Raw genomic sequence first — 55849 nt, 5'->3', positions numbered from 1 at the left:
AGGGGGCGAAAACAGAAGGAAGACGATCATGGCAAACAAATCCGTGTTTGCATCGCTGGCAGGGCGGCTCTTGCCGCGGGCAACCGCCACCAACGCCGAAGGGACCAGGGCCTATGCCTATGGCGCCGAGCACAAGCTGGCACAACTGGCGATGACCGGTACCTTTGGCGGCGGGTTCTATCAGGACGCGCAGGACGAGGTCTCGGCACTGGTCGAGGCGGCAATAGCGGTGGACCCGCTGTTTCTGGCGCAGACCGCCGTGCATGTCCGGGAAAAGGGGCACATGAAGGACACGCCGGCGCTGTTGCTGGCGGTGTTGTCGGCCCGCGATCCGGCGCTGTTTGCGGCGGTCTTCGGGCGGGTGGTCACCTCGGGCAAAGTGCTGCGAACCTTCGTGCAGATCCTGCGGTCCGGCCAGACCGGGCGCAAATCGCTTGGCTCGCGGCCCAAGGCGATGGTGCAGCACTGGCTGAACACGACCAGCGACGCGCAATTGCTGGCGGCTTCGGTCGGCAATGATCCGTCGCTGGGCGATGTGGTCCGGATGGTGCACCCCAAGCCGAAAACGGCCTCGCGGGCGGCGTTCTACGCCTGGCTGATCGGCAAGCCTGCCGATACGGCGGCGCTGCCCGGCGTCGTGCAGGATCTGCTGGCCTTCCGGGCCGGGGCTTCGGCCAAAGTGCCGGACGTGCCGTTCCAGATGCTGGCCGATCTGTCGCTGACGCCCGACCAATGGGCGGATGTGGCGCGCAACGGCTCGTGGCAGATGCTGCGGCAGGGGCTGAACATGCTGAACCGCAAGGGCGCCTTTACGGTGTCCGGTGTGGTTGAACATGTCGCGGGGGTGCTGCGCGATCCGGGCCGTATCCGGGCCGCCAAGGCGCTGCCCTATCAGCTTCTGGCAACGCTGACGGCGCTGGCGCCCGAGGTGGACGAACGGCTGCGCGATGCCCTGCATGACGCGATGGAGCTTTCCGTGGCGAATGTGCCGGCGCTCAGCGGGTCTGTCGCGGTTTGCCCCGACGTGTCGGGGTCGATGTCCTCGCCGGTCACCGGCTATCGGCCCGGGGCCACCACGGCAGTGCGCTGCATCGACGTGGCGGCCCTGGTCGCGGCGGCGGTGCTGCGCAAGAACCCGAAGGCCCGCGTCCTGCCCTTCGAGGTGCGGGTGCGCGAAGCCCGGCTGGAAGCGCGCGATACGATCCTGACCAATGCTGCGAAACTGGCGGCACTGGGCGGGGGCGGCACCAACTGTTCGGCCCCGCTGGCGGCGCTGAATGCGGCGCGGCTGGCGCCCGATCTGGTGATCTTCGTCTCGGACAACCAGTCCTGGGTCGATGGTCGGCAGGGCGGGCAAGGGACGGCGATGATGGCGGAATGGAGCAGGCTCAAGGCCCGGAACCGGGCGGCGAAACTGGTCTGCATCGACATCCAGCCGTATGGGACGTCGCAGGCAGCGGAGCGGGACGATGTGCTGAACATCGGCGGCTTCTCGGATCAGGTCTTTGACCAGATCGCCGACTTCGTCGCCGGGCGGATGGGGCCAGACCACTGGGTCGGCCATATCCGCGCCGTTGAACTGTAACCTTTCCCCCGGCGTCCGCGCCGGGGGACTCCGGGTTTTCCCGGCGAATGCTGGCGGAACTACAGCTGGTCGCGGGTTCAATCCCCGCCTGCCCTTCGATGGCAGTAGCTCAGCGGTAGAGCACCTGTTTCGCCCAACCTTGTCGCCGGGTCCATGACAGAAGGAGATCACATCCGGCGAATGCCGGCAGGACTACAGGTCAGAGCGCCGGGGCAACCCGGAGGCCGCGCGTTCAACTCGCGCCATGCGCAAGCGTGTAGCTCAGGGAAAAGTCTTGCCCGTCTTGTCGCCGGCCCCCGAAATCGGGGCGAATGCCGAAGGGATTACAGCTCGCACAACGGGATAACCTGTGGGGTTCAAGCCCCCACCTTGCAGGCGGCCAACGGTGTGGCCGGGGTTCCCATAATCTCTTTTCTCTTGTCGCCCCGACCTGAATACTCCGGCGAATGCCGTGCGGCACTCCAGGCTGTCACCCTCGTGGTCGCGGGTTCGAGTCCCGCCGCGCCCTCCATTTCCTGTGGGTGCGTAGCTCAGATGGATAGAGCACGACGTGTCGCCAATCCCTTGTCGCCGGGGTCCCATATATGTGTGTGAATGAGATGATGAATGATGATGCACATTCCCCCGTGACCGGGGCTGACCTGATCGGTTGGGGCCACCGCCCCGGCCCGGCGTTTCCCGACCTTCTGTCCCGCGCGAATGCGGCGCGGGCCGAAGGCCTTGGCCTGATCCGCATCCGGCAAATGCTGGAGGCCGACCTGCCGCCGCCCGCGCCCGAACCGCTGGCCTTGCGCCGCCCCGGCGAGGTGCCGCTGCATGTCAGCCTCCGCGCAGAAAATGCGGATGAACAGGACAACATCGACAAGGTGCTGGCCACCATGGCCGAGGTGCTGAAGACCCCCACGGTCGAGGCGGGGGCGGTGATGCCCGATGCCTGCCCGGCGGGGCCCTTGGGCACCATCCCGGTGGGCGGCGTGGTGGCGGCGCGCAACGCGATCCATCCCGGCATGCATTCGGCCGACATCTGCTGTTCGGTGATGATCACCGATCTGGGCATGGTCGATCCGAAGGCAGCGCTGGATGCGGCGCAGGCGATCACCCATTTCGGGCCGGGCGGGCGCGAACAGGGCAGCCGCTTCACCGTCTCTCTGGATCTGATGGATGAGTTTCGCGCGAACCCGTTTCTGAACGACAACCGGATGTTGCACGCAGCGCAGGCTCATATGGGCACGCAGGGCGATGGCAACCACTTCCTGTTCATCGGGCGGTCGCGCGCCACGGGGCGGGTGGCCATGGTTACCCATCACGGATCGCGCGGGCCGGGCGGGCTGCTTTACAAGCACGGGATGGAGGTGGCCGAGCGGTTCCGCCGCGCGCTGTCGCCCGCCACGCTGAAGCAGAACGCCTGGATTCCGGCCGATACCGGGGAAGGGCGCGATTACTGGGACGCGCTGCAGATCATCCGTCGCTGGACCAAGGCCAACCACAATGCGCTGCATCAGGCGGTGGTGGAAAAGCTGCGCGCCGAACCGGGCGACCGCTACTGGAACGAGCACAACTTCGTCTTCAAGCGGGGCGATGTGTTCCTGCATGGCAAGGGGGCGACCCCTGCCTGGGAGGGTTATGCACAGGATGCCACCGGCCTGACCCTGATCCCGCTGAACATGGCAGAGCCGGTTCTGGTGGTGCGCGGGCGCGATGCGGAGCAGGCGCTTGGTTTCTCGCCCCATGGCGCGGGGCGCAACTTCTCGCGCACCGAACATCGCCGCCGCATGGGCGCGATGACGCCGGCGCAGATGCTGGCGGCGGAAACGGCCGGGCTGGACATCCGGTTCCATGCCGGGGCGGTGGATGCCTCGGAACTGCCCTCCAGCTACAAACGTGCCGGGGCGGTGATGTACCAGATCCGCGACTATGGCCTGGCCGATGTGGTCGACTGCATCGACCCTTACGGCTGCATCATGGCCGGGGACATTGTTCCCGATTGGCAAGCAAGGCGGACCCGGCGATAGCCGGGTTCGTTCCCTGGCCTTGAGTGGCTTTTGCGCTGAACTGCCTCCCGCTCTTTGGGCGGAACTCTGGACTTGCAGGGAAAATGTGGAGAGCACCAACTGAGGAACCAGGAGGTGTTTTATGGGAACGGGTACAGGCCGACGCCGGAGTTTGGGCAAGGCGCTCGTGCTCTTCTTCGCCCATGCACAGAAACTGAGGATCATTACCACCGATCCGACACTCGGATTGAAGATGGAACGCCCCGAGTTGGATGGCTTTCGCACCGCCGGCGCGGACGAGATTGAAGTATTCCAGACCCGGTGGCCTGTTGGCCCGGTGGAGCGACTGGTGTTCGATCTGGCGCTTTACACGGGTGCCGTGCGTGTGGATCTGGTCAAGCTGGGCCGGCGTAACATCAAGGACGGGATCCTGTCCTGTCGGCGTCAGAAGTCCAAGGTTGAGGCGAATGTGCCGGTGACCTCGGAGCCTAAAGCTGTGATCGACCGCGCTGCCAACATTGCGCCGGCCTTCGGGCTGGACCGAAAGGGCAAACCCGACACGGCAGAAAGCCTGGGCAACCTTTTTCGCAATGCTGCCAACGCCGCAGGGATGGTTACCCGGCTGCACGGTCTGCGGAAGGCTTTTTGCGTATACTGGCCCAGAAGGGCGCTTCGACACACCAAATCGCCGCAATGGCGGGGCATCTGACCCTTGGGGAGGTCGAGCGATACACGCGCGCGGCTGATCGGCTCAAGCTGGTAAAACTGCTGGTGGGGGAAGCATGAAACGGGACATGATTCTGCAATATGCTGATCTTGCGCCTGTTTTTGGCAAAATCTGAAAAATGGTGAGCCCGACAGGATTCGAACCTGTGACCCACTGATTAAAAGTCAGTTGCTCTACCAACTGAGCTACGGGCCCACGCCGCGGCTGGCTAAGGCAAGGCGCCTTTGGCGTCAAGCCCTTAATGCCGCGGTTTCTTAAGGGATGTGTGGTGAGCCGTGGAGGGTTCGAACCTCCGACAAGCTGATTAAGAGTCAGCTGCTCTACCAACTGAGCTAACGGCCCACACACGGGTGCCTTTAAGGGGGCTTGCGGCGGGGGTCAAGGGCTATCGACACCGGCTGGAAATCTGCAAGGTCCAAGCGTATATGCGGGGGATGACGCACGCATCCCCCACAGACCTGCCCTTTCTCAAGATGCACGGGGCCGGAAACGACTTTGTCGTGATTGATTCGCGCGGCCGGGCGGCAGTGACGACGGCGGCGTTGGCGCGCGCTGTGGGAGACAGGAACCGCGGCGTCGGCTTCGACCAGCTTGCCGAGATTCGCGATGCGGACGATGCCGATTTCGCGCTGGATTTCTGGAACAATGATGGCAGCCGCGCCGGGGCCTGTGGCAATGCCACCCGCTGCGTGGCCGATCATGTGATGCGCGGGCTGGGCAAGCAGGCTGTCACCCTGCGCACCAGCCGTGGCCTGTTGCGCGCCGAGCGGCTGGCCGACGGCCGGGTGAATGTGAACATGGGTCATCCGCAGCGCCTGTGGCAGGAGGTGCCGCTGGCGCATCAGGTGGATGTGCTTCACCTGCCCCTGCCGGGTGATCCGGTGGCGGTGGGCATGGGCAATCCGCATTGCGTGATGTTCGTGGCGGATGCCGCGGCGGTGGATCTGGCCACTCAGGGACCAGAATACGAACACGACCCGCTGTTCCCGCAGCGGACGAATGTCGAATTTGCCAGCGTCATCGGCCCTGACCGGCTGCGGATGCGGGTCTGGGAACGGGGCGCCGGCATCACGCTGGCCTGCGGGTCTGGCGCCTGTGCTACGGCGGTGGCGGCGCATCTGCGCGGGCTGACCGGACGGCGGGTGCTGCTGGAGCTGGATGGCGGCACGCTGGAGGTTGACTGGCGCGAAGATGGCGTCTGGCTGACCGGGCCTGTGACCTATGTCTTCGAAGGCCGGTTTTCGGCCGGGTTCCTTGCGGCGCTGTCATGAAGCCGCCGGTTTTTGCCACGTTGGGTTGCCGTCTGAATGCCTATGAGACGGAGGCGATGAAGGAACTTGCCACGGCGGCGGGGCTGGACGGGGCGGTGGTGGTGAACACTTGTGCCGTGACTTCCGAAGCGGTGCGCAAGGCCAAGCAGGAAATCCGCCGTCTGGCACGGGAAAACCCCGGCGCGGCGGTCATTGTTACCGGATGCGCGGCGCAGACCGAGCCCGAGACCTTTGCGACGATGCCCGAGGTCACGCGGGTCATCGGCAACCACGAAAAGATGCAGGCCGAGACCTGGACCGGGCTGGCCGCGCCGGTTGATCTGATCGGGGTGACCGAGAAGGTTCAGGTCAACGACATCATGTCGGTCAGGGAAACTGCCGGCCACCTGATCGACGGGTTCGGCCGGGTGCGGGCCTATGTCCAGGTGCAGAACGGCTGCGACCACCGCTGCACCTTCTGCATCATTCCCTATGGCCGCGGCAATTCCCGCTCGGTTCCGGCGGGCGTTGTGGTCGAACAGATCCGGCGGCTGGTGGACAAGGGGTTTCTTGAAGTTGTCCTGACCGGGGTGGATCTGACAAGCTGGGGCGCCGATCTGCCCGGAACACCACGGCTGGGTGATCTGGTGATGCGCATCCTGCGGCTGGTGCCGGATCTGGCGCGGCTGCGGATCAGCTCGATCGACAGCATCGAGGCGGACGAGAACCTGATGCTTGCCATCGCCACCGAACCGAGGCTGATGCCGCATCTGCATCTGAGCCTGCAATCGGGCGATGACATGATCCTGAAACGGATGAAGCGCCGCCATCTACGCGACGATGCGATCCGGTTCTGCGACGAGGCGCGGCGGCTGCGCCCCGAAATGGTGTTCGGCGCGGACATCATTGCCGGGTTTCCGACCGAAACCGAAGACATGTTCGCAAACTCGATGAAGCTGGTTGATGACTGCGACCTGACCTTCCTGCACGTCTTTCCCTACAGCGCCCGCAAGGGCACCCCGGCGGCGCGGATGCCGGCGGTGAAGGGGCCGCTGATCCGTGAGCGGGCCGCGCGGTTGCGGTCGGCGGGGGATGTGGCGCTGGCCAGGCATCTGGCGGCACAGATCGGGCAGGTGCATCGGGTGCTGACCGAGACGCCGCGGATGGGGCGGACCGAACAGTTCACCGAAGTCAGCTTTGCCGAAGATCAGCCCGAGGGCCGGATCGTGACGGTGCGGATGACGGGGGTGGAAGACGGGCGGCTGACCGCGGTGCCGGTCTGACAGTGGCCTTGCCGCTGCGCCGCCGCTCTGCCAGCCTGAGCGGAACGGTTCAGCGGCGGAGACCACGACCATGAACAAAGAGATGGCGCAAAAGGTGCATGACGCGGCTTGCCACTGTGGAACCGTGCGGTTCCGGGTCCGGCTGGCTGACGGGTTCGACAGCCGGCGCCGTTGCACCTGTTCGTATTGCCGGATGCGGGGGGCTGTCGCGGTTTCGGCGCGGCTGGACGAAATAGAATTTCTGGCCGGGGCGGAAAACCTGACGCTTTACCAGTTCAACAGCCGCACGGCGAAGCACTACTTCTGCAAGACCTGCGGGGTCTACACCCACCACCAGCGCCGGTCCGACCCCAGCCAGTTCGGCATCAACGTGGCCTGTCTGGCCGGGGTCAGCCCGTTCGATTTTGCCGAGGTGCCGGTGATGGATGGCGTGTCGCATCCGGCCGACTCTGGCGGCAGCGCCAGGGTGGCCGGCATCCTGCGCTATGAACCGCAGTCTGGCTGATGTGACGGACGGATCAGCGACGAATGGTATCGCCAAGGTCCAGCGTCGGCTCCAGTTCGATGATCTCGGGTGCGCCCGGTGATCGCTTGCCGGCAATGATCTCGGCCGCGCGGCGACCGATTTCCAGGCGGCAGGCATCCATGGTGGCCAGCTTGCGCGGCAGGCCGTCCAGCAGTTCCATCCCGTTGAACCCGGCAAGGCCCAGTTTGCCGGGCACGTCGATGCCATGGTCAAGGCACCACAGCAGGCCGCCTGCGCCGATCATGTCGTTCGAGTAATAAAGGAAATCGACATCGGGGCTGCGTTTCAGAAGCGCCTCTGTCATTTCGCGGCCCTTCAGCAGCGACGACCCGCCAGTGTAATATTCGCGGTCAACGATCGACAGGCCGGCGCGCGACAGCGCTTCTTCGAACCCGTCCAGCCGTTTGCGGGCGCGGTGGTCGGCCACGGGCATATGCGTGCCCAAAAAAGCGATGCGGCGGTAGCCGGCGCCGATGATCGCCTCGGCCATCTTGCGGCCGGCGCGGTAATGCGAAATGCCCACGGCCGAGACGACCGGCGTGCCGTCGGTATCCATGATCTCGACCACCGGAATCCCGGCCTGCGCCAGCATCGCGCGCGAAGCATCGGAATGTTCGACCCCGGCCAGGATAATGCCCGAAGGCCGCCAGGACAGCATTTCGTAGATCACCCGCTCTTCCCGGTCGGCGTCGTAGTTGGACACACCCACCACGGGCTGCAATCCGGTGTCTTCCAGCACCTCGGAAATGCCGGTCATCACCTCGGGGAAGACCATGTTCGACAGTGAGGGGATGATGACCCCGACCAGATTGACCCGCTGGCTGGCCAGCGCGCCGGCAATCTTGTTTGGCACATAGCCAAGCGAACGCGCCGCTTCGAGCACACGTTCGCGCGTGGTGTCGGACACGTCGCCACGGTTGCGAAGAACCCGGCTGACGGTCATCTCGCTGACGCCCGAGGCTTCGGAAACATCGCGAAGCGTCAGCGGGCGGCGGGGATCTGGCGGCGGCTTTGTCACTGGACCTGACTTCCGAAAGGGCACTGGAATCTTGTTAGCGCCAAAGGAAGCCCTTGTCCAAGGTGCAATCCTTTGCTACCGATAGCGCTAACGGCGTCCGCGCCGGCGATACCCCTGCGTCCGCAAGCTCTCAAACGGTGGCGCAAGGGAAAAATGAGGGGGAGTGGTGGGCCAAAAGTCGCTCCCCCTTACCATTTCCGGTAAAATTCATCGCGGGCCAATGCGGCAGAGTTGCCTTGCCGTGGCAGTTTGTGCATTGAAGGCGGCGGCGGCCCCGTAGCTCAACGGATAGAGCGTCCCCCTCCTAAGGGGAAGGTTGCAGGTTCAAGTCCTGCCGGGGTCACCAGATAGCCTGTCAGTGCTGGTGTGGGGGAAGGGTCTGCCGGGCAAGGGGCCACCTTCCGCCAGACCTGGACACGGCCCTGGCAAGAAAAGGACGCCTGAATGCACCTGGTCAACCGCACCTTCGACGAACTTGCCCCGGGCGATGTGGCCGAGATGCGGCGGCTGATCACGGCGGATGATGCCTATATCTTCGCCGTCGCCTCGGGCAATCACAACCCGATGCACTTGACCGACAGCGATCTGGACGGCGATGGCCAGACCGAGCGTGTCGTGCCGGGCATGTTGGTGGCCTCGCTGATCTCGGCGGTTCTGGGGATGAAACTGCCCGGCCCGGGAACGCTGTATCGCCGGCAGGTGCTGGATTTCCATGCCCGCGTCCATGCCGGAGACGAGATGATTGCCCGGGTAGAGGTGCTGGAGAAGCTGGCGGATGGCGCGGTTCGGCTGGCCACATCGGTCAGGCGCGCGGGCGATGGCGTGGCCGTGCTGACTGGCGAAGCCGTGGTTCAGGCCCCGTCCGAAAAGTTCGACCATGACGGGATCGAGGTTCCGGGCCTGATCGTGGAACGGCACCGCCATTTCGAGGCGCTTCTGGCCCGGGCCCGCCCGTTGCCGGCGCTGCCAACCGCCGTGGTCTGCCCCGATGATCCGAACTCATTGCGGGGGGCGCTTCTGGCGGCTGAGCAGGGGATCATCACCCCGGTGCTGATTGGCCGGGCCGCGGCGATTCAGGCCGTGGCGCAAGAGACGGGCGCCAATCTGGCCGGGGTCGAGATCGTGGATGTTGCCGAAGACACGGCCGCGGCGGCAATGGCTTGCGCGATGGTGCGCGAAGGGCGCGTGGCGGCGGTGATGAAGGGGCACCTGCACACCGACGATCTGCTGCGCCCCATGCTGGACAAGGATCTTGGACTGCGGGTCGGGCGCAGGTTTACCCATGTCTTCGTGATGGATGTCCCCGGCCAGCCCGAACCCGTGATGGTGACCGATGCGGCGATCAACATCGCCCCTGACCTGTCAACCAAGGTCGACATCTGCCAGAACGCCATTGATCTGGCGCTTTCGCTGGGGATGGAGCCGCGGGTTGGTGTGCTGTCGGCGGTCGAAACGGTGAACCCGGCGATCCAGTCCTCGATCGACGCGGCGCTGCTGTCCAAGATGGCGGATCGCGGCCAGATCACTGGCGGGCTGGTCGAAGGGCCGCTGGCCATGGACAACGCGGTGGACATCGGGGCGGCGCGGACCAAGGGGCTGAAAGGGGGAGTGGCCGGGCGGGCGAACATCCTGGTGGTGCCGGGCCTGGATGCGGGCAACATGCTGGCCAAGCAACTGGCCTTCATGAGCCATGCCGAAGGCGCCGGTCTGGTCCTGGGCGCGCGCGTGCCGGTTATCCTGAACTCGCGCTCGGACAGCCCGATGTCTCGGCTGGCCTCCTGCGCGGTGGCGGCCATCCATCACTTTGCGCAGCAGGGCAAGCGGCGGTGATCGGACGGCGCGGGCTGAACCTCAAGACGCGATTTGCAGGGCGGCCACAAGGTCTGTGACCGGCAGAACGACCGGGTTCCCCCGCATTGAGGAACTGGCGCGGGCCGCTTCGGCGACTTCCACATGCAGGGTAGGGGAAAGGCCCTGTGCCGCAAGCCCCGGCAGGCCGGCGGCCCGCACCCAGGCGCCAAGGGTTTCGGGTGCTGCATCCGCCGCCCCGCCAAGGGCTTCGGCAATCCGATCAAAGACCAGATCAAGCCGGCGTGCGGTGTCGCCGGTCGTATGGCGGTGGTTGAGCCGCAGGATCGCCGGCAGCAGGGCCCCGCAGATGGCGCCATGCGGGGCAGGGGTGACCCCTCCGATCACGCCCGCCAGCCCGTGAACGGCGCCAAGACCGGCATTGGTCAAGGCAAGCCCCCCGGTCAGGCTGACCCAGGCCAGCGCGTCCCGCGCCTGCGGATCTTCGGTTTCCATCAGGCGGATCAGGGCGGCCAGCCCCTGACCAATGGCAGGGGCCGTGATGGCATCGGTGAAGGCATTGGCCTTGCAGGACACATAGGGTTCAATGACCTGCGTGATCGCATCCAGCCCCGAGGCCAGCGTGATGCTGCGCGGGCTGTGGTCCGTCAGGCCCGGGTCAATGATCGCCAGCCGGGCCAGCATCCTGTCATCGCGCAGCGAAACCTTCCGGCCATGGTCGGGCAGGCCGATAACCGCGTTGCGCGTCACCTCGGCCCCCGTTCCGGCGGTGGTGGGCAGGGCGATGAACGGCAGCGGCGGCGCGGCAAGCGGCAGCGCCTGCCCGACGATTTCAAGATGCGGCACCGGGCCGCCCGGCGCGGGAACAAGGGCGGCCAGCGCCTTGCCCAGATCCAGCGCCGCGCCGCCGCCGATGGCGGCCACCCACAGCGGCCGGAACGGGCGGCTTGCTTGCAGGGCGTTCTCAAGCAGGGCGAGGGTGGGTTCCTGTCCGCAGGGCAGGGCAAGGATCTCGGCCCCCTCGGCCCGAAGCCCGTCCATCAGCCAGGCTGCACGGGCGGGGTTAGCCCCGTGCACGATCAGCCCGCGCGCGCCAAAGGCGCGAATGGCGGCGGGTGCCTTGGCGGCCTCGCCCCGGCCGAACAGGATGCGGCCCGGGGCGATGATCGAGAAGGGTGTCATACCGTCATGGTGGCCGCGACGGCCCGGCCCCAGCGGGCATATTTCGCATCGCGGGTTTCCGGGGCCATTGCGGGGGTGAAGCGGCGGTCCAGTGCCCAGGATTTCTGGAATTCTGCCGGTCTGGCGCAAAGCCCGGCTTGCAGGCCGGCAAGGTAAGCAGCCCCAAGGGCGGTGGTTTCCGTCACCACGGGGCGATCAACCGGCGCGCCAAGAATGTCTGACAGGAACTGCATGGCCCAGTCCGACGCGCTCATCCCGCCATCGACGCGCAGGATGCCGTCGGGGGCCGCCCCCCAATCGGACCGCATCGCTTCCAGCAGGTCGCGGGTCTGGTAGCCCACGCTTTCCAGCGCCGCCCGGGCCAGTTCGGCGGGGCCAGAATTGCGGGTCAGGCCATAGATCGCCCCCCGGCAATCGGGCCGCCAATAGGGCGCCCCAAGCCCGGTGAAGGCCGGCACAAGCACCACGTTCAGCGCCGGGTCGGCGGCTTCGGCAAGCGGCTGGGTTTCCTTCGCCTCGCGGATGATCTTCAGCCCGTCACGCAGCCATTGCACCACGGCCCCCGCGATGAAGATGGACCCTTCCAGCGCATAGGTTGTCTGCCCCTCCAGCCGGTAGGCGATGGTGGTCAGCAGGCGGTTTTTCGACGGGACCAGATCGCTGCCCGTGTTCAGCAGCGCAAAGCAGCCGGTGCCGTAGGTCGATTTCATCATGCCGGGGGCAAAGCAGGCCTGGCCGATGGTGGCGGCCTGCTGGTCGCCGGCGACACCGAGAATGGGAATTTCACGCCCGAACAGATCGGGCCGCGTGGTGCCGTAGCTGGCCGCGCAATCGCGCACCTCGGGCAGAAGGGCCATGGGAATATCCAGCAGGCCGCAGATCTCGGCATCCCAGGTGTTGGTGGCGATGTTGAACAGCAGGGTGCGGGCGGCATTGGTGGCGTCGGTCGCATGGGTCTTGCCGCCGGTCAGGTTCCATATCAGCCAACTGTCCACGGTGCCGAAGGCAAGTTCGCCACGGCTTGCCCGCGCGCGGGCATCGGGGATGCTGTCCAGCAGCCACTTCAGCTTGGTGCCCGAGAAATAGGGATCCAGCAGCAGGCCGGTGCGGGCGGTGATCATCGGCTCGTGCCCGGCTTCCTTCAGCGCGATGCACAGCGGGGCGGTGCGGCGGTCCTGCCAGACAATGGCGGGGGCCAGCGGCTGGCCGGTGGCGCGGTCCCACAGCAGCGTGGTCTCACGCTGGTTGGTGATGCCGATGGCGGCGATCCGGGTGGCCTTGATGCCCGCCTTTTCAATGACCGCGCGCGCTGTGGCGGCAACGGTCGACCACAGATCGGCGGGGTCATGCTCGACCCAGCCGGGTTGCGGGTAGGATTGGGGGAATTCTTCCTGTGCCGTGGCAACGGGGCGCAGCGCGGCATCGAACAGGATGGCGCGCGATGATGTGGTGCCCTGGTCGATGGCAAGAATGTAGGACATTGCGGCAGGCCTTTGCAGCGGGTGCCCGGTGCGGGGCAAGGGGCGGGCGGCCCGATTGGGCCGCCCGTCCGGTTCGGTTTACTGCCAGGACTTGATCAGCTCGTCATAGCTGATGGTTTCCGGCTTGGGATCTTCGTTCTCAAGTTTGGCCACCGGCGCGCCGGGGGCATCCAGCCAGATCTGCGCATCCTGCTCTTCGTTCATCTTCGGGCCGATGTCGCCCTGAACACCGGCACGTTCCAGACGTTCCAGCACCTTTTCCTGCTCGGCGCACAGGGCATCAAGCGCCTCTTGCGGGGTCTTGGCCCCCGACATGGCGTCGCCGATGTTCTGCCACCAAAGCTGGGCCAGCTTCGGATAGTCCGGGATGTTGGTGCCCGTGGGCGACCACGCCACCCGCGCGGGCGAGCGGTAGAATTCCACCAGACCGCCCAGTTTCGGGGCGCGTTCGGTGAAGCTCTTGTCCTGGATCGTCGACTCGCGGATGAAGGTCAGGCCGACGTGGCTTTTCTTCACGTCCACCGTCTTCGAGGTCACGAACTGCGCGTAAAGCCAGGCGGCCTGCGCGCGGTCGACCGGGGTCGACTTCATCAGCGTCCAGGACCCCACGTCCTGATAGCCGATCTTGGTGCCTTCGCTCCAATAGGCGCCATGCGGCGAGGGGGCCATGCGCCACTTGGGCGTGCCGTCCTCGTTCATCACCGGCAGGCCGGGCTTGACCATGTCGGCGGTGAAGGCGGTGTACCAGAACATCTGCTGGGCGATGTTGCCTTGGGCGGGCACGGGGCCGGCCTCGCCAAAGGTCATGCCCTGCGCTTCGGGCGGGGTATACTTCTTCAGCCAGTCAATCGCCTTGGTCACGGCATAGACCGCGGCCGCATCGTTGGTTGCCCCGCCACGCGCGACGCAAGACCCGACGGGACGGCTGTTTTCATCGACGCGGATGCCCCATTCATCAACCGGCAGACCGTTCGGATCGCCCTTGTCGCCCATGCCGGCCATCGACATCCAGGCATCGGTGTAGCGCCAGCCCAGCGAGGGGTCTTTCTTGCCATAGTCCATGTTGCCATAGACGCCGGTCGCCGGCCCGCCCATGTAAGACATGTCACGGCCGGTGAAGAATTCGGCGATGTCCTCATAGGCCGACCAGTTGACCGGAACCCCCAGGTCATAACCATACTTGGCCTTGAAGTCGTCCTTGGTCTTCTGGTCGCTGAACCAGTCGTAGCGGAACCAGTACAGGTTGGCGAACTGCTGGTCGGGCAGTTGATACAGCTTGCCATCGGGGGCGGTGGTGAACTTGGCCCCGATGAAATCGGCAAGGTCAAGGTTGGGGTTGGTCACGGCCGCGCCTTCGCCGGCCATCCAGTCGGTCAGGTTGCGCGCCTGCTGATAGCGCCAGTGGGTGCCGATCAGGTCGCTGTCGTTGATATAGGCGTCATAGATGTTCTCGCCCGACTGCATCTGCGTCTGCAGCTTTTCCACCACGTCGCCTTCGCCGATCAGATCGTGGGTGATCTTGATGCCGGTGATGGCGGTGAAGGCCGGCGCCAGCACCTTGGATTCGTATTCATGCGTGGTGATGGTTTCCGAGACGACCTTGATTTCCATGCCCGCATAGGGCTTGGCCGCGTCGATGAACCACTGCATCTCGGCTTCCTGATCGGCGCGGCTCAGCGTCGAGAGGTCGCCGATTTCGGCATCGAGAAAGGCCTTGGCGGCCTCCATGTCTGCCCAGGCCGGCAGGCCCGTGGCCATGAGCGCGAGCGCCATGGCGGTTGCGGTTGCGCGAAGTCTCATCGTGTTCCTCCCATTGAACAGATTTGGTTCGTGTCGGACCGGCGGCAGGCTCCTCATCCCGCCGCCCGCCAGCGTTGTTCCTTGCTACACCAGCCAGAACACCACTACGGCATAGCCAAGGCAGATCAGCATCGGCGGCCAGCCCAGGCTGCCGATGAAGTAAAGCCAGATCAGATGGATGAAGGCCGACCCGAGCAGCGTGATGAACAGCCGGTCGCCGCGGGTGGTTTCGATCCGCAGAATCCCGACACGGGGCGTTTCGGGCCAGCGGATGGCCAGCAATGTCATCACGATCAGCAGGCAGGCGATCACCCAGAAAAACAGGGCAATCGGAAAGGTCCAGGCCATCCAGCCGCCGGGGATCAGCGGGGCAACCCAGTCTTTCGCGCCGTCCTTGACCGGCACGGCCCAGCACAGTGCGGCCAGAACCGCGCCCATCACGGCGGCAAGGGCGGCGTAGATCGTGGCCCAGCGGGATGCGGTCATGGATTGGCACCTACCCGAGCTTGTCTGATGAGTGTTACCGTTGCCATGCTACGCTTCCACCTCCTTGACAAAAAACTCGTGATTCACTCCTGCAACTATCAGGGTCTTTCCAATTGGAATTGGAGCTTCTCGTGCGCGATTGTAGGTGCCAATCGGATCACTGGATTCTGGCTGCGATTGCAGCGCTGCCTTGGCTTGTTCACTACGGAGTTCCTCCCGAAAGTCGATGATTTGGAAAGGATCGTAGGCCCTCTTATTGTTCGCGCGCAGGCACGAAGAGATCAGCGTTTCGGTGTCAAGGTCGCGACAAATCAGGCGTTCAATGAGAAGTATGATGTTTGCGCTTTTTGGTGCCCGAAGTTGATACTCTTTGTTGCTGTCCCGGTCGTAATGGGTAATCAGATACTCTCTTCGCGGCGCCATCACACCCTCCCCAGGGCAAAGCCCTTGGCAATGTAGTTGCGGACAAACCAGATCACCAAGGCCCCCGGAACGATGGTCAGCACCCCGGCGGCAGCCAGAACGCCCCAGTCCATGCCGCTGGCTGAAACCGTGCGGGTCATGGTGGCGGCAATGGGCTTGGCGTTGACGCTGGTCAGCGTGCGCGACAACAGCAGCTCCACCCATGAGAACATGAAGCAGAAGAAGGCGGCGACACCGATGCCGCTGGCGATGAGCGGCATGAAGATCTTGATGAAGAAGCGCGGGAAGGAATAGCCGTCGATATAGGCGGTCTCGTCAATCTCCTTGGGCACGCCGCGCATGAAGCCTTCCAGAATCCACACCGCCAACGGTACGTTGAACAGGCAATGCGCCAGCGCTACGGCGATATGGGTGTCGAACAGGCCGACACTGGAATAAAGCTGGAAGAACGGCAGGGCAAAGACGGCGGGCGGTGCCATGCGGTTGGTCAGCAGCCAGAAGAACAGGTGCTTGTCGCCCATGAACGTATAGCGGCTGAAGGCATAGGCCGCCGGCAGGGCAACCGTCAGCGAGATGACCACGTTCATCGTGACATAGATGATCGAGTTCACATAGCCCATGTACCAGCTTGGGTCGGTCAGGATCACCACATAGTTGCGCAGCGTGAAGCTGTTCGGGAACAGCGTGAAGGTCGAGGTGATCTCGGTGTTGGTCTTGAAGCTCATGTTCACAAGCCAGTAGATCGGCACCAGCAGGAACAGCAGATACAGCGTCATCACCAGGGCAGAGCCACGCAGCCGCATTACTTGCCCTCCTCTTTGTCGAGATTGGTCATCACGGTGTAGAACACCCAGCTCACCAGCAGGATCACCAGGAAATACATCAGCGAGAAGGCGGCGGCAGGGCCAAGGTCGAACTGCCCGATGGCCATCTTCACAAGGTCGATCGACAGGAAGGTGGTCGAGTTGCCGGGACCGCCGCCGGTCACGACGAAGGGCTCGGTATAGATCATGAAGCTGTCCATGAAGCGCAGCAGGATGGCGATCAGCAGCACCCCCGCCATCTTGGGCAGCTCGATATAGCGGAACACGCTCCACCGGCTGGCCTGATCCACCCGCGCGGCCTGATAATAGGCGTTCGGAATGGATTGCAGGCCGGCATAGCACAGCAGCGCGACAAGGCTGGTCCAGTGCCAGACATCCATCACGATGACGGTGATCCAGGCATCCAGCGGGTCGTTGGTATAGTTGTAGTCGATGCCGATCTTGGACAGGTAATGGCCAAGAAGGCCGATGTCGACGCGCCCGAAGATCTGCCAGATCGTCCCCACCACGTTGAACGGAATCAGCAGCGGCAGCGACATGAGGACAAGGCAGACCGAGGCCCAGAACCCCTTTTTCGGCATATTCAGCGCGATGTAGATGCCCAGGGGCACCTCGATCGCAAGGATGATCGCCGAGAACAGGATCTGCCGGCCCAGGGCTTCGTGCAGCCGCGAGGAGGTGACCATTTCCTCGAACCACTCAAGCCCCACCAGGAAGAATTCATTGTTCCCGAAGGTGTCGTTGACCGAATAGTTCACGACGGTCATCAGCGGGATGATTGCCGAGAAGGCCACGATCACCAGCACCGGCAAGACAAGGAACCATGCCTTGTTGTTCTGGGTCTTGTCCATCAGGCGGCCCCCCCTTCGACGCGCCAGTCGTCGGCATAGACATTGATGCGGTCCGGCGTGAACCGGACATGGGTCAGTGTGGTATCGACAGCCATGCCTTCCGGTGCGATCACGTTGACCGAACTGCCGGCCACGTCGCCCCTGATGATGCGGTGGCGGCCCACGTCCTCGACCCGGCGGATGGTGATGGGCAGCCCGTCGCCCCGGGTCAGAACGGCGTATTCGGGCCGGATGCCAATCTGCGACTTGCCCGCAATGGGTGCATAGCTGGCGCCCAGCGGGACAGGTGCGCCCTGCACATAGGCGGTGTCGCCGCGGATGTCGGCCGGCAGCAGGTTCATCCCCGGCGATCCGATGAAGTAGCCCACGAAGGTATGGGCGGGCCGTTCGAACAGATCTTCGGGTGTACCCATCTGCACGACACGGCCATCATACATGACGACAACCTTGTCGGCGAAGGTCAGCGCCTCGGTCTGGTCATGGGTGACGTAAATCATCGTATGGCCGAATTCGCGGTGAAGCTGCTTCAACTGGGTGCGCAGCTCCCACTTCATATGCGGGTCGATCACGGTCAGCGGTTCGTCGAACAGGATGGCATTCACATCCTCGCGCACCATGCCGCGGCCAAGGCTGATCTTCTGCTTGGCATCGGCCGTCAGGCCACGCGCCTTGCGGTCAAGCATGGCGTCCATTCCGATCATGGCGGCGATCTGGTTCACACGCGCCTTGATATAGGCCGCATCCATTCCCCGGTTCCGCAAGGGGAAGGCCAGGTTGTCGCGCACGGTCATCGTGTCGTAGACGACCGGGAACTGGAACACCTGCGCGATGTTGCGTTCCGACGTTTCGGCATCGGTCACGTCGCGGTCACCAAACAGGACGCGGCCCTGACTGGGCTTCAGCAGGCCCGAGATGATGTTGAGAAGCGTGGTCTTGCCGCAGCCCGACGATCCAAGCAGGGCATAGGCGCCGCCGTCCTGCCAGACGTGATCCATTTCCTTCAGGGCGAAATCCTGTTCGCCGCGCGGTTTCGGAAAGTAGCTGTGGGCCAGCTTGCTGAGGGTGATCTGTGCCATGGTCAGGCCGCCGCCGCATAGGCCGCCGGCGCGGCAAGCCGCCCTTCGGCATCGAAGATATAGACATGCGCGGGGTCAAGCCAGACGCTGACCTCGGTTCCCGGTTGCAGGTCATGCACGCCATGCACCAGACCCACCCAACGATCGTTTCCATGTGTCAGGTGAAGGAAGGTTTCCGATCCGGTGATCTCGGTCACGCCCAGCAGGCAGCGGAATTCGACGGTCTGGCCGGAATGTGTGTTGAGATGCAGGTGATTGGCGCGGAAGCCGGCGGTATAGCGCCCGTCTGGCAGGGCCGCGAAGGCGCCGTCGGCGGGGCTGTTGGCAAGGCCGCCGAAATTCATGCGATGGCCTTCCTTGAAGCAGGACACAAAGTTCATCGGCGGGTCGCTGAAGACGCGCGCGGTCGTGGCGTCGGCGGGCTGGCGATAGACGGTTGGTGTGGGGCCGAACTGGGTAACGCGGCCTTCCCAGAGGGTTGCCGTATTGCCGCCCAAGAGAAGCGCCTCTTCGGGTTCCGTGGTGGCATAGACGAAGATGGCACCGGATTCCTCGAAGATGCGCGGGATTTCGGCGCGCAGCTCTTCGCGCAGCTTGTAGTCAAGGTTGGCAAGCGGTTCGTCCAGCAGCACCAGCCCGGCTTCCTTGACCAGCGCGCGCGCCAGCGCGCAGCGCTGCTGCTGGCCCCCCGAAAGCTCAAGCGGCTTGCGGTCCAGCATCGCGGTGATCTTCAGCATCTCGGCGGTGGCCCGGACCGCCCGGTCGATTTCCGCCTTGTCCTTGCCCAGCAGACGCAGCGGAGAGGCGATGTTGTCATAGACCGACATGGCCGGGTAGTTGATGAACTGCTGGTAAACCATGGCAACCTTGCGGTCCTGAACGCGGACGCCGGTCACGTCGGTACCATCCCATTTCAGGCGGCCCGCGCTTGGCACATCCAGCCCGGCCATCAGCCGCATCAGGGATGTCTTGCCTGACAGCGTGGGGCCGAGAAGCACGTTCATCGTGCCCTTTTCCAGCGTCAGTGTCGTGGGGCTGATCTGCATCTGCCCCTTCACGACCCGGCTGACGGCTTGCAGTTCCAGTGCCATCCTTCCCCCTTCACTCCGCCGCGGGGCTGATCGCCCCGTGGTTCGCCGCCTCGGCCATGAAGGCATCCAGCGTGGCGACCTGTTCTTTTGACATGCGAAGGCCCAGCTTCGTGCGCCGCCAGACCACATCTGCGGCGGCCCGCGCGAATTCGCGCGCCATCAGCCAGCGCACCTCGGCCTCGGTCAGGGTGGCGCCGAAATCGCGGCCAAGGTCCGCGGCACTGGTGGCCGTGCCCAGAAGCGTTTCCGCTTCGGACCCGTAGGCGCGGATCAGGCGACCGGCCCAGTAATCGGACAGGAAAGGGAAGCGGTCCTTCAGGCGTTGGGTCAGCGCGGCCACGCCGTCATGCGGAAAATCGCCGCCGGGCAGCGGAACCCGGGCCGTCCAGGCGCCCTTGGCCTGCGGAAAGAACGGTTGCAGCTTTTCCAGCGCGCTTTCGGCAAGGCGGCGGTAGGTGGTGATCTTGCCGCCAAAGACATTCAGCAGCGGCGCGCCGTTGCCATCCAGCGAAAGCACATAGTCGCGGGTGGCGGCCGTCGCGGATTTCGCACCGTCGTTATACAGCGGGCGGACGCCGGAATACGTCCAGACCACATCCTTCAGGGTGACGGGGCGCGCAAAATACTGGCTGGCGAATTTCAGCAGATAGTCCCGCTCTTCATCGGTGCAGACCGCATCCTTCGCCGCGCCCTTGTGGTCCTTGTCGGTGGTGCCGATCAGGGTGAAGTCCTGCTCATAGGGGATGGCGAAGATGATCCGCCCGTCCGACCCTTGCAGGAAGTAGCAGCGGTCGTGGTCGTAAAGTTTCCGCGTCACGATATGCGATCCGCGGACAAGCCGGACGCCTTCGGTCGAATTGATGTGCACCACGTTGCGGATCACATCTTCAACCCAGGGGCCGCCCGCATTGACCAGGGCATGTGCGTGATGTGTCCGAACCCCATCCGGGCCTTCGGTGGTGATCTCCCAAAGCGCACCCGTGCGGGTGGCCTGTGTGACGCGGGTGCGGGTCAGCACCGTTGCCCCGCGCTGTGCGGCATCGCGGGCGTTCAAAGAAACCAGCCGGGAATCCTCGACCCAGCAGTCCGAGTATTCATAGGCATGACGGAAGCGCGATTGCAGCGGCTTGCCGGCCGGATCTCGCGTCAGGTCCAGCGTACGGGTGGGCGGCAGGATCTTGCGGCCACCAAGCGTGTCATAAAGGAAAAGGCCCAACCGGATCAGCCAGGCCGGACGGCGCCCCTTCATCCAGGGCATCAGGCGGCCAAGGGTTCGCCCGATGGGTGTGTCCCCCTCGAACCGGATGTCGGGGTGATAGGGCAGCACAAAGCGCATCGGCCAGGCGATATGCGGCATCGCCACCAGAAGCGTCTCACGCTCTTCCAGCGCCTCGCGGACAAGGCGAAATTCGAAATACTCCAGATAGCGAAGGCCGCCATGGAACAGCTTGGTCGATGCAGAGGAGGTTGCCTGCGCAAGGTCGCCCTGTTCGGCCAGCACCACCGAAAGACCACGCCCTGCGGCATCGCGGGCAATGCCGCAGCCGTTGATGCCGCCACCGATAATGAACAGATCGGCCACATCGGGCCGCGTCGTCTGAGTCACGCCAATCTCCTCCCAGTCGGATGAGGTTGAAGCGAATCCGGGCGAGCGGTCAATCCATTTCTTTCGTTTATGCGCGAAATGAAATAAAACGAATTATGACGCGCCGCTGTCTTCTGGATGGGCCGGCCCCGGAGAGGGGCCGTGGGGCACAGGACCAGATGCCGCGCTGCGGCATGTTTTCCAAGGGGATGGGCAGGCCATTTTCTGCCTTGAACCAGCGGTCCGCGCGGCCGAAGGTAAGCTACCAGAAACGAAGCAAAAGGAACGCACCATGGCGCTCAGCTTCCGCCAGAGCGAAATCCTTGAAATCGCCCGCGCCGAGGGGCGCGTGGTTGTCGAGGATCTTGCCCACCGTTTCGACGTGACGCTTCAGACCATCCGGCGCGATCTGTCGGAACTGGCGGATCTGGGGCATCTGGACCGGGTGCACGGCGGCGCTGTGGCGCGCACCGGGGTTGCGAACCTTGGCTATGAACAACGCCGCCGCATGAACGAAGGTGCCAAGGCCGCCATCGCGCGGGCCTGCGCGGCGGCGATCCCGGAAAACTGTTCGCTGATCCTGAACCTTGGCACCACGACCGAGGCGGTGGCGCAGGAACTGCTGACCCATCGCAACATCACGGTGGTCACCAACAACATGAACGTGGCCAATTCCCTGGCCGTCAACCCGGGCTGCGAGATCATGGTGGCCGGGGGCGCGCTGCGGCGGTCGGACGGCGGCCTTGTGGGCGAACTGACCACGCAGTTCTTTGAACAGTTCAAGGTCGATATTGCCGTCATCGGTGCATCGGCACTGGACCGCGACGGCGATCTTCTGGATTTCGACCTTGCGGAAGTGCGGGTGTCGAAGGCCATCATCCGGCAGGCGCGGAAGGTGTTTCTGGTCTGCGACCATTCAAAACTTGACCGTTCCGCCCCGGCGCGGTTGGCGTCGCTGTCGGAAATCACGGTCCTGTTCACCGATCAGCCATTGCCGCCGGATCTGGCGCAGAAATGTGCCGACTGGGGCACGCAGGTGGTGGTCGCCGGTTAGAAACGGACGGCGCGCATGTCGCTGGCCGGGATGCCCAGGCGGGCAAGGGCGGCCTCGTCGGGCATCCGGTGCTGGCGCAGCGCGGCGCTGGCTTCGCCGGCGGCGGCAAGGGTCGAGGCGGCGTTCCCGAGGAAGCGGAACAGGCGGAGCATTTTCAAGGGCCCTCTGGTTGCAGATCGTTCTGCCTGCAACATGGGGGGCTGACCGTGATGCTGCAACGCAGCAAAGCGAATGTCCGCCATGACCCCGACGCATGGCCCGCACAAGAAAAGACCCGGCGCGCGGCAGTCGCGGGCCGGGTCTTTCCGCAGCATGTCGGGCGGTCAGTCCTCGTCGCCGCCGAATTGCGACAGCGCCTTGCCCCGGCCGATGGCGCGCAGGACCAGCGGCAGAAGCAGCGCAATCGCCGACAGGGCCAGCAGCGTTGCCGAAACGCCCGACTGGAACAGCGTCGTCCAGTCGCCCTGGCTGATCGACAGCGCCCGGCGCAATTGCTGTTCGGCCATCGGGCCAAGGATCAGCCCCACCACGACCGGCGCGATCGGATAGCCGAACAGCCGCATCGCATAGCCCATGATGCCGAAGACCAGCAGCAAGCCCAGTTCGAAGGCCGACGGGTTGGCGCCGATGGTGCCCAGCGTGGCGAACATCAGGATGCCGGCATAAAGCCAGGGCCGCGGGATGCTGAGCAGTTTGACCCACAAGCCGATCAGCGGCAGGTTCAGCACCAGAAGCATCAGGTTCGCGATCAGAAGCGAGGCGATCAGCGACCACACCAGACCGGGATTGGTGGCAAAGAGCAGCGGCCCCGGTTGCAGCCCGAACTGCTGGAAGCCCGCCAGCATGATTGCGGCTGTGGCCGTGGTCGGCAGGCCCAGCGTCAGAAGCGGCACCAGCGTGCCCGCCGCCGCGGCATTGTTCGCCGCCTCGGGGCCGGCCACGCCTTCAATGGCGCCATGGCCGAACTCTTCCTTGCCCGGCGATTTGGCCAGCTTGCGTTCGGTCGAATAGCTGAGGAACGAGGCGATGTCGGCCCCGCCCGCGGGCATCGAGCCGATGGGAAAGCCGATGAAGGTGCCGCGCAGCCAGGGCAGCCAGCTCCGCTTCCAGTCGCTGCGGTTCATCCAGACCGATCCCTTGACGGCAATCACCTCGTCATCGGTGCCGGCATGGTTGCCGGCAATGGCCAGCGCCTCACCCACGGCAAACATGGCAACGGCCAGGGTGGTGACCTCGATCCCGTCCAGCAGATCGGGCACGCCCCAGGCCAGGCGGGCCTGGCCGGTCAACTGGTCGATCCCGATGCAGGCCAGCGCAAGCCCGACGAACAGCGAGGTCAGCCCCCGCAGGGTGGAATCGCCGAAAGCAGCAGAAACGGTCACGAAGGCCAGCACCATCAGCGCGAAATAATCGCGCGGGCCGAAGACCAGCGCCAGCTTCACCACATGCGGCGCAAGAAAGGCCAGCAGCAGCGTGGCAATCAGCCCGGCCACGAAAGAGCCGATGGCGGCGGTGGCCAACGCCGGGCCGCCCCGTCCGCGGCGGGCCATCTTGTTGCCTTCCAGCGCGGTGACGATCGACGCACTTTCCCCCGGCGTGTTGAGCAGGATTGAGGTGGTCGATCCACCATACATGCCGCCGTAATAGATGCCGGCGAACATGATCAGCGAACCGGCCGGGTCCAGCCCGTAGGTCACCGGCAGCAGCAGTGCCACCGTCAGCGCCGGGCCGATGCCCGGCAGAACGCCGACCATGGTGCCCAGCGTGACGCCGATCAGCGCATAAAGCAGCAGCATAGGGTCCAGCGCGGCGCCCAGACCCTGCATCAGGAAATCGAAGGAACTCATTTCACCCCCGGAAAGAACAGATGTTCAAGCGGGCCGGCGGGCAGGCTGAGCATCAGGAGCTGCGCGAAGACCAGCCAGACAAGGAATGAGGCGGCGATGCCGACCGGAATCGAGAAGGCAAGCTTGCGCTTGCCGAAGGCGCGGGCGGTGAAGGCGAACATCACGCCGGTTGCAATCGAGAAACCGGCGATCTTGAGGGTGACAAGCTGGAACGCCAGACCGCCGACGATCCAGAACAGGGGCACCGGGTCTTGCCGCGGGCGGGCGGGAAACTTGCCCAGCACCGCCTCGACCGCCGTCCAGACGGCCAGCAGGACAAGACCGATGCCCACCACGCGCGGCGCACTGGCCGGGCCAACACCGGAGTAACCGCCGCCGACATCGGCCAGACGGGCCGCATCGAACAGCAGCACACCGCCCAGACCGGCCAGAATCAGGGCGATGACCAGCGCCGCCCGGTCGGGGCGGCGCTGGAAGCGGAGATCATCCCCGTTCATTTCACGAGGCCAATGTCCTTGAGGACAGCCGCGGTGGCGGCGATGTCGGCCTGAAGCTGGGCATCGAACTCGGGGCCGGACAGGTAGGTGTCGGCCCAGCCCTTCTGGGCAAGCTGGTCCTGCCAGCCCTTCGATTTCACCAGCTTCTCGATGTCGGCCGAAACCTTGGCCTTCTGTTCGTCGCTCAGGCCCGGCGCGGCCGCAACCATGCGCCAGTTCTGCAGCACCACATCAAGACCGGCTTCCTTGAGCGTCGGCGCCTCGATACCCGGAATCCGCTCGGCCGAGGAAACGGCCAGCAGGCGCAGGGTGCCAGCTTCGACCTGGGCCTGGAATTCGCCCAGCGACGAGACGCCGGCCGTGACCTGGGCGCCCAGAATGGCGGCAAGGGCCTCACCACCGCCCGAGAAGGCGATGTAGTTGATCTTGGTCGGGTCAACGCCGGCCGCCTTGGCGATCAGGCCCACGGCGATGTGGTCGGTGCCACCCGCCGAACCGCCGCCCCATGACACGGCGCCCGGATCGGCCTTCAGCGCGGCAACCAGATCCTCGATCGTCTGGATCGGCGACGAGGCGGGAACCACGATGGCCTCATATTCACCCGTCAGGCGGGCGATGGGGGTCACGTCGGCCAGCGTCACCGGCGAGGCGTTGGTCAGGATGGCGCCCACCATGACATAGCCGCCGACGATCAGCGCATCCGGGTTTCCGGCGTTCTGGCTGGCGAATTGCGCCAGTCCGATGGTGCCGCCTGCGCCGGGCACGTTCACCACCTGCACGGTGGGCGAGATGCCTTCGGCCTGCATCACCTCTTGCATGGTGCGGGCGGTCTGGTCCCAGCCGCCGCCCGGATTGGCCGGCGCCATGATGGTGTAATCAGCCGCCGCCGGCAGCGCCATGGCGCCCAGCATCAGCGCCCCGAGTGCGAAATTCCGCATTGCATCCTCCCCTGGACCGGCGCCGTGTCGGGGCCGTGTCCTGTGTCTTTCCGTTGTGTGAAGGGGCTCCGGCCTCTCCCAAAGCCGTCCCCGTGCCGCCCCTCCTCCGGGGCTGCATGAGGCACATCAGCACAGAAAGCTGTCACGAACCTGTCATCAGGGCGAAAGGGCCTGTTGCCAGCGTTCGATCAGGCGGGCGCGGGTGGCCTGGTCAAGATAGGCCAGCAGCCCCGGCCCCACCGGAACAGGCTTCAGCCGCAGCCCGGTCAGGTCATCCAGCGCGCCCGATGGGGTTTGCCCGCCGGCAACCTCAAGGCTGACGGCGGGCAGGCGCAGGCTGTGTGACAGCTCGGCCTGGCCGTCGGGCGACATCAGCCAGGCCAGCAGCGCTTCGCCCAGATCGGGGTGTGCGGCGGCGCGCGGCACCAGCGCGACGCGCGACACCACCACGGTGAAATCGCGCGGCAGCGTCATGCCCACGGTATCGGGGTGCTGGCGGGCCCATTCGGCGACATATGAGCCTAGGAGGTTGTAGCCAACCGCGATCTCTCCGGTCGAGATGCGGCTGAGCAGGTCGCCCGAGGTGGGATATTGCTGCACGCCAGAGGCCCCCATGGCGGCGATCACCTGCCAGATGCCGGGGAACAGATCCTGATCACGCGCCAGGAACAGATAGCCCACACCCGACCGGGTGATGTCATAGGTGCCGATGCGCCCCCGTGCCTCATCCGGGTGGTCGGCCATCCAGCGCATCAGATCGGCGCGGGTGGCGGGCGGCGGAGTGTTGGCAAAGCTGGGCCGGTGCCAGGCAAAGACCGCCGGTTCATAGGTCAGCGCATAAGCCGTTTCGCGCCACATGGCCCAATCGGGCCAGTCGGCGGTGTCGGGGGTCACGGTGCGGCGACCGTAGCCGTCATTCACCAGCTTGACCTGAAGGTCCATGGCCGAAGAGAACACGAAATCGGCCGTGCGCCCGGGGCCATCGCTTTCGGCAACGATGCGGTCATGGATCTCGCCGGTGAGCAGATCCTCGTATCGGATCGAAAGACCGGGGTGCGCTTTCTGGAAGGCCGCCAGCAATGGCGCCGCCAGCGCGGTATCAAGCGAGGAATAGACCACCATCTCGGTCGCGGGTGCGGCCGGGTCGGCGGCGGGAAACAGCGTGACCTCTGCCCGCAGGGCGGGGGCGACCAGCAGCAAGACCGGCAGCAGGACATGGGCAAGGCGCGCGCGCATGGCCCGAGACTGCGGTCAATCCCCCGCCCGGCACAAGCGCGATGTTCACAAGCCGGTCCGCGCCCTCTAGTCTTGGGTCGGCACGGGGCACCACGAGGGGGGGAAGGCCATGCGCATCCTTCTGGTCGAGGATGACCGGTCGCTGGCCGAAGGGCTGATGACGCTGCTGCGCCAGTCAGGCTATGCGGTCGATCTGGTGCATGACGGCACCTCGGCCGAGGCCTTGGCGGCGGCGGAGAATTTCGATCTGGTCATCCTTGATCTGAACCTGCCGCAGATGGACGGGCTTTCGGTGTTGCGCGCCATGCGCAGCCGGCGAAACACGGCGGCGGTCATGATCCTGACCGCCCGCGGCGCCCCCGAGGACCGGGTGCGCGGCCTGGACCTTGGGGCCGACGACTATCTGATCAAGCCGTTCGACGTGGGCGAATTCGAGGCGCGGGTGCGGTCGCTGTTGCGCCGGCAGGCCGGGCTGAAAAGCGCGACCGTCAGCTTTGGCGCGCTGGTTCTGGACCTGACCACCCGCAGCTTCACGCTGGACGGTGCGCTGCTGGACCTGCCTGCCCGCGAACGGGGCCTTCTGGAACTGCTGATCCGCAAGGCGGGCAAGGTCGTCGCGCGCGAGGTGATCGTGCAATCGCTGACCTCGCTTGAGGACGAACTGTCGGCCAATGCGATCGAGCAATATGTCTCGCGGCTGCGCAAGCGGCTGGCGCCGGCAGGGCTGACCCTGCGCACCGCGCGTGGCATCGGCTATTATCTGGACCACCTGCCGCCGGGGGCCGCCGATGCCGGCTGATCCGCAGGCGGCGGTTACGGCGGGGCGGGTGTGGTCGATCCGGCGGCGGCTTCTGGCCTGGCTGCTGATCGCGACGCTGCTGATGGGGGCGCTGGCGCTGGCCGACACCTGGGCCGAGGCACAGCGCACCGCCGACGAACTGGCCGACCGGGTGCTGGCCGGGTCTGCGATGGTGATCGCGGAACGCGCGGCGCTGAACGGGCAGGGCGTGCTGGAAATCGCCATTCCCTATGGTGCGCTGGAAATGCTGACCTCGGCCGCGCAGGACCGGGTGTTCTATCGCATTGACAGCCCGGCGGCGGGCGGGCGGCTGGTCACCGGCTATGGCGATCTGCCGGTCGCCCCTGCAACGCCGGGCGGCGGGCCGGCCTTTGCCGATGTGGTCTATCGCGGTGTTCCCGTGCGGATCGCCAGTCTGGCCCGCGCGGTTTCGACCGGCATCGACGAGGTGCCCTTCACCGTGACCATGGCCGAAACCACGCTGGCGCGTGAGGTGCTGGCGCGCGACATCCTGCTGCGGTCGGCGCTGCGGCTGGCGGGCATGATTCTGGGCGCGGCGCTGATCGTCTGGATCTCGGTGACGGTTTCCCTGCGCCCGCTGGCCCGGCTGGGCGAGGCCATCGCAAGCCGCAATCCGGGCGACCTGCGCCCGGTGGAAACGGCGGTTCCGGCCGAGGTGCGGGCGCCGGTGCGGGCGGTCAACTCGCTGATGGGCCGGCTGGAGGGGGCACTGGCCGGATTGCGCAACTTTACCGGCAATGCTGCACATCAGTTGCGCACACCGATGACGGTGATCCGCACCCAACTGGCACTGGCCGGGCGGGCCGAGGATACCGCGACCGCCCGCGTCGCCGTGCAGCGCGCCGATGCCGCGCTGACCCGGGCTGAACGGGTGCTGGCGCAACTGCTGGCGCTGGCGCGGGTGGATGCGGCGCAGGGCCATGGGGTGACGCAGGCAGAGGTGATGGATCTGGCCCCCCTGGTGCGCGATCTGGTGGCCGGGCACATTCCGGCCGCCGCCGAGGCGGGCGTCGACCTGGGGCTTGAGATTGCCGGCCCCGTGGACGCCCGGTTTTCCGTGCTGCTGGAACCGATGCTGTTCGGCGAAGCCCTGCACAACCTTGTGTCGAACGCGGTGATCCATGCCGGGTCCGGCGCCGTGGTCACCGTTCGGCTGGAACGGGCCGAAGGCGGCATCCGCCTGTCGGTGGAAGATGACGGGCCGGGTATCCCCCCGGCGGCGCGGGCGCGGGTTCTGTCGCGCTTTGACCGGGGCGCGGCGGATGCAAACGCCCCGGGCATGGGGCTTGGCCTGCCCGTGGTGCAGGAAATCGCGCATCTGTTCGGCGGTCGGCTGGACCTTGCGGCCGGGCCGTCGGACCGGGGCCTGTCCGCCCGGATCTGGCTGCCCGAGGTCGGGGCGGCATAGGCACAGGTCCTGCCGCGCCCCCTGTCGCCCCGGTCAGGCCCGTGCTACCCAGCCGGCACCATGACCGGCTCGCGCAATCCCCGTCTCGGCATCTTCCTGATGATCGCCTCGGTCGCCGCTTTTGCGGCGCAGGACGGGTTTTCCCGCGGGCTGGCCGGGGAATACAACACGCTGATGGTGGTGATGATCCGCTACTGGGCCTTCGCGGCCTTTGTCCTGATCGCCGCGTTGCGCCGCCCGGAAGGCCTGCGCGCCGCCACCCGCACCCACCGCCTGCCGGCCCATCTGCTGCGCGGCACGTTGCTGGTGGCCGAGATCTGCCTGATCGTCTGGGGCTACACGCTGATCGGGCTGATCGAAAGCCATGCCCTTTTCGCCATCTGCCCGCTGCTGGTGGTTGCGTTGTCCGGCCCTGTTCTGGGCGAAAGGATCGGCCCCGCCCGCTGGATGGCGGTGGCCGCTGGGATGGTCGGGGTGCTGGTCCTGCTGCGCCCCGGCGCCGGGGTTTTCTCCTGGGCCGCGCTGCTGCCGCTGTCTTCGGCCCTTCTCTTCGCGCTGTTCTCGGTTCTGACCCGGCTGACCACGCGGGACGAGCCAACCTTCCCGGCCTTCTTCTGGCCCGCCATCGCCGGTGCCGTGCTGATGACCGTGATCGGCCTGCCGAACCTTGAACCCGTCCACCCTGACGACATCGCCCCGCTGGCGGCCTATTGCGCCATCGCGATCCTGTCGAACTGGCTGATCCTCAAGACCTATGAACAGATCGAGGCGGCGCGGGTGCAGCCCTATGCCTATCTGCAGATCGTTTTTGTCGCCGGCATCGGCATTTCGGTCTATGACGAGGTGCTGACGCTTCCTGTCGCGCTTGGAGCGGCTATCGTGATCGCGGCGGGGCTTTTTGCCCTGTCGCTGGAAAGACGCCCGGAAGGCCGCGCCCCATGACCACCCCGCAGAACACCCGCCTTGGCATCTGGCTGATGATCGCATCGGCGGCGGTCTTTGCCGCGCAGGATGGCGTCTCGCGCCATCTGGCCGAGGCGACCAATGTCTACATGGTGGTGACGATCCGCTTCTGGTTCTTCGCGGTCTTCGTGATGCTGCTGGCGGCGCGCGCGCCGGGCGGGCTGCGGGCGGCCACCCGCAGCGCCTATCCACTGTTTCAGATCGCGCGCGGGGTGATCCTGGTGGCCGAGGTCTGCCTGATGGTGCTGTCCTTCGTGGCGCTTGGGCTGATCGAAAGCCACGCGGTCTTTGTCTGCTATCCGCTGCTGGTGGCCGCCCTGTCCGGCCCGGTGCTGGGCGAAAAGGTCGGCTGGCGGCGCTGGCTGGCCATTCTGGTGGGCTTTGTCGGGGTGCTGATCATCCTGAACCCCGGGGCGGGCGTGTTCTCACCCTGGGCGCTGGTGCCCTTCATCTCGGCGCTGATGTTCGCGCTTTACGGCCTGTTCACCCGCTATGTCGCCCGCAAGGATGCGGCCTCGGTCAGCTTTTTCTGGACGGGAATGGTCGGCGCGGTGGTGATGACGCCCATCGGGCTGTGGCACTGGCAGACCATGCTGCCGATGGACTGGCTGTGGATGGCAACGCTGTGCTGTTCGGCGGCACTGGGGCATTGGCTGATGATCAAGGCCTATGCGGTGGCCGAAGCCTCGGCCATCCAGCCCTTCGCCTATTTCCAACTGCCAATCGTGTCAGTCCTGGGGTTGTTCCTGTTCAACGAGACGCTGCGCCCGAACGTGCCGGTGGGCGCGGCCATCGTGGTGGCGGCGGGGTTGTTCACGCTATGGCGGCAGCGGGTGCGCGAAAAGCAGACGGCCGGGGGTTAGGGCGTTGCCCCGCCCGGTGGCCGGGCGTAAAACCGCGGCGTCACCCTGAGGAGATTTCCCATGCCTGTGCCCAAGCCTGTTGTCCTGTGCATTCTTGATGGCTGGGGTCTCGGGAAATATCCCGAATATTCGGCCCCGGCGCAGGCGAAGGTGCCCACCTTCAACCGCCTGATGGCGACCTGCCCGAATTCCACGCTGGTGACCTTTGGTCCCGATGTGGGCCTGCCGACCGGGCAGATGGGCAATTCCGAAGTGGGCCATACCAACATCGGCGCGGGCCGGGTGGTGGCCATGGATCTGGGGATGATCGACCTTGCCATCGAACGCGGCACCTTTGCCCGCGAGCCGGCGTTGCAGGATTTCATCGCGCGGGTAAAGGCGGCGGGCGGCACGGCGCATATCGCGGGCCTTGCCTCGCCCGGCGGGGTTCATTCCCACCAGTCCCATATTGTCGAGGCGGCGCGGGTGATTGCCGCCGCCGGCGTGCCGGTGCTGATCCATGCGCTGACCGACGGGCGCGATGTGCCGCCCCGGTCGGGCGGCGAACAGGTGGCGGCGCTGGAGGCGGCCTTGCCGCCGCAGGCGAAGATCGCCACCGTCACCGGCCGCTATTACGCGATGGACCGCGACAACCGCTGGGAACGGGTTGAGCAGGCGTTCCGCGCCATCGTGCAGGGCAAGGGCATCGCCACCGCCGCCAGCGCGGCCGAAGCCATTGCCAAAGGCTATGCGCAGGATGTGACCGATGAATTCCTGCCCGCCACGGTGATTGACGGCTACACCGGCATGAAGGACGGCGATGGTCTGTTCTTCATCAACTTCCGCGCCGACCGCGCACGCGAGATTCTGGCCGCCATTGGCGACCCGGATTTCACCGCCTTTGAAACCGGACCGCGGCCGCATTTCTCGGCGATGCTGGGGATGGTGGATTATTCGACCGCCCATAACGCCTATATGACCACCGTCTTCCCCAAGCAGGACATCGTGAACACGCTGGGGGAATGGGTGGCGAAGCAGGGGCTGACGCAGTTCCGGCTCGCGGAAACCGAGAAGTATCCGCATGTCACCTTTTTCCTGAACGGCGGACGCGAGGTGCCCTTTGCGGGCGAAGATCGCTTCATGCCGAAATCGCCCAAGGTCGCCACCTATGACCTGCAACCCGAGATGAGCGCGCCCGAGGTTTCCGACCAGTTCGTGGCCGCCATCGAAAAGGGCTATGACCTGATCGTGGTCAATTACGCCAACCCCGACATGGTGGGCCACACCGGCAGCCTGCCCGCGGCCATCAAGGCCTGCGAGGCGGTGGATCAGGGCTTGGGTCGCGCCGTGGCCGCGCTGGAAAAGGCGGGCGGTGCGATGATCGTCTGCGCCGACCATGGCAATTGCGAGCTGATGGTCGATCCGGTGACCGGCGGCCCGCACACCGCCCATACCACCAACCCGGTGCCGGTCATCCTGTTTGGCGGGCCGAAGGGGGCAACCCTGCGCAGCGGCGGGCGGCTGGCTGATCTGGCGCCCACCATCCTGCACCTGATGGGCCTGCCGAAGCCGCCGGAAATGACCGGGGAAAGCCTGATCGCATGATCCTGCGCGCGGTGGCCCTTGTCCTGTGCCTGACGGCGGCGCCCCTGGCGGCGGCGACAGTGGCCGAACAGGCGGCCAAGGCTTCGGCCGATCTCAATTCCGCGATCGAGGCCCTGCAGACCGCCGACACCTCGCGCGACAGGGTGGCGGCGTTGACCCAGACCATCCGCGCCTATGAGACGGGCCTTGCCGTCCTGCGCGAGGCGCTGCGTCAGGGCGAATTGCGGCAGACCACGCTGATGTTGCAGTTCAACGCCAAGCGGGAACGCATCGCCCAGCTTCTGGTGGTGCTGGAGCGGATGGAGAAATCGCCCGGCCCGATGCTGCTGCTGCACCCCTCGGGGCCGGTGGGCACCGCGCGGTCGGGCATGATGCTGGCCGATGTCACCCCCGCCCTTCAGGCCGAAGTCGAAACCCTGAAGGCGGAATTGCAGGAACTGTCCGAACTGCGCGCCTTGCAGGCCGCTTCGGCGGGGATGCTGTCGCGCGGGCTGGCCGAGGCGCAGGCCGCGCGCACCGCGCTCTCGAAGGCGATCTCGGACCGCACCGACCTGCCCAAACGCTTTGCCGAAGATGCCGATGAGCTGAACCGGCTGATCGAATCCTCGGACACGCTTGAGGCCTTTGCCGCGGGGTTGGCGCTGCGCACGGCGGAAAGCGGCAACAACACCTTTGCCAGTTCGATGGGCACGCTGCCCTTGCCGGCGATGGGAACGCTGATCCGCCGCCCGGACGAACCCGATGCCGCCGGGGTGCGCCGGCCCGGCATGGCGCTTGCCACCCGCCCGCGGGCGCTGGTCACCGCGCCCTGGCCTGCGACGATCCGCTATCTTGGCCCGCTGCTCGACTACGGAAATGTGATCGTGCTGGAACCCGGTGACGGCTATCTCATGGTGTTGGCAGGTTTGGGAACACTATACGGAGAAGTGGGAGAAGTCGTCGCTGCCGGGGCACCGCTGGGGCTGATGGGGGGCGATGCGGCGATCACCGCCGAACTGGCTGGCGAGCAACCCAAGGGCACTGGTGCGCGTGACACGGAAACGCTTTACTTGGAACTGAGATTGGGGGCCGCGCCGGTGGACCCGACAGAATGGTTCGCCGCAACCGCGGCAACGGGAGACTGAGAGACCGATGAAGAAACTCGTGATGGCCGCCGCGGGCGGGACACTGGCCGGCGTTCTTCTGACCAGTCAGGTCGGGCCGCTGATCGCGCAGGAAGCGTCGAAGGAAAGCTCGGTCTATGAACAGCTTGATCTGTTCGGCGACATCTTCGACCGTATCCGCGCCCAGTATGTTGAGCCGGTCGAGACGGACAAGCTGGTCGAGGCCGCGATCAACGGGATGCTCACCTCGCTTGACCCCCATTCCAGCTATCTGTCCGCCAAGGATTTTGCGGACATGCAGGTGCAGACCAAGGGCGAGTTCGGCGGCCTTGGCATCGAGGTCACCCAGCAGGAAGGCTTCGTCAAGGTCATCTCGCCGATGGATGGCACCCCGGCCGACAAGGCCGGCATCAAGGCCGGCGACTACATCACCCATGTGAACGGGGAATCGATCCTGGGCCTGACGCTGGACCAGGCGGTTGACATGATGCGCGGCCCGGTGGGCAGCGAGATCATCATCACCGTGGTGCGCGAAGGTACCAAAGACCCATTTGACGTGTCGATCCTGCGCGACACCATCAAGCTGACGGCGGTCAAGGGCCGTGTTGTCGGCAAGGCGGTGGTGCTGCGCATCACCACCTTCAACGACCAGACCACCTCTGGCGTGCAAGAGGCGCTGAAGAAGGGCATCGAGGAACTGGGCGGCATCGAGAATGTCGAGGGCGTGGTCATCGACCTGCGCAACAACCCCGGCGGCCTGCTGAACGAGGCGATCAGTGTCTCGGACGCCTTCCTTGAAAAAGGGGAAATCGTCTCGACCCGCGGCCGCAACCCGCAGGATGGTGAACGCTTCAACGCCACCCCGGGCGACCTGATCGCCGGCAAGCCGATCGTGGTGCTGATCAACGGCGGCTCGGCCTCGGCGTCGGAAATCGTCACCGGCGCGTTGCAGGATCATCACCGCGCCATCGTCGTGGGCACCAAGAGCTTTGGCAAAGGCTCGGTCCAGACGCTGATTCCGCTGAAGGGTGACGGCGCGATGCGGCTGACCACGGCGCGCTATTACACGCCGTCGGGCCGGTCGATCCAGGCCCTGGGAATTTCGCCCGACATCGTGGTCAAGCAGCCCGAACCGCCCACCCCGGGCTCGGCTGAAACCGAAGCGAAAGCAGAGGAATCAGCCGCGATGAAGGAACGGTCCGAGGCCGATCTGCGCGGCGCGATCTCGAACGACTCGATGACCGAGGACGAGAAGCGCGTCTATCAGGAAGAACAGGCCCGTGCCGTGGAATCGGCCAAGCTGCGCGATGAGGATTACCAACTGGCCTATGCCGTGGACATCCTGACCGGGCTGTCGACCATTGCCCATGCCAAGCCCTGAGGCGGCCATGTCGCAGGACAAGGATCTGCCTTACCGGCCCTGTGTGGGTGTTGTGCTGGTGAACCGCGAAGGCCTGGTCTTCGCGGGTCAGCGCATCGACAGCCCGTCGCCCGCCTGGCAGATGCCGCAGGGCGGGATCGACGGCGATGAAAAGCCGAAGGCCGCCGCGCTGCGCGAGCTGTGGGAAGAAACGGGGGTAACCGCTGATCTGGTGGAATTCGTCGCCAAGACCCACGGCTGGGTGACCTATGACCTGCCGCCCGAGCTTTTGGGCAAGGTCTGGGGCGGCAAGTATCGCGGCCAGCGGCAGAAGTGGTTTCTGTTCCGCTTTCTGGGCAGCGATGACCAGATCCGCATCCAGACCGAACACCCCGAGTTTTCGACCTGGCGCTGGATCGACGTGGACCGGATGATCACCGAGATCGTGCCCTTCAAGCGCGCGGTCTATGAAGAAGTGGTCCGCAGCTTCCGGGCCTATCTCGCCTGACCCTGCCCGTCAGGGCAGGGGCAGGAAGATCACCGCGTTCGGGCCAAGTGTCAGCACACCGTCGGCCAGCGTGGCGTTCTGCTGCGGCCCTGCTGGCACCAGCGGGGCCTCGAAAGCCAGCGCCACGGTTTCCGGTGACAGGTTGAACAGGCACAGCACCGCCCCCGACCCTTCGCCGCGCTGGAAGGCCAGAACCGGCGCGGGGGTGTCCAGGAACTGCGTCCTGCCCTGGCGCAGCGCCGGGGTGGCGCGGCGGAAGGCAAGCATCGCGCGATAGAACTCCAGCACTGACCCGGCCTTGCCGGCTTGCCCCGCCACATTGCGCGCCGCCTGCTGCGGCTTGACCGGCAGCCAGGGTGTGCCGGTGGTGAACCCGCCCTGCGGCCCGCTGTCCCAGACCATCGGCGTGCGGGTGTTGTCGCGCCCCACCGGCGCCGGCCAGAAGGCAATACCCTGCGGATCGGTCAGTTCCTCGAAGGCCAGCTCGGTATCGGTCTGGCCCAGTTCCTCGCCCTGCCAAAGGCAGACCGAGCCTTCAAAGGACAGAAGCAGCGCCGCCGCCTGCTTCGCCAGTGTGTCGGTATCAACGCCGAACCCCGCCCAGCGAGAGGCCTGCCGTGGCACGTCATGGTTGGAAAAGGCCCACATCGGCCAGCCGTCCGGGGCGCCCTTGAAGAAGCCTTCGATCCGGTCGCGGAACACGGCTGGGGAATAATCGCGCCCCAGCATTTCGAAGCTGTAGCACTGGTGCAGGCGACCGGGGGCCGAATAGTCGCCCATCATCTGAATGGCATGGTGGCTTTCGCCCACCTCGCCCACCGAGGCGGCGCCATATTCATCCAGCAGCGCCCGGATGCGCCCCAGCCAAGCCAGGTTCTCGGGGCGGTTCTTGTCGAACAGGTGATACTGCATCCCGTAGGGGCTGCTTTCCGGTTCGGTCTTGTCGCGGTAATCGGCCGGGTTGTCGCGCAGCAGCGGGTCGTGGAAGAAGTAGTTGACCGTATCGAAGCGGAAGCCGTCCACCCCCCGTTCCAGCCAGAACCGCAGCACCGAAAGCGCCCAGTCCTGCACCGCCGGGTTGTGATAGTTGAAATCCGGCTGCTCGGTCAGGAAGTTGTGCAGGTAATACTGCCGCCGCCGCCCGTCCCATGTCCAGGCCGGGCCGCCGAAGACCGACAGCCAGTTGTTGGGCGGCGTGCCGTCATGGCGCGGGTCGGCCCAGATATACCAGTCCGCCCGCGGCCCGCTGCGGTTGGCGCGGCTTTCGGCAAAGAACGGGTGCTGATCCGACGAATGCGACAGCACCTGGTCGATGACCACGCGCAGGCCCAGGTCATGCGCGCGGGCGACCAGCGCGTCGAAATCGGCCAGGGTGCCGAACACCGGATCGACATCGGTATAGTCGGACACGTCATAGCCCATGTCCTTCATCGGGCTGCGGAAGAACGGCGACAGCCAGACCGCATCGACCCCAAGGTCGGCCAGATAGGGCAGGCGGGCGGTGATCCCCTTCAGGTCGCCAACCCCGTCTCCATCGGAATCCTGGAATGACCGGGGATAGACCTGATAGGTCACCGCGCCTTTCCACCAGTCGTTGCTCATTCCCGCCCTCGCTTGAGTTCAATGCCCCGGTTCCGGCCCTTGCGCCGCGAAGTCGACACGGCTCAGCCCGGTTGCGCGGCCGATCATCCCGGCCGGATTCTCCGGGCGCAAGCCCCTATCGCCGCTGACCCCTGCCGCGGCGATTGTGTGCATCACAAAACGGCATTTGACCTCTGTCGCGGGGCATCGCACTTTGGCCGCCTTGCGTAAAATCCGGAGTCTCCGATGCAGGCCAAGGCCCCCCTGATTACGCCCGTGCTGATTGCCGGGTCGATCATCCTGATGCTGGGCTTTGCGATCCGCGCCTCGTTCGGGGTGTTCCAAATTCCGGTGGCACAGGAATTCGGCTGGGCACGGTCGGAATTCAGCCTGGCCATCGCGATCCAGAACCTGGCCTGGGGCATCGGCCAGCCGCTGTTCGGGATGCTGGCCGAGAAGTTCGGCGACCGGAAGGCGATTGTCGCGGGCGCGCTGATGTATGCGGCTGGGCTGGTGCTTTCGGCCTTTGCGGTGACGCCGGGGCAGCATCAGTTGCTTGCGATCCTGGTAGGCTTCGGCATCGCCGGCACCGGCTTTGGCGTGATCCTGGCCATCGTGGGCCGGGCGGCCGCGCCCGAACACCGCAGCATGGCGCTTGGCATCGGCACGGCGGCCGGGTCGGCAGGTCAGGTGTTCGGTGCCCCCGCGGCCGAATTCCTGATGCAGTTCATGTCCTGGCAATCGGTGTTCATCGTCTTTGCCGGGGTGATCCTCGCTTCGCTGTTCGCGCTGCCCTTCATCCGTTCGCCCCGGGTGGCAACCCGGGCCGAGCTTGAGGAAACGCTGGGTCAGGTTCTGGTGCGGGCGTTCCGCGATCCGTCCTACACGCTGATCTTCCTGGGCTTCTTTTCCTGCGGCTATCAACTGGCCTTCATCACCGCGCATTTCCCGGCCTTCGTGACCGAGCTGTGCGGACCGATCGACCCCGGCGGAATGCTGTCGATGATCGGCATCACCACCACATCCGCGCTTGGGGCGCTGTCGATTGCAACCATCGGGCTGTTCAACATCGTGGGCACCATCACGGCGGGCTGGCTGGGCAAGCGATACACCAAGAAATACCTGCTGGCCGGCATCTATACCGCCCGCACCATTGCCGCGGCGGCCTTCATCCTCCTGCCGATCACGCCGACTTCGGTTCTGGTGTTCTCGGCGGTGATGGGGGCGCTGTGGCTGGCCACGGTTCCGCTGACCTCGGGCCTTGTCGCGCATATCTACGGGCTGCGCTACATGGGCACGCTTTATGGCTTTGTCTTCCTGTCGCACCAGATCGGCGGCTTCCTGGGCGTCTGGCTGGGCGGCAAGATGTATGACCTGAACGGCGATTACACCCTGGTCTGGTGGATCGGTGTCGGCGTCGGGGCCTTCTCGGCGCTGGTGCACCTGCCCGTGCGCGAACGCCCGATGCAGGTGCAGCCGGCCTGAGCCGTCAGTCCGTCATCGGCATGACCAGCAGAACCGCCAGATCCTTGTCCGGGGTATAATTGGTCTTTTCGATGACAAAGGTCGTCGGGCCGGTCTTCTTCACCCCGTCGGCACAAAGCGAGATGACGTTCCGCGAGTCGCCCTTGTCCAGCGTCAGGCGGAACTTGCCGATCGGACCGGCCCAACTGTTGGCGGTGCGCAGCACATAGTCGATGTTGAAGGCCGTGCCATAGGCGGCGGTCTCGCCCGTCTCATCGGTGCGCGACAGGGCTTTCATCAGGGCCTTCGAGGTGCCCGCGTCGATGCAATACTGATTGACCAGATAGGTCTGATAGTCTTCGGGCGGTTCGCTCCAGTAGAAGATGCCCCCTGCCGGCCGGTTCACATACTCATGGTGAACCTTGACCTCGGCCCCGGCGGGGAAGGTCTGGGTCCAGTGATAGCGGGTGACGATGGACCAACTGGCCGTGGCATCCTCGGGGATGTTCTGCGCCGGATCGCCTTCGTAGAAATCGGCCAGACCGGCGGCCTTGGCTTCGGCCTGTTTCTCGGGCGGCAGGGCCAGAAGGGCGGTGCGCAACGACCCGGCATCCAGCGTGATCGGCAGGCCCAGCCGTTCCAGATCGGCCGTCACATCGCGGCCGGGGCTGTCATACTGTTCGCTGACGGGGCGGGTCTCGTCATAGGGCGGCTCGATCACGGCGATGCGGTCGATGGTCACCTGAACCGGCTTGCCGTCCACCAGGGCGCGGAAATCCACCAGATCGGGCTTGGTCAGGTCTTCGGGCAGGTTCATCATCGATTCCCACGACGCCCAGACCGAAACCGGCGGCAGGGGAAAGATCACCTCGCCCGTGACATCGGCGCCCGTGGTGTTCTTGAACACATAATCGACCGAAACCTTGTCGACGCTGATGAACAGGTCTTCCTGCAGCATGGCCACCGCATCGGTCTGGCTGAAGGTCAGCCCGGTCGAGGACAGCCCGCCGAAGCCGTCATTGGCGGCAGCCGGCAGGGCGGTAGAGACAAGCAGGGCGGCAAGCAAGGGGCGCATGAAAACCTCCGGTTCCGAATGAAGGTATCAGACGCCTGTGCCGGGTTTTGCGCAAGGCGGGTTTTTCTTCCCCGCCACCTTGCAGGCGCTGTGCGGGCTTGCGACAAACCCTTGTCACAAGGGAGGATTTCATGCGCCTTGGCATCGCCAGTCTGGTCGCCGGCTATGTGCTGTCGCAGTTCTACCGCGCTTTCCTTGCGGTGCTTGCCCCGGTGCTTGAAGCCGAACTTGGCGCCACCAAGGCCGATCTGGCCTCGGCCTCGGGCTATTGGTTCCTGGCCTTCGGGGCGATGCAGATTCCCGTCGGCATCGCGCTGGACCGGATCGGTCCGCGCCGGACCGCCGCCTTCTGCCTGCTGATCGGCGCGGGCGGTGCTGCGCTGTTTGCCATGGCGGGCTCGCCCTTCGTGATCAAGGTGGCAATGGCGCTGATCGGGGTGGGCTGCTCGCCCGTGCTGATGGCCAGCTACTACATCTTCGCCCGGCAGTTCTCGCCCGCGGTCTTCGGCACGCTGGCCGGCATGGTGATCGGCATCGGCAGTCTGGGCAACATCGCCGCCTCGCTGCCGCTGACCGCTGCGGCCGAAGCCTTCGGCTGGCGGGAAACCGTCTGGGCGCTGGCGGGCATCACCGCGCTGATTGCGGCGGCGGTGGCGGTTCTGGTGCGCGATCCGGTTCGCGTGGCCACGCCCGAGGGGCCGAAGGATTCGGTTCTGACGTTGCTGAAGATGCCGGCGATCTGGCCGATCCTGGCGATGATGCTGGTCTGCTATGCGCCGCCGGGCGGGTTGCGAGGGCTGTGGCTGGGGCCCTACTTCACCGATGTCTGGAGCTATTCCCGGCCCGAAGTGGGCATGGCGGGCCTGTGGATGGGGATTGCCATGGTCATCGGCAGCTTTGCCATCGGCCCGATGGACCGCTGGCTGGGCACCCGCAAATGGGTGATCTTCGGCGGCAATGCGGCCATGCTGTGCTTCATCACCGCCCTGTGGCTGGCGCCGCAGCAATCGGCGCTGTTCTCGACACTGATGTTCGTGGGCGTGGGGCTGTTCGGATCAACCTTCCCCATCGTCATTGCCCATGCGCGGGCGTTCTTTCCGCCGCATCTGGTGGGGCGCGGGGTGACGCTGGTCAACCTGTTCGGCATCGCCTCGGTCGGCATCGCGCAGCATGTCACCGGCTATCTGTTCGCCGCAACGCCCGCCCAGCCGGCCCCTGCGGCGCCCTTTGCCGCGGTGTTCGCCTTCTTCGCGATCACCACCGCGGTCGGGCTGGCCATCTATCTTTTGTCACAGGATCGCACCGACTGAGGGCGCGGCCCGATTCCGCCCTTTCCCCGCGCCCCCTATTACGCTAACAGCCGCCCGTTCCCGCCTTGGGAACGGTGAATGGAGATACCCCGATGGGCTATAAGGTCGTCGTCGCGGGTGCCACGGGCAACGTGGGCCGCGAAATGCTGAACATCCTCGCCGAGCGCGAGTTCCCGGTGGACGAGATTGCCGCGCTGGCGTCGCGCAAATCTCTGGGCACTGAAGTCAGCTTTGGCGACAAGACCATCAAGACCAAGGACCTGGCCACCTTCGATTTCACTGGCTGGGACATCGCGCTGTTCGCGGTGGGGTCGGGGCCGACCAAGGAATACGCACCCAAGGCCGCAGCGGCCGGCTGCATCGTGATCGACAACTCGTCGCTCTACCGCTACGACCCGGAAATCCCGCTGATCGTGCCGGAAGTGAACGCCGATGCGATCCACATGTACAAGAACAAGAACATCATCGCGAACCCCAACTGCAGCACCGCGCAGATGGTGGTGGCGCTGAAGCCGCTGCATGACCGGGCAAAGATCAAGCGCGTTGTCGTGTCGACCTACCAGTCGGTGTCGGGCGCCGGCAAGGAAGGCATGGACGAGCTTTGGGATCAGACCAAGGCGGTTTACAACCCCGTGCAGGAAGTGCCGCCGAAGAAGTTTTCCAAGCAGATCGCCTTCAACGTGATTCCGCATATCGACGTGTTCCTGGACTCGGGCGAGACCAAGGAAGAATGGAAGATGGTGGCCGAGACGAAGAAGATTCTCGACCCCGCGATCAAGGTGACCGCCACTTGCGTGCGGGTGCCGGTGTTCGTTGGCCATTCCGAGGCGATCAACATCGAGTTCGAGGAGCCGCTGGACTGGCAGGAAGCGCAGGACATCCTGCGCGAAGCGCCGGGCGTGATGCTTGTCGACAAGCGTGAGGCCGGTGGCTACATCACCCCCATCGAATGTGTGGGCGAATTCGCCACCTACATCAGCCGTGTCCGCCAGGATTCGACCGTCGAGAACGGGCTGAACCTGTGGTGCGTGTCCGACAACCTGCGCAAGGGTGCGGCGCTGAACGCGGTGCAGATCGCGGAAGTGCTGGGTCAGCGGGTGCTGAAAAAGGGCTAAGGGGACTTCAACCCTGTTCGGGAAGGGTCTTGGTCATGGCTGTGACCAAGACCCTTTTCCATTGCGGCGCGGCGATCTCGCGCATTTGAAGCTGCGGCGATTTCGCCTTGCACCTTTCCCGCCGGCAGAGTTTTCTCGCGCCCGAACGAAAGGACCTTCTCATGGCAACCCGTCTCCGCCTCAACGATGGCAACACGATCCCGCAAATCGGCCTTGGCCTCTGGCAGGTGCCCGCTGACATCACGGCGCAAACCGTGGCCACCGGCCTGCGCCTTGGCTACCGGCTGATCGACGGCGCGGCGATCTATGGCAATGAGGTGGGTCAGGGCGAAGGCTTCCGCCAATCAGGCCTGCCGCGCGATCAGGTGTTCATCACCACCAAGATCTGGAACGCCGACCAGGGCCACGACAACACGTTGCGCGCGATGGAGGCGAGCCTGGCCCGCCTGGGGCTGGATCAGGTGGACCTGTGCCTGATCCATTGGCCTTGCCCGGCGCGTGATCTGTATGTCGATACCTGGCGTGCGCTGATCCGCCTGCGTGAGGAAGGTCATTGCCGGTCGATCGGCGTGTCGAACTTCAACGCGGCGCATCTGGAACGGGTGATCGGTGAAACCGGCGTGGTGCCGGTGCTGAACCAGATCGAGGTGAACCCCCGCTTGCAGCAGACCGAACTGCGCGCCCTGCATGACCAGCTTGGCATTGTCACCCAAAGCTGGACACCGCTGGGGCAGGGCAAGAGCTTCGATGCCCCTGCCGTGGTGGCGGCGGCGCAACGGGCCGGCAAGACGCCCGCACAGGTGATCCTGCGCTGGCATGTGCAGATCGGCGCCTCGGTCATTCCGCGGTCCACCCGAGAGGCCGGGCAGATCGAGAATCTAGACATCTTCGACTTCGAACTGACGCCCGAGGAAATGGCCGCCCTTGCCACGCTGGACGAAGGGGTGCGCTGCGGCCCCGATCCGGCCACGTTCGAGATGGTCTGACCGGATAAGACGCAGCCCGGCCCGCGATCCTTGGGCCGGGTTTTCCCGCCTTGCCGCGATGCGTGCGGCGGCCTTAGGGTCCGCGCAGAACCCCAACCAAAGGCCATCGCCATGCGCGCCCTTCTTGCCGTTCTTCTGGCCACCACCGCCCTGCCGGCGCTGGCCGATGTCATTCCCGCCACCAGCACCATCACCGCCGTCACCGTTTACCCCGACGGGGCGAAGATCACCCGCGAAGTGATCTTCACAGCCCCGTCGGCCGGGTCGCATGAGCTGCTGGTCACCGACATGCCCGCCTCAACCGAACCGGGGCTGATGCGGTTGCAGGGCGACGAAGGCACCAGTTTCGGTGCGTTTTCCCTGCGGGCTGACCGGCTGCCCCCGCGCGAAGACCCGCTGACACCCGACCAGCAGGCCGCCAAGGCCGAGGTCGAGCGTCTGGAAACCGCCGAGCGCACGGCACTGGCGGGGGTTGAGGCGGTTCAGGCCCGGATCGACGCGGCCGATGCCCGCGCGGCCTTTCTGGCGTCTTTCAACGGTGGTCTGCCCGACAACGCCACGCCCGAGGGCGTGAAGGCCATGGCCGACATGATCGAGACCGAAACCCGCGCCGCGCGCGAGGCTGCGGCTGCGGCGCGGCTGGACCTGTGGCCGGCCCAGAAGGCGCTGGAGACGGCGCAGGAAGACCTGGCCAAGGCGCAGGCCGCCCTTGACGCGCTGCCCGCCCGCGATGCCGATTACACCGCGCTGGCCGTGGCTGTGGATGCGGCGGCAGCCGGCGAGGCGAAGCTGACCGTCACCCATTACATTTCCGGCGCAAGCTGGCGGCCGTTCTATGACCTGAACCTGACCCGCGAAGGCGGCAACAAGCTGACCATCGAGCGCAGCGTTCTGGTCAGCCAGGCCACGGGCGAAGACTGGTCCGCGGTCGATCTGACCCTGTCCACATCCCGCCCCGCCGATCAGGCGGCCCCCAGCACGCTGTGGCCCGAACAGCGCTGGATCGTGCCCGAGCAATCTGAAAGCGAACTGGCCAAGGGGGGCGCCCGGATGACGGCGGCGGATGAGGCCGTAGCCGCGGCCCCGGTGGCCGAAGCGATGCCGGCCCCCGTAACCGCCGCCGCCGGGATGGAAGGCGATACGGTGGTCTATCACTACCCCCGCGCGGTCGATGTCGCCTCGGGCGTGGAAGACCTGCGCCTGTCGCTTGACCGGATCGAGGCTGCACCGACCGTGACGGCGGTTGCCGTGCCCCGCTGGGACCGCACCGCCTTTGTCGTGGCCGAGTTCGTCAACACATCGGCCGAGCCGCTGCTGGCCGGTGAGGCGCTGCTGTTCCGCGAAGGCGTGCTTGTCGGCGGCACGTCGCTGCAACCCGTCGCCCCCGGCGCCGAAGCCGAGATCGCCTTCGGGGCGCTGGAAACGGTTCAGGTCAGCCGCGACATGCCGGTGCGCGATTCGGGGCAGCGCGGCTTCATCTCGACCTCGAACGAGGCCAGCGAAGTGGCAGTGCTGAAGGTTGAAAACCTTGGGGATGAGTCCTGGCCGCTGCGGGTGATCGACCAGATCCCCTATTCGGAACAGGAAGACCTTGAGATCACGGTCGATGCCAAGCCCGCGCCGGCCAAGACCGATCTGGATGGCCAGCGCGGGATTCTGGCCTGGGAATTCGATCTTCCCGCCGGGGCCAAGCAGGAAATCAGCCTGGGCTACAACATGCGCTGGCCCGACGGGATGATCCTGCAATAACGGCGCGGCTCAGGCCGGTTCGGGGGCGCCGGCAAGGCGCCCCTTTGTCATATGGCGCTTGCCGGCAAAACCGGGCGCACGTTCCACGGCAAAGCCGGCGGCGGCCAGCGCCCGGCGCACATGGCCTGCGGCGGTATAGGTGGCAAAGCTGCCGCCGGGTGCGGTGTGGCGGGCCACTTCGGCCATCAGATCCTCGCCCCACATCTGCGGGTTCTTGGCGGGGGAAAACCCGTCCAGAAACCACGCATCGGCCCGGTCTTCCCAGCGGGGCAGCGTGTCGCGCGCATCGCCCAGCAGGATGCGCACCGCGATGGCGGGAAGGGTGAACTCGGTCTTTCCGGCGCGGCGGGCGTCGATCAGCGGCGCGGCAATCGTCGCCGCTTCGGGAAAGGCCGCCAGCGCGCGGGCCATGTCTTCGGCCGCCATCGGAAAGGCCTCGAAGGTGGTAAAGCGCAGTTGGCCCGGCCGCCCGGTCTGTGCCCAGGCCAGGGCCAGCGTCAGCAGGTTCAGCCCGGTGCCGAAGCCCAGTTCGGCCACATGGAACCCGTCGCACAGCCGTTCAGGCAGGCCATTGCCCGACAGGAACACATGTCGCGTTTCCTGAAACCCGCCGGCAAGCGAGAAGTAGGGGTCGTCGAAGGCGCGCGCGACGGGAATCACCCCGTCCTTCCAGTCCAGTTCCGGTTGCGGTTCGTTGGGCATGGGCCTAGTCCTTCGACGCCTTGGATGCGGCAGGAGACGGGCAATGGCAAGCGTCGATGTAACGGTGCGGGGCGGTGGAATCTTTGGCCTGTCGGTGGCCTGGGCCTGCGCCCGGCGGGGCGCAAGGGTGCGGTTGATCGAGACGGGGCGCATTGGCGGTGGCTGCACCGGCGGACTGGTGGGGGCGCTGGCGCCCCACGCGCCCGAGGCATGGAACCCCTTGAAGCAGTTTCAGTTCGAGGCGCTGAAACTGGCGCCCGGCTGGTGGCAGGCCGTGGCGCAGGCGGGCGGGAAAGACCCCGGCTATCTGCGGTCGGGCCGGTTGCAGCCGCTGGCGGATGAGGCCGCGGTGGCCGCCGCACGGGACCGGGTGGCCGCTGCGGCGCAGTTGTGGGGCGATTTTGCCGATTGGCAGGTGGTGCCCGCCACCGGCGCCGCGTGGGAGCCGGTCTCGCCTTCGGGCTGGCTGGTGCGCGACACGCTGACCGCGCGCCTGTCGCCGCGCGGGGCGGCGGCGGCGCTTGAGGCGGCCTTGCGGGCGCAGGGGGCCGAGATCGTGCTGGGGGAGGGGGAAGAGGCCGGCGCCGTGGTCCATGCCACCGGGCTAGCCGGGCTGAACGAACTGTCCGCCGCCTTTGGCCGCAAGCTGGGGGCGGGCGTCAAGGGACAGGCGCTGCGCCTGCGGTTCGACGCCCGCGATCAGCCGCAGGTCTTTGCCGCCGGAACCTTCGCCGTGCCCCATGCCGATGGCACCGTGGCCATAGGTTCCACCGCCGAGAATACCTGGACCACGGACGGGCCCGACGAACAGCTTGATGCCGTTCTGGCCCGCGCCGTGGCGATGATGCCGGTTCTGGCCAGGGCCGAGGTTCTGGAACGCTGGGCCGGGCTGCGGCCGCGCGCCAAGACGCGGGGGCCGGTGCTGGGGGCATGGCCGGGGCGGGCGGGGCATTTCATCGCCAATGGCGGCTTCAAGATCGGCTTTGGCGTCGCGCCCAAGGTGGGCGAGGTGTTGGCCGACCTGGTGCTGGACGGGCGCGAGACCGGCATCCCCGAGGCGATGCGGATCGAAGCGCTGCTGGCCTAAAGCGCCAGCGCCAGCTTGCGGCCTTCGTGGAAGGCATAGGCAGCCAGCCGGGGCGCGGCGCAATCGCCGATGCGATGGGTTTCCTTGCCGGGGAAAGCCTCGGGGAACGGGTCGAAGCTGCGGTTGGTGGTGCACATCACCAAGGCGCTTGCGGGGATCTGGGTTTCCTCGCCGGTCAGCAGGCTGCGGACGGTAGCGCCGTTGCCGTGCCAGCGGGCGATCAGGCTTTCGGTGACAAAGCGCGCGCCCTTGGCGGCCAGTGCCCGGCGGGCGGCGCCATCGGCGGCGGTGCGGGAAATCTCTTTCCCGACATAGGGTTCCGGTGTGACGATCGTCACCCGATGGCCCTGTTCCGCCAGCCACCAGGCGGTGCCGACGCCGCGCCAGTTGCTGCCTTCGTCATACAGGATCACTTCATTTCCGGGCCGCACCTCGCGCCGCAGAATGGCCTCGGGGCTGTGGACATGGCCGTTTTCAAGGCCGGGAAGCGTGGGTTCGTGCGGGAGCCAGCGCTGGAACCCGCCCTCCTCCGGCAGCGAGCCGGTGGCCAGGATCACGGTGTCGGCGGGGTGGGCGGCGATTTCGTCCGCGTCGAGGAAGGTGTTGAGCCGCAAGGTGACGCCCAGTTTCGTGAATTGGCGCTCATACCAATCCATCAAGTCCAGGATCTGTGCCCGGCGCGGCTGTTGTCCGGCCAGCCGGAACTGCCCGCCGATCACCGGCAAAGCCTCAACGATTTCAACGCTGTGCCCACGCTCGGCCGCGGCGCGGGCGGCTTCAAGCCCTGCCGGTCCGGCGCCGACGACCAGAAGGCTGCGCTTTTGGGCTGCGGGGGTGAAGCGGTCGCCACCCCATTCGAATTCGCGCCCCGCGCTGGGGTTGATCAGGCAGGAAATCCAGTAGTCTCGCGAGCGGCGGCCCCAACACATCTGGTTGCAGGAGATGCAGCCGCGGATGTCGTCTGCCCGGCCTTCCATCACCTTGCGGGCAAGGTGGGGGTCGGCGATCTGGCCGCGGACGATGGAGACAAGATCGGCCTCGCCGGATGCGAGGATGGTTTCGGCATTGTCCGGGGTGCGGATGCCGGCTTCCGAGGTGATGAGAGCGTGTTTGACGATGCCTTTCAACCGGGCCGTCAGCGGGGTGGTCAGCTTTTCGGCATGGGTGAAGGGCGGGATGATGCGTTCGAAATCCAGGTAGCTGCCGGCGCCCACCGTCACATAGTCAACATGGCCGGTGGTATCGTGCAGGGCGATGATTTCACACAGGTTTTCTGCCGAAAGCGTGACCTCGGAAAAGACCTCGGAATAGCTGATGGCAAGGCCGATCACGAAGTCTTCGCCGCAGGTGCGGCGGATGCGGTCGATCAGGGTGCGGGAGAAACGGGTGCGGTTTTCAAGGCTGCCGCCCCAGTCGTCATCGCGGGTGTTGGACCAGGGTGTCCAGAACTGGTCAAGCAGGGAGTGATAGGCCGCCCAGACCTCGACCCCGTCGAAGCCGCAGGTCTTGGCCCGGACGGCGGCGGCGACGTGGGCATCCAGCACCTCGTTGATTTCATTGACAGTCATCCGGTGGCTGCCGTCGCTGTCATGGTAGGAGGGGCCGCCCGAGGGGCTGAAATGCGGCTGGAAGGACAGGTCGGAATCGCCATGGGCGCCAACGTGGTAGATCTGCTGGATCACCACGGCCCCGGCCGCGCGGACTTCATCGGTAATGCGTTGAAAATGCGGGATGATCTGGTCCGACTCGGGCAGAAGGTTGCCCCGGGTCAGCACGCCGGTGCGATGCGCCGGGACGGGTTCGCACACCACCATCGCCGCCCCGCCAAGGGCCCGTTCCAGAAGGTATTTTCCCTGCCGCGGGCCGGGAAGGCCCATGTCCGACATGTTGTTGGTATGGGCCCCGAACACGATGCGGTTGCGCAGGGTATGGCCGCGCAGCGACAGGGGCGAGGTGAGGTGGCGATGCTGGGTCATGGGTGGCCTCCGGCTTGTCGGAAGGCTAGCGCGGGGGGTGCCACGCGGTTGCCCGAAAACGGCATGGGATGGCCGCAAAAGGCCCATCCCCCGCGTCTGCTGCACGTCTGCCCTGCGTATGACTGACGTATGGCAGACAGCCATACGTCAGCGCAGCCGCCTTACAGGGTGAAATCGTAGCCCGAGATCCCCTTGGGTTCGAGGAATTCCTCAAGCCCCCAGATGCCGCCTTCGCGGGCGCGGCCCGATTGCTTGACCCCGCCGAAGAAGCTGCCGGCGCCCCGGGACTTGCCGTTCGTTTCCACCATGCCCGAGCGCAACTGGCGGGCCAGCCGGTTGGTGCGGGCGGGATCGCCCGACTGGACATAGTTGGTCAGACCATAGGGCGTGTCATTGGCGATCTGCACCGCCTCGGACTCGGTCTCGAAGGGGATGATCGACAGGACCGGGCCGAAGATCTCTTCCCGCTCGATGGTCATGCCGGGCTTCACATCGGCAAAGATTGTGGGCTTGACATAGAAGCCACGGTTGAAGCCGTCGGGCAGGCCGGGGCCGCCGGCCACCAGACGGGCGCCTTCCTCGATGCCCTTTTCGATATAGCCCTGAATCTGGTCCCACTGGCGCTTGTTCACCACCGGGCCGATATGGGGGCCGCTTTCATGCGCGGGGCCGACCTTGATGCTGTTGGCCACTTCGGCGGCCTTCGCGACCGTCTGGTCATAGACCGACCGTTCCACCAGCAGGCGCGAGGGCGCGTTGCAGCTTTGGCCGGTGTTTTCCATCATCCGGCGCACGCTGCGTTCCACGGCCTTGTCATCGGCATCGGCGAACAGCAGGTTCGCCCCCTTGCCGCCCAGTTCCAGCGTGACGCGCTTGAGCGTGTCGGCGGCGGCCTTCGAGATGGCGCGGCCGGCGCGGGTGGAGCCGGTGAAGGAGATCATCTCGACATCGGGGTGGGTGGAAAGCTGGGTGCCGACGCCCGGCCCATCGCCGTTGACCAGATTGAACACGCCGGGCGGGATGCCGGCATCATGGCAGAATTCCGCGAAGAGCATCGCGTTCAGCGGGCTTTCCTCGGACGGTTTCAGCACGCAGGTGCAGCCGGCCAGCATGGCCGGAATGGCCTTGAGCGCGATCTGGTTCACCGGCCAGTTCCAGGGCGTGATCAGCCCGACGACGCCGATCGGTTCCAGCGCCACGGCCGGTTGCGGCCTGTCGCGCGGAAGGCTGGGGTCAAGCGGACGAATCCATTCGATATGCTCGAAGGCCTTGAGGAAGTTGCCGGTGTGCCAGGGCAGGCAGGGCGCCTGATCGGACAGGGCAAAGTCGATGGGCGCGCCCATTTCCATGCTGATGGCTTCGGCAAATTCCTGCAGGCGCTTTTCGTATTGCACCAGGATGCCGCGCACCAGGCGGGCGCGTTCGGCGGGCGGCGTGGCGGCCCAGGCCGGGAAGGCGGCCTTGGCGGCGGCGACGGCTGCATCGGTATCGGCCTGATCGCCCAGGCTGATGACGGCGCAGGGTTCCTCGGTCGAGGGGTTGATGACCTGACAGTCGCGGGGCTTGGCCGGGGCGACCCAGCGGCCGTTGATGTAGAAATCGCGCTTGGTAAGCATGGCATCCTCGAGGGGGGGGCGGGAAGGGGATTTGATCAAACATGGCGTGTCAGGCCCGCTTTCGCAAGCCGGGGACCGACGCCGCCGCGTCGGGATTGGCCGGGGGGCTGCGGGAACGGTCGTGATGCCTTGGCAGGTTTGGGCGGAACAGTGTTCTCTTTTCCCGGCAAATCCGGCCGGGGGGATGAAACCGCGTTCCGAATGGTCTATCTGAAAGGCCGGAATCTGACCGAGGAACATCATGTCCGTTCGCATCAATGACATCGCCCCCGACTTCACCGCCGAATCGACCGCCGGGACGATCCGGTTCCATGACTGGCTGGGCGGCAGCTATGCCATCATCTTCAGCCACCCGCGCGATTTCACCCCGGTCTGCACGACCGAGTTCGGCGCCGTGGCGCAGCTTGCGGGCGAATTCGCCAAGCGCAACACCAAGGTGATCGGCGTTTCGGTGGACAGCGTGGCCGACCACGAGAAGTGGAAGCGCGACATCGAGGCCTTTGGCGGCGCCCCCGCCGAATTTCCGATCATCGACGACACCAGCCTGACCGTGGCCAAGGCCTATGACATGCTGCCGGCGGAATACTATCTGCCGACCGAGGGCCGCACCCCGGCGAACACGGCGACGGTGCGCACGGTCTATATCGTGGGGCCGGACAAGAAGGTGCGGCTGACCATGACCTATCCGATGAGCGTGGGCCGCAACTTTGCCGAGATCTTGCGGGCGCTGGATGCGGTGCAGGCCACCGACGGCGTGCCCTTCGCCACGCCCGCGAACTGGGTGCCGGGGCAGGACGTGATTGTCGCCCTGTCGGTGCCGACGGACGAGGCGCGGGCGAAATATGGCGAGCTGGACATCAAGCTGCCCTATCTGCGCTTCGCCAAGCGCCCGGTCTGAGCTGGGCGGCCCGCGCCTTGGACTGGCGCGGGCCTCTGGCGCGGGCTTTGGTCAGTCCGCGCGCTCGACCAACTCGACCCGGCGGTTAAGGCTGCGCCCTGCCTCGGTTGTGTTGCTGGCGCGGGGTGCGTAAAGCCCCATCCCGGCCGCGCCCAGCCTTTCCCCGGCGATCCCGGCCTGAACCAGCGCCGCGACCACCGCCTGCGCACGCTGTTCGGACAAGGCCTGATTGGTTGCGGGATCACCGACCCAGTCGGTGTGGCCGACGATATAGACCTTCAGGCCCGGGTTTTCGGTCAGAAGCTTGACCATTTCGGCAATGGCAGGCTTGGCTTCGGGCGTCAGGGTGGCCGTGCCGAAATCGAAGTATACATTGTCCAGCGCGACGTGCCCTTCGTCCGTGATGCCCTTTGCCATCGCCGCAGCGTCGATCATCTTTTCGGCCAGTGCGGCTGAGGTGATCAGGTCGATATGCACCGCCGCGCGGCCTGCGGCCTGACCCGAGATCGAATTCTTCTGGTTCTGAGCGACATAGACGGCGATATGACGGGTGCCATCGGCGGAACGGGCCGCCAGATAATGCTCTTCTCCCGCGATATACAGTGCGAACTCTGACTGAGCCTTGAGGTTTTTCAGCTTTCGGTCGGGACCATAGATCACCGTCTTGCCAAGCAGGGCGTTCGGGCTGCCACAGGCGCGCTCGACGCATTCGAACAGGATGTCGAAGCCGCCCTGCACAAGCGCGTTGCGGTAGTTGCTGAACAGGTCAAACGCACTGGTCCCTTCGGGGCCAACATAAAGCCTGCGTTGCAGTGTGCCTTCAACTGCCACAATCTCGCCCTTCGCGCGGCCCTTCAGCGGGCCGGTGATCAGGTCGAAGGCGGTGAAACCCGCATCCTTGGCCCCGAAAAGACAGGCGCCGTCATAGACGGGCAGGCTGTCCAGCGGGGCAAAGCCGGGCAAGTCCGGGCAGGATTGGGCGGTGGCCGAACTTGCCAGGACAAGGCAGGAAAAGATGCTGATCACGGCGCCGATCAGGGCTTGTTTCCAATGGCGCAAAGACATGTCGAACCTTTCACAATGCGCTTGGCAAGCAACGCCAAAGCAGAACCCCCCTATCCTTAGGGCAAATGACCCGTTCGCGCATCTTGAATTCCTGCACGCAAGCCGCCCCCCTGAGAGGTGTGAACGACAGCTTGGCGACCGTCGCCTGTTTATGCAGGATAGGCTGCCCCCCAGACCCTTGCCGCCTCCTGCGCCAGGATCTTTTGTTCGGCACGGGCCAATCGGTCGCGCGCGGCCTGGGGGCAGCCGGTTTCCTTCAGCGCCCTTTTCCACAGGCGAAGGACCGAGGTTGCGCTCCACGGAAGAGCGGCCCCGGCCAGCCATAGCCGCAGATCAGGGGGCAGGCGATCATAGGCGGCCATGGGATCAACGTTCCGCCATCGCGCGCGCGGAGAGGTGAGGTTGGTCATGCCGCGGTGCGCCGCCAGTTGGGGAACGGGTCGGGCAGGGTGGCCCAGGCGGCGGGGGTGAAATCGGCGGCCTGCACCAATGCGGCGTTCAGGCGGGCGCAGATCGCGTCGCGGTCCATGCCGGCGCCGATGAACACGATTTCCTGCCGCCGGTCGCCCCAGGGTTCGGCCCAGTGGCGGGCGATTTCGGCCTGCGCCTCGGGGTGGGTGGGCAGGCGGTCGGGCGGGACGCTGGCCCACCAGCGGCCCAGCGGCGACACGGTGGACAGGGCGCCGGCCAGCGAAAACTCGGCCACCCAGTCGGGGCGGGTGGCGATCCAGAAATGCCCCTTGGCGCGGATCACGCCGGGCAGGTCACCGTTCAGCGCGGCATGGATGCGGGCGGGGTGGAACGGCGCGCGGGCGTGGTAGACGAAGGAGGAGATGCCGTATTCCTCGGTCTCGGGGGTGTGGTTGGCGAAACCGTACAACTCCTTGGCCCACATCGGGTGCATGTGGGCGGCGTCGAAATCGAAGAGGCCGGTGTCGAAGATCGCCTCGGGGGCAACCTGCGAACGGTCGGTCTCGATCACGCGGGCGTCGGGGTTCAGCGCGCGCAGGATCTTGCGCGCGGCGTCCACCCGGGCGGGGCCGGCGTCGGTGACCTTGTTCAGCACGATCACATCGGCGAATTCGATCTGTTCGGTCAGCAGGGTGACAAGGCTGCGCTCGTCGCCTTCGCCCGCAGTTTCGCCGCGGTCGGCCAGGAAATCATGGCTGGAGAAATCGCGGAGCAGGTTCACCGCATCGACCACGGTGACCATGCAATCCAGCCGTGCGAGGTCTGACAGGCTGCGGCCCTGATCATCGCGGAAATCGAAGGTGGCGGCGACGGGCAGGGGTTCGGCGATGCCGGTGGATTCGATCAGCAGGTAATCGAAACGCCCCTCGGCGGCCAGACGGCGGACCTCGGTCAACAGATCGTCGCGCAGGGTGCAGCAGATGCAGCCGTTGGTCATTTCGACCAGCTTTTCCTGCGACCGGCTGAGTTCGGCGCCTTCGCGGATCAGGTCGGCGTCGATGTTCACCTCGGACATGTCGTTGACGATGACGGCCACGCGGCGGCCCTGACGGTTGTTCAGGACATGGTTCAGCAGCGTGGTCTTGCCGGCCCCCAGGAAGCCGGACAGGACGGTGACGGGAAGGCGGGTGTCGGTCATGGGGGTGGCCTATGAGAGTTATGTTATAAAGTAACATACAAAGGGCGCGCAGACGCCGCAAGGCCACAAGACAACGCCCGCCCTTCCGCTGGGGAAGGACGGGCGCTGGGTCAGCGGTCAGGCGGGGCTCAGGCCGGAACGGCCTGCGCGCGGGGCGCGGGGCGGGCCGATTTGCGCTGATAGCGGGCATAGCCCAGATCGGTGGCGTCGATCTCGGTCGTGCGGCCCGACATCATGTCGGCCAGCACCCGGCCCGACCCGGCGGCCATGGTCCAGCCCAGCGTGCCGTGGCCGGTGTTGAGGAACAGGTTCGGCACGGTCGAACGGCCCACCAGCGGCGTGCCATCGGGCGTCATCGGGCGCAGCCCGGTCCAGAAGGTGGCGCGGGACAGATCGCCGCCCTTGCCGAACAGATCGGAGACCGACAGTTCCAGCGTGGCGCGGCGGCGGGCGGGCAGGCTGTGCGAGAAGCCGGCGATTTCGGCCAGGCCGCCGACGCGGATGCGGTCGCCCAGCCGGGTGATGGCGATCTTGTAGGTTTCGTCCATCACGGTGGACACCGGGGCGTGGGTTTCGTCGGTGATCGGGATGGTCAGCGAATAGCCCTTCATCGGATAGACCGGCAGGCGCATCCCGAAGGGGCGGGCCAGCGCGGGCGAATAGCTGCCCAGAGCCAGAACGAAGGCGTCGGCGGCAATCGGGCCGGCGCTGGTGTCAACGGCGGTGATGCGGTGGCCGTCGCTGTCCAGCCGGCGGATGTCAACGCCCCAGCGGAAGGTGACGCCCAGTTCGGCGGCCATGCCGGCCAGACGGTTGGTGAACAGGAAGCAGTCGCCGGTTTCGTCGCCGGGCAGGCGCAGGCCGCCGGCGATCTTGTCGCGGTTCGCGGCCAGACCAGGTTCGGCGGCGATGCAGCCGTCGGCATCCAGCACCTCGAACGGCACGCCATCGGCCTTCAGCACCGCGATGTCCTTCTCGGCCGCGGCCACCTGCTTTTCGCTGCGGAACAGTTGCAGCGTGCCCTTGGTGCGTTCGTCATAGGTGATGCCGGTTTCGGCACGCAGCTCGATCAGGCAATCGCGGGAATATTCCGCCAGCCGCACCATGCGCGACTTGTTCACCGCATAGGCGGCCGAGGTGCAGTTGCCCAGCATCCGCAGCAGCCATTCGATCATGGCCGGGTCGGGGCGCGGCTGGATGACCAGCGGCGCATGGCGCTGGAACAGCCATTTCAAGGCCTTGAGCGGCACGCCGGGGGCGGCCCAGGGGCTGGCATAGCCGGGGCTGATCTCGCCCGCATTGGCGAAGGAGGTTTCCAGCGCCGGGCCGGGCTGGCGGTCGATCACCGTCACCTCATGGCCCTGACGGGCCAGATACCAGGCCGAGGTGATACCGACGACACCGGCACCAAGGACGACGACACGCATGGGAATCTCCTGTCCGCGAAAGATTGGGACAAAATATCGCAGGCGCGAGAAATGTTTTGGTGAAGATGTGGCGAGATTCCAGCGAAGTCAGAATGTTCTTCTGCAAAAGTCATATAGTGCAGAAGTATCGTGCTTGTTTGCGTGATATGAAGCAATAGTCTCACGCTGGATGCTGGCTTGCCTGCCTATTCCTCGGTCTCGTGACGGACGATGTCGATGAGGGGCTTGAAGCCGTAAATTGCCGGTCTCCGGCCCGATCCGGGTACGATCTGGGACAGAAGTCCGGTCTCGCGCAGTTTGCGTGTCATGCTGGCGGCAACATGCTGCGGGATGCGGTCATGACTGGTGAACTTGCTGTTCTTGAAACTGGGGTTTGCGAACATGAAGTCCAGCGCGTCGGTTGCCCATTCGCTTTTCAGCTCTTCGCGGAACCGCAGTTTCATGGCGCTGTAGAGATCAAAGATCTTCTGGGCGACGATGATATTTCGCTCGGCCTGTTCACGCAGGCCGTTCAGGAAGAACACGCACCATTCCGTCCATTCTGCATCCGAGGACACGCGGCGCATCATGTCGATGTAATCGTCCCTGTAGCGTTCGAAGTAGGCGCTGACATAGAAGTGCGGTTGCTTGATCAGGCCCGAGGTCCAGAGCATGAGGGTGATGAGCATACGGCCGATCCGGCCGTTTCCATCCTTGAACGGGTGCAGGGCTTCGAACTCGACATGGGCAAGAGCGGTTTTCAGGAGCGGATTGGTCTTGCTGGTTGTGATGAACGAAAACAGGTTCTCCATCCCCTGCGGCAGGGCGATCGGATTGATCGGCACGAAGAAAACCGAGCGCCGTCTTTCGCCGATGTAGTTCTGTTCGGTCTTGTAGGCGCCGGGTGACTTTGTGGCGCCTCTGCCGAACGAGAGCAGAATCTGGTGTGCCTGCTTGATCATGGCCTCGGAAAGCGGGCGCCCGGCTTCGATCTCGCGCTGAACGCGCTGAAGGGCGCGGGTGTAGAGGAAGGTTTCGACG

At 65.7% G+C, this 55849-nt stretch carries 49 protein-coding genes and 3 tRNA genes (1 of these 52 running past the window's edge); 24 read left to right on the top strand and 28 right to left on the bottom strand.

Translation table 11 applies throughout. From position 1 onward, the window contains the following. Window positions 1-28: 28 nt before the first annotated feature. From B6K69_RS09240 to B6K69_RS09230, 3 genes are all read left to right on the top strand, one after another. On the top strand, window positions 29-1585 hold the full coding sequence (locus B6K69_RS09240; protein WP_108643573.1) for a vWA domain-containing protein: 1557 nt from the start codon (window positions 29-31) through the stop codon (window positions 1583-1585). Window positions 1586-2187: 602 nt separating this feature from the next. Continuing rightward, window positions 2188-3597, top strand: coding sequence for an RtcB family protein (locus B6K69_RS09235; protein ID WP_108644861.1), 1410 nt, complete (start codon window positions 2188-2190; stop codon window positions 3595-3597). A 121-nt stretch (window positions 3598-3718) separates the two neighbouring features. Further along, complete coding sequence (locus B6K69_RS09230) at window positions 3719-4285, top strand: site-specific integrase (RefSeq protein WP_123876552.1); 567 nt, start codon at window positions 3719-3721, stop codon at window positions 4283-4285. Between the two features lie 137 nt (window positions 4286-4422). Here B6K69_RS09230 and B6K69_RS09225 read toward each other — a convergent pair. Further along, window positions 4423-4498: transfer RNA gene (locus B6K69_RS09225), tRNA-Lys, on the bottom strand. A 71-nt stretch (window positions 4499-4569) separates the two neighbouring features. Continuing rightward, window positions 4570-4645, bottom strand: a tRNA-Lys gene (locus B6K69_RS09220). Window positions 4646-4737: 92 nt separating this feature from the next. Here B6K69_RS09220 and dapF point away from each other — a divergent pair. From dapF to B6K69_RS09205, 3 genes are all read left to right on the top strand, one after another. Continuing rightward, window positions 4738-5574 carry a diaminopimelate epimerase gene (dapF, locus tag B6K69_RS09215; RefSeq protein WP_108643571.1) on the top strand — a complete coding sequence of 279 codons (837 nt, stop codon included), beginning with the start codon at window positions 4738-4740 and terminating at the stop codon, window positions 5572-5574. Then, window positions 5571-6836 (top strand): tRNA (N(6)-L-threonylcarbamoyladenosine(37)-C(2))-methylthiotransferase MtaB, encoded by a 1266-nt coding sequence (gene mtaB / locus B6K69_RS09210; RefSeq protein WP_108643570.1) that lies wholly within the window; start codon window positions 5571-5573, stop codon window positions 6834-6836. Before dapF ends, mtaB begins: the two co-directional genes overlap by 4 nt. A gap of 70 nt (window positions 6837-6906) precedes the next feature. After that, window positions 6907-7341 (top strand): GFA family protein, encoded by a 435-nt coding sequence (locus B6K69_RS09205; RefSeq protein ID WP_108643569.1) that lies wholly within the window; start codon window positions 6907-6909, stop codon window positions 7339-7341. Window positions 7342-7354: 13 nt separating this feature from the next. On the opposite strand, the gene B6K69_RS09200 is transcribed toward B6K69_RS09205, so the two are convergent. Continuing rightward, window positions 7355-8305: a LacI family DNA-binding transcriptional regulator gene (locus B6K69_RS09200; RefSeq protein ID WP_236939026.1), complete on the bottom strand. Its 951-nt coding sequence runs from the start codon at window positions 8303-8305 to the stop codon at window positions 7355-7357. 345 nt (window positions 8306-8650) lie between these two features. Between B6K69_RS09200 and B6K69_RS09195 the strand changes: the two genes are divergently transcribed. Next, window positions 8651-8726: transfer RNA gene (locus tag B6K69_RS09195), tRNA-Arg, on the top strand. Between the two features lie 98 nt (window positions 8727-8824). Next, window positions 8825-10210, top strand: coding sequence for a bifunctional enoyl-CoA hydratase/phosphate acetyltransferase (locus B6K69_RS09190; protein WP_108643567.1), 1386 nt, complete (start codon window positions 8825-8827; stop codon window positions 10208-10210). A 21-nt stretch (window positions 10211-10231) separates the two neighbouring features. Here the strand turns inward: B6K69_RS09190 and B6K69_RS09185 are convergent, their stop codons facing one another. The 10 genes from B6K69_RS09185 to glpD all read right to left on the bottom strand — a co-directional run bounded on the left by B6K69_RS09185 (window position 10232) and on the right by glpD (window position 21009). Beyond that, the gene (locus B6K69_RS09185; RefSeq protein ID WP_108643566.1) at window positions 10232-11371 is read right to left on the bottom strand and encodes an iron-containing alcohol dehydrogenase; all 1140 of its coding nucleotides are present in this window, start codon (window positions 11369-11371) and stop codon (window positions 10232-10234) included. After that, a complete protein-coding gene (gene glpK / locus B6K69_RS09180) occupies window positions 11368-12852 on the bottom strand; it encodes a glycerol kinase GlpK (RefSeq protein WP_108643565.1) in 1485 nt (494 codons plus the stop codon). The genes B6K69_RS09185 and glpK overlap by 4 nt, the downstream gene beginning before the upstream one ends. A gap of 78 nt (window positions 12853-12930) precedes the next feature. After that, the gene (locus tag B6K69_RS09175) at window positions 12931-14652 is read right to left on the bottom strand and encodes an ABC transporter substrate-binding protein (protein WP_107673162.1); all 1722 of its coding nucleotides are present in this window, start codon (window positions 14650-14652) and stop codon (window positions 12931-12933) included. 84 nt (window positions 14653-14736) lie between these two features. Continuing rightward, window positions 14737-15138 (bottom strand): DUF2160 domain-containing protein, encoded by a 402-nt coding sequence (locus tag B6K69_RS09170; RefSeq protein WP_108643564.1) that lies wholly within the window; start codon window positions 15136-15138, stop codon window positions 14737-14739. A 48-nt stretch (window positions 15139-15186) separates the two neighbouring features. After that, a complete protein-coding gene (locus B6K69_RS09165) occupies window positions 15187-15561 on the bottom strand; it encodes a hypothetical protein (protein WP_108643563.1) in 375 nt (124 codons plus the stop codon). Beyond that, window positions 15561-16364, bottom strand: a complete 804-nt coding sequence (locus tag B6K69_RS09160) for a carbohydrate ABC transporter permease (RefSeq protein WP_107673163.1) — start codon at window positions 16362-16364, stop codon at window positions 15561-15563. Before B6K69_RS09160 ends, B6K69_RS09165 begins: the two co-directional genes overlap by 1 nt. Then, the gene (locus B6K69_RS09155) at window positions 16364-17236 is read right to left on the bottom strand and encodes a carbohydrate ABC transporter permease (RefSeq protein WP_107673164.1); all 873 of its coding nucleotides are present in this window, start codon (window positions 17234-17236) and stop codon (window positions 16364-16366) included. The genes B6K69_RS09160 and B6K69_RS09155 overlap by 1 nt, the downstream gene beginning before the upstream one ends. Next, window positions 17236-18312, bottom strand: a complete 1077-nt coding sequence (locus B6K69_RS09150; protein WP_108643562.1) for an ABC transporter ATP-binding protein — start codon at window positions 18310-18312, stop codon at window positions 17236-17238. The genes B6K69_RS09155 and B6K69_RS09150 overlap by 1 nt, the downstream gene beginning before the upstream one ends. Before the next feature lie 2 nt (window positions 18313-18314). After that, window positions 18315-19403 carry an ABC transporter ATP-binding protein gene (locus B6K69_RS09145; RefSeq protein WP_108643561.1) on the bottom strand — a complete coding sequence of 363 codons (1089 nt, stop codon included), beginning with the start codon at window positions 19401-19403 and terminating at the stop codon, window positions 18315-18317. A gap of 10 nt (window positions 19404-19413) precedes the next feature. Continuing rightward, on the bottom strand, window positions 19414-21009 hold the full coding sequence (glpD, locus tag B6K69_RS09140) for a glycerol-3-phosphate dehydrogenase (protein WP_108643560.1): 1596 nt from the start codon (window positions 21007-21009) through the stop codon (window positions 19414-19416). A 271-nt stretch (window positions 21010-21280) separates the two neighbouring features. Here glpD and B6K69_RS09135 point away from each other — a divergent pair, with 271 nt between their 5' ends. Further along, a complete protein-coding gene (locus tag B6K69_RS09135) occupies window positions 21281-22042 on the top strand; it encodes a DeoR/GlpR family DNA-binding transcription regulator (RefSeq protein ID WP_108643559.1) in 762 nt (253 codons plus the stop codon). On the opposite strand, the gene B6K69_RS18170 is transcribed toward B6K69_RS09135, so the two are convergent. From B6K69_RS18170 to B6K69_RS09115, 5 genes are all read right to left on the bottom strand, one after another. Next, window positions 22039-22194 carry a hypothetical protein gene (locus tag B6K69_RS18170; protein WP_164681919.1) on the bottom strand — a complete coding sequence of 52 codons (156 nt, stop codon included), beginning with the start codon at window positions 22192-22194 and terminating at the stop codon, window positions 22039-22041. The two genes, B6K69_RS09135 and B6K69_RS18170, sit on opposite strands and share 4 nt — an antisense overlap. Before the next feature lie 171 nt (window positions 22195-22365). Continuing rightward, a complete protein-coding gene (locus B6K69_RS09130; protein WP_108643558.1) occupies window positions 22366-23889 on the bottom strand; it encodes a tripartite tricarboxylate transporter permease in 1524 nt (507 codons plus the stop codon). Next, on the bottom strand, window positions 23886-24386 hold the full coding sequence (locus B6K69_RS09125) for a tripartite tricarboxylate transporter TctB family protein (RefSeq protein WP_108643557.1): 501 nt from the start codon (window positions 24384-24386) through the stop codon (window positions 23886-23888). Before B6K69_RS09125 ends, B6K69_RS09130 begins: the two co-directional genes overlap by 4 nt. Next, complete coding sequence (locus tag B6K69_RS09120) at window positions 24383-25324, bottom strand: Bug family tripartite tricarboxylate transporter substrate binding protein (RefSeq protein ID WP_108643556.1); 942 nt, start codon at window positions 25322-25324, stop codon at window positions 24383-24385. The genes B6K69_RS09125 and B6K69_RS09120 overlap by 4 nt, the downstream gene beginning before the upstream one ends. A 156-nt stretch (window positions 25325-25480) precedes the next feature. Continuing rightward, window positions 25481-26560 carry an ABC transporter substrate-binding protein gene (locus B6K69_RS09115; protein WP_108643555.1) on the bottom strand — a complete coding sequence of 360 codons (1080 nt, stop codon included), beginning with the start codon at window positions 26558-26560 and terminating at the stop codon, window positions 25481-25483. A 109-nt stretch (window positions 26561-26669) separates the two neighbouring features. On the opposite strand from B6K69_RS09115, the gene B6K69_RS09110 reads away from it, so the two are divergent. Genes B6K69_RS09110 through B6K69_RS09075 form a run of 8 tightly spaced genes read left to right on the top strand, consistent with a single transcriptional unit; the run spans window position 26670 to window position 35169 of the window. Continuing rightward, a complete protein-coding gene (locus tag B6K69_RS09110; RefSeq protein ID WP_108643554.1) occupies window positions 26670-27359 on the top strand; it encodes a response regulator in 690 nt (229 codons plus the stop codon). Then, entirely contained in the window at window positions 27349-28788 is a 1440-nt protein-coding gene (locus tag B6K69_RS09105; RefSeq protein WP_108643553.1) for a sensor histidine kinase, read from the top strand. The genes B6K69_RS09110 and B6K69_RS09105 overlap by 11 nt, the downstream gene beginning before the upstream one ends. A 60-nt stretch (window positions 28789-28848) precedes the next feature. After that, on the top strand, window positions 28849-29730 hold the full coding sequence (locus B6K69_RS09100) for a DMT family transporter (protein ID WP_108643552.1): 882 nt from the start codon (window positions 28849-28851) through the stop codon (window positions 29728-29730). Further along, window positions 29727-30614: a DMT family transporter gene (locus B6K69_RS09095; RefSeq protein WP_108643551.1), complete on the top strand. Its 888-nt coding sequence runs from the start codon at window positions 29727-29729 to the stop codon at window positions 30612-30614. Before B6K69_RS09100 ends, B6K69_RS09095 begins: the two co-directional genes overlap by 4 nt. A 60-nt stretch (window positions 30615-30674) precedes the next feature. Further along, a complete protein-coding gene (gene gpmI / locus B6K69_RS09090) occupies window positions 30675-32198 on the top strand; it encodes a 2,3-bisphosphoglycerate-independent phosphoglycerate mutase (protein ID WP_108643550.1) in 1524 nt (507 codons plus the stop codon). Beyond that, window positions 32198-33322: a murein hydrolase activator EnvC family protein gene (locus B6K69_RS09085; protein WP_108644860.1), complete on the top strand. Its 1125-nt coding sequence runs from the start codon at window positions 32198-32200 to the stop codon at window positions 33320-33322. Before gpmI ends, B6K69_RS09085 begins: the two co-directional genes overlap by 1 nt. Window positions 33323-33329: 7 nt before the next feature. Then, window positions 33330-34682, top strand: coding sequence for a S41 family peptidase (locus tag B6K69_RS09080; protein ID WP_108643549.1), 1353 nt, complete (start codon window positions 33330-33332; stop codon window positions 34680-34682). 7 nt (window positions 34683-34689) lie between these two features. Continuing rightward, the gene (locus B6K69_RS09075; RefSeq protein WP_107673179.1) at window positions 34690-35169 is read left to right on the top strand and encodes an RNA pyrophosphohydrolase; all 480 of its coding nucleotides are present in this window, start codon (window positions 34690-34692) and stop codon (window positions 35167-35169) included. Window positions 35170-35178: 9 nt separating this feature from the next. On the opposite strand, the gene B6K69_RS09070 is transcribed toward B6K69_RS09075, so the two are convergent. Continuing rightward, complete coding sequence (locus B6K69_RS09070) at window positions 35179-36771, bottom strand: alpha-amylase family glycosyl hydrolase (RefSeq protein WP_108643548.1); 1593 nt, start codon at window positions 36769-36771, stop codon at window positions 35179-35181. Between the two features lie 225 nt (window positions 36772-36996). Here B6K69_RS09070 and B6K69_RS09065 point away from each other — a divergent pair, with 225 nt between their 5' ends. Next, entirely contained in the window at window positions 36997-38235 is a 1239-nt protein-coding gene (locus tag B6K69_RS09065) for an MFS transporter (RefSeq protein WP_108643547.1), read from the top strand. Between the two features lie 4 nt (window positions 38236-38239). On the opposite strand, the gene B6K69_RS09060 is transcribed toward B6K69_RS09065, so the two are convergent. Beyond that, window positions 38240-39289, bottom strand: a complete 1050-nt coding sequence (locus B6K69_RS09060; protein WP_108643546.1) for a DUF4424 family protein — start codon at window positions 39287-39289, stop codon at window positions 38240-38242. Window positions 39290-39420: 131 nt separating this feature from the next. Between B6K69_RS09060 and B6K69_RS09055 the strand changes: the two genes are divergently transcribed. The 4 genes from B6K69_RS09055 (at window position 39421) to B6K69_RS09040 (ending at window position 44449) form a co-directional block, all read left to right on the top strand. Continuing rightward, window positions 39421-40599, top strand: a complete 1179-nt coding sequence (locus tag B6K69_RS09055) for an MFS transporter (RefSeq protein ID WP_108643545.1) — start codon at window positions 39421-39423, stop codon at window positions 40597-40599. Window positions 40600-40691: 92 nt separating this feature from the next. Beyond that, complete coding sequence (locus B6K69_RS09050; protein ID WP_107673184.1) at window positions 40692-41714, top strand: aspartate-semialdehyde dehydrogenase; 1023 nt, start codon at window positions 40692-40694, stop codon at window positions 41712-41714. A gap of 161 nt (window positions 41715-41875) precedes the next feature. Beyond that, on the top strand, window positions 41876-42700 hold the full coding sequence (locus tag B6K69_RS09045) for an aldo/keto reductase (protein WP_108643544.1): 825 nt from the start codon (window positions 41876-41878) through the stop codon (window positions 42698-42700). A gap of 111 nt (window positions 42701-42811) precedes the next feature. Continuing rightward, window positions 42812-44449: a DUF4139 domain-containing protein gene (locus B6K69_RS09040; protein ID WP_108643543.1), complete on the top strand. Its 1638-nt coding sequence runs from the start codon at window positions 42812-42814 to the stop codon at window positions 44447-44449. 9 nt (window positions 44450-44458) lie between these two features. On the opposite strand, the gene mnmC2 is transcribed toward B6K69_RS09040, so the two are convergent. Further along, on the bottom strand, window positions 44459-45151 hold the full coding sequence (mnmC2, locus tag B6K69_RS09035) for a tRNA (5-methylaminomethyl-2-thiouridine)(34)-methyltransferase MnmC2 (protein ID WP_108643542.1): 693 nt from the start codon (window positions 45149-45151) through the stop codon (window positions 44459-44461). Window positions 45152-45194: 43 nt separating this feature from the next. Here mnmC2 and B6K69_RS09030 point away from each other — a divergent pair, with 43 nt between their 5' ends. Further along, window positions 45195-46238 (top strand): NAD(P)/FAD-dependent oxidoreductase, encoded by a 1044-nt coding sequence (locus tag B6K69_RS09030; RefSeq protein ID WP_108643541.1) that lies wholly within the window; start codon window positions 45195-45197, stop codon window positions 46236-46238. Here B6K69_RS09030 and B6K69_RS09025 read toward each other — a convergent pair. Together B6K69_RS09025 and B6K69_RS09020 are read right to left on the bottom strand one after the other, a co-directional pair. After that, entirely contained in the window at window positions 46235-48214 is a 1980-nt protein-coding gene (locus B6K69_RS09025; RefSeq protein WP_108643540.1) for an oxidoreductase, read from the bottom strand. The two genes, B6K69_RS09030 and B6K69_RS09025, sit on opposite strands and share 4 nt — an antisense overlap. Window positions 48215-48375: 161 nt before the next feature. Then, window positions 48376-49830, bottom strand: a complete 1455-nt coding sequence (locus B6K69_RS09020) for an aldehyde dehydrogenase family protein (protein WP_108643539.1) — start codon at window positions 49828-49830, stop codon at window positions 48376-48378. A gap of 241 nt (window positions 49831-50071) precedes the next feature. On the opposite strand from B6K69_RS09020, the gene B6K69_RS09015 reads away from it, so the two are divergent. After that, a complete protein-coding gene (locus tag B6K69_RS09015; RefSeq protein WP_107673191.1) occupies window positions 50072-50728 on the top strand; it encodes a peroxiredoxin in 657 nt (218 codons plus the stop codon). 51 nt (window positions 50729-50779) lie between these two features. Here B6K69_RS09015 and B6K69_RS09010 read toward each other — a convergent pair whose 3' ends face one another. The 5 genes from B6K69_RS09010 to B6K69_RS08990 form a co-directional block, all read right to left on the bottom strand. Further along, window positions 50780-51793 (bottom strand): OmpA family protein, encoded by a 1014-nt coding sequence (locus tag B6K69_RS09010; protein WP_108643538.1) that lies wholly within the window; start codon window positions 51791-51793, stop codon window positions 50780-50782. A 149-nt stretch (window positions 51794-51942) separates the two neighbouring features. Then, a complete protein-coding gene (locus B6K69_RS09005; RefSeq protein ID WP_236939011.1) occupies window positions 51943-52155 on the bottom strand; it encodes a DUF6525 family protein in 213 nt (70 codons plus the stop codon). 44 nt (window positions 52156-52199) lie between these two features. Next, window positions 52200-53402, bottom strand: a complete 1203-nt coding sequence (locus B6K69_RS09000; protein ID WP_108643536.1) for a GTP-binding protein — start codon at window positions 53400-53402, stop codon at window positions 52200-52202. A 128-nt stretch (window positions 53403-53530) separates the two neighbouring features. Continuing rightward, the gene (locus B6K69_RS08995; protein ID WP_108643535.1) at window positions 53531-54829 is read right to left on the bottom strand and encodes a D-amino acid dehydrogenase; all 1299 of its coding nucleotides are present in this window, start codon (window positions 54827-54829) and stop codon (window positions 53531-53533) included. 185 nt (window positions 54830-55014) lie between these two features. Then, window positions 55015-55849, bottom strand: partial view of a Fic family protein gene (locus tag B6K69_RS08990; protein ID WP_108644859.1) — the 3' portion only. It continues 299 nt past the right edge of the window; the window shows 835 of its 1134 coding nt (coding positions 300-1134); its start codon lies off the right edge, out of view — the gene reads right to left on this strand; it ends in the stop codon at window positions 55015-55017.

The organism is Pseudogemmobacter blasticus (genome assembly GCF_003071405.1).
Taxonomy (GTDB): Bacteria; Pseudomonadota; Alphaproteobacteria; order Rhodobacterales; family Rhodobacteraceae; genus Pseudogemmobacter; species Pseudogemmobacter blasticus.
This window is presented reverse-complemented; position numbering and strand designations above follow the sequence as displayed.

What these genes read in the sequence shown, in the direction of transcription:
- B6K69_RS09190 (WP_108643567.1), top strand. Translation starts at nt 8,825, where the DNA reads ATGCACCTGGTCAACCGCACCTTCGACGAACTTGCCCCGGGCGATGTG.
- B6K69_RS09095 (WP_108643551.1), top strand. Translation starts at nt 29,727, where the DNA reads ATGACCACCCCGCAGAACACCCGCCTTGGCATCTGGCTGATGATCGCA.
- B6K69_RS09160 (WP_107673163.1), bottom strand. Translation starts at nt 16,364, where the DNA reads ATGCGGCTGCGTGGCTCTGCCCTGGTGATGACGCTGTATCTGCTGTTC.
- B6K69_RS09175 (WP_107673162.1), bottom strand. Translation starts at nt 14,652, where the DNA reads ATGAGACTTCGCGCAACCGCAACCGCCATGGCGCTCGCGCTCATGGCC.
- B6K69_RS09170 (WP_108643564.1), bottom strand. Translation starts at nt 15,138, where the DNA reads ATGACCGCATCCCGCTGGGCCACGATCTACGCCGCCCTTGCCGCCGTG.
- B6K69_RS09010 (WP_108643538.1), bottom strand. Translation starts at nt 51,793, where the DNA reads ATGTCTTTGCGCCATTGGAAACAAGCCCTGATCGGCGCCGTGATCAGC.
- B6K69_RS09065 (WP_108643547.1), top strand. Translation starts at nt 36,997, where the DNA reads ATGCAGGCCAAGGCCCCCCTGATTACGCCCGTGCTGATTGCCGGGTCG.
- B6K69_RS09200 (WP_236939026.1), bottom strand. Translation starts at nt 8,305, where the DNA reads ATGACCGTCAGCCGGGTTCTTCGCAACCGTGGCGACGTGTCCGACACC.
- B6K69_RS09110 (WP_108643554.1), top strand. Translation starts at nt 26,670, where the DNA reads ATGCGCATCCTTCTGGTCGAGGATGACCGGTCGCTGGCCGAAGGGCTG.
- B6K69_RS09070 (WP_108643548.1), bottom strand. Translation starts at nt 36,771, where the DNA reads ATGAGCAACGACTGGTGGAAAGGCGCGGTGACCTATCAGGTCTATCCC.
- B6K69_RS09050 (WP_107673184.1), top strand. Translation starts at nt 40,692, where the DNA reads ATGGGCTATAAGGTCGTCGTCGCGGGTGCCACGGGCAACGTGGGCCGC.
- B6K69_RS09185 (WP_108643566.1), bottom strand. Translation starts at nt 11,371, where the DNA reads ATGACACCCTTCTCGATCATCGCCCCGGGCCGCATCCTGTTCGGCCGG.
- B6K69_RS09080 (WP_108643549.1), top strand. Translation starts at nt 33,330, where the DNA reads ATGAAGAAACTCGTGATGGCCGCCGCGGGCGGGACACTGGCCGGCGTT.
- B6K69_RS09000 (WP_108643536.1), bottom strand. Translation starts at nt 53,402, where the DNA reads ATGACCGACACCCGCCTTCCCGTCACCGTCCTGTCCGGCTTCCTGGGG.
- B6K69_RS18170 (WP_164681919.1), bottom strand. Translation starts at nt 22,194, where the DNA reads ATGCTCCGCCTGTTCCGCTTCCTCGGGAACGCCGCCTCGACCCTTGCC.
- B6K69_RS09125 (WP_108643557.1), bottom strand. Translation starts at nt 24,386, where the DNA reads ATGAACGGGGATGATCTCCGCTTCCAGCGCCGCCCCGACCGGGCGGCG.
- B6K69_RS09105 (WP_108643553.1), top strand. Translation starts at nt 27,349, where the DNA reads ATGCCGGCTGATCCGCAGGCGGCGGTTACGGCGGGGCGGGTGTGGTCG.
- B6K69_RS09205 (WP_108643569.1), top strand. Translation starts at nt 6,907, where the DNA reads ATGAACAAAGAGATGGCGCAAAAGGTGCATGACGCGGCTTGCCACTGT.
- B6K69_RS09150 (WP_108643562.1), bottom strand. Translation starts at nt 18,312, where the DNA reads ATGGCACAGATCACCCTCAGCAAGCTGGCCCACAGCTACTTTCCGAAA.
- B6K69_RS09025 (WP_108643540.1), bottom strand. Translation starts at nt 48,214, where the DNA reads ATGACCCAGCATCGCCACCTCACCTCGCCCCTGTCGCTGCGCGGCCAT.
- B6K69_RS08995 (WP_108643535.1), bottom strand. Translation starts at nt 54,829, where the DNA reads ATGCGTGTCGTCGTCCTTGGTGCCGGTGTCGTCGGTATCACCTCGGCC.
- B6K69_RS09060 (WP_108643546.1), bottom strand. Translation starts at nt 39,289, where the DNA reads ATGCGCCCCTTGCTTGCCGCCCTGCTTGTCTCTACCGCCCTGCCGGCT.
- B6K69_RS09165 (WP_108643563.1), bottom strand. Translation starts at nt 15,561, where the DNA reads ATGGCGCCGCGAAGAGAGTATCTGATTACCCATTACGACCGGGACAGC.
- gpmI (WP_108643550.1), top strand. Translation starts at nt 30,675, where the DNA reads ATGCCTGTGCCCAAGCCTGTTGTCCTGTGCATTCTTGATGGCTGGGGT.
- B6K69_RS09045 (WP_108643544.1), top strand. Translation starts at nt 41,876, where the DNA reads ATGGCAACCCGTCTCCGCCTCAACGATGGCAACACGATCCCGCAAATC.
- B6K69_RS09240 (WP_108643573.1), top strand. Translation starts at nt 29, where the DNA reads ATGGCAAACAAATCCGTGTTTGCATCGCTGGCAGGGCGGCTCTTGCCG.
- mnmC2 (WP_108643542.1), bottom strand. Translation starts at nt 45,151, where the DNA reads ATGCCCAACGAACCGCAACCGGAACTGGACTGGAAGGACGGGGTGATT.
- B6K69_RS09155 (WP_107673164.1), bottom strand. Translation starts at nt 17,236, where the DNA reads ATGGACAAGACCCAGAACAACAAGGCATGGTTCCTTGTCTTGCCGGTG.
- B6K69_RS09120 (WP_108643556.1), bottom strand. Translation starts at nt 25,324, where the DNA reads ATGCGGAATTTCGCACTCGGGGCGCTGATGCTGGGCGCCATGGCGCTG.
- B6K69_RS09075 (WP_107673179.1), top strand. Translation starts at nt 34,690, where the DNA reads ATGTCGCAGGACAAGGATCTGCCTTACCGGCCCTGTGTGGGTGTTGTG.
- B6K69_RS09055 (WP_108643545.1), top strand. Translation starts at nt 39,421, where the DNA reads ATGCGCCTTGGCATCGCCAGTCTGGTCGCCGGCTATGTGCTGTCGCAG.
- B6K69_RS09020 (WP_108643539.1), bottom strand. Translation starts at nt 49,830, where the DNA reads ATGCTTACCAAGCGCGATTTCTACATCAACGGCCGCTGGGTCGCCCCG.
- B6K69_RS09230 (WP_123876552.1), top strand. Translation starts at nt 3,719, where the DNA reads ATGGGAACGGGTACAGGCCGACGCCGGAGTTTGGGCAAGGCGCTCGTG.
- B6K69_RS09015 (WP_107673191.1), top strand. Translation starts at nt 50,072, where the DNA reads ATGTCCGTTCGCATCAATGACATCGCCCCCGACTTCACCGCCGAATCG.
- B6K69_RS09005 (WP_236939011.1), bottom strand. Translation starts at nt 52,155, where the DNA reads ATGGCCGCCTATGATCGCCTGCCCCCTGATCTGCGGCTATGGCTGGCC.
- B6K69_RS09030 (WP_108643541.1), top strand. Translation starts at nt 45,195, where the DNA reads ATGGCAAGCGTCGATGTAACGGTGCGGGGCGGTGGAATCTTTGGCCTG.
- dapF (WP_108643571.1), top strand. Translation starts at nt 4,738, where the DNA reads ATGACGCACGCATCCCCCACAGACCTGCCCTTTCTCAAGATGCACGGG.
- mtaB (WP_108643570.1), top strand. Translation starts at nt 5,571, where the DNA reads ATGAAGCCGCCGGTTTTTGCCACGTTGGGTTGCCGTCTGAATGCCTAT.
- B6K69_RS09040 (WP_108643543.1), top strand. Translation starts at nt 42,812, where the DNA reads ATGCGCGCCCTTCTTGCCGTTCTTCTGGCCACCACCGCCCTGCCGGCG.
- B6K69_RS09235 (WP_108644861.1), top strand. Translation starts at nt 2,188, where the DNA reads ATGAATGATGATGCACATTCCCCCGTGACCGGGGCTGACCTGATCGGT.
- glpK (WP_108643565.1), bottom strand. Translation starts at nt 12,852, where the DNA reads ATGTCCTACATTCTTGCCATCGACCAGGGCACCACATCATCGCGCGCC.
- B6K69_RS09130 (WP_108643558.1), bottom strand. Translation starts at nt 23,889, where the DNA reads ATGAGTTCCTTCGATTTCCTGATGCAGGGTCTGGGCGCCGCGCTGGAC.
- B6K69_RS09100 (WP_108643552.1), top strand. Translation starts at nt 28,849, where the DNA reads ATGACCGGCTCGCGCAATCCCCGTCTCGGCATCTTCCTGATGATCGCC.
- B6K69_RS09145 (WP_108643561.1), bottom strand. Translation starts at nt 19,403, where the DNA reads ATGGCACTGGAACTGCAAGCCGTCAGCCGGGTCGTGAAGGGGCAGATG.
- B6K69_RS09135 (WP_108643559.1), top strand. Translation starts at nt 21,281, where the DNA reads ATGGCGCTCAGCTTCCGCCAGAGCGAAATCCTTGAAATCGCCCGCGCC.
- B6K69_RS09115 (WP_108643555.1), bottom strand. Translation starts at nt 26,560, where the DNA reads ATGCGCGCGCGCCTTGCCCATGTCCTGCTGCCGGTCTTGCTGCTGGTC.